Below are 56,591 nucleotides of genomic sequence, written 5' to 3'. Positions count from 1 at the left end.
CGCCGTGCTGGCGGAACTGCCGCTGCCAGCCCACGCCGTCCTCCCCCTTGGCGCCGCCCAGCTGGCGGGCGTAGGTCGCCTCGCTGGTCACGTCGAGCAACCGGTCGGCCGCCGCCCAGGCCTCGTCCTCGGTGTCGCGGACGATCAGGTGCAGCCGCAGTCCGATCCGCAGCGTCCGGCCGTGTGCCGCGGCCCGCTCGCGGACGAGGTCCAGCTTCTCCTTCAGCAGGTGCGGCGGTTCGCCCCAGGTCAGGTAGACGTCCACGTGCTCGGCCGCCATCTCGATGCCGGCCGCCGAACTGCCGCCGAACCACAGCGGGATGCCGCCCGGCTGGACGGGCGTGAGCTCCCGCAGGCTCGCACCCGCGTTCTTCAGGTCGTAGAACTCCCCCTTGTGGTCGAACACTTCGCCCGCCGTCAGGCGCTTGACGATCGACCAGTACTCGCCGCTCAGCCGGTAGCGGTCGTCGTGCTCGACGTCCAGCCCGTACTCGCGCAGCTGCGCCGTCGACCCGTTGACCACGTTGAACCTCAGCCGGCCGCCGTGCAGGTGGTCGAAGCTGAGCGCCATCTTCGCCAGCAGGGTCGGCGAGACCAGCCCCGGGTGGACGGCCAGCAGGGGCTTGAAGGCCGGGGTGGTCGCCGCCGCGACCGCACTGCCGAGCGTCCACACGTCATGGAGATCGGTCGCGAACAGGGCTCCCGTGTAGCCCAAGCGCTCGACGCTGCCGGCCAGTTGCTGGAGGTAGCGCAGGTCGACGGGGCGACGGCCGGCCGGCTCCCAGGGGTAGTGCCCCTCGCGCGGGATGACGTACCAGAGGACTTCGGAGGCCACGGTTCAGACCGCCTTGGCGAGCGCGGCGGCCACCGGTGCCTCCAGTGCGGGCAGATGGGCGTCGGCGACGGTCAGCTCGCGGTCGACGAAGCCCACCGCGTGGAAGATGTCCGCGGCCTCCTGCTGCTCCGCGACGAACGCGGCGGAGGCGGGCTCCAGCCGCCAGGGCAGCGAGGACAGGGCCACCTCCCAGTCGGCCGGCGAACCGCCCAGGTCCTCCGCGGCGATCCGGGCCGCCTCGGCCGGGTGGGCGGCCACCCAGGCGTCCGCACGGGCCAGCGCGGCGGCGATCGCCGCGACCACCTCGGGGCGGTCGGCCGCGAACTCGCGGCGGGTGAAGAAGACGGAGCGGTCGGTGATGACGTCGCCGGTGCGCACCAGCTCGCGGAAGTCCCCGCTGCGGCGGGCCGCGGCGAGTTCCGCGCCCTGGGCGATCCAGCCGGCGATCTCGCCGGCGCGCAGCCGCGCGGCCTGGTCCTCGCCGGGCGCCGGACGCACCGGGGTGACGTCCTGACCGTACGAGAGACCGTGGGCGCGCAGGGCCTTGGCGAGCAGGTGGGTCTGCCAGGAGCCGACGCCGAGCACGACGGTGCCGCCCGCGAGGTCCGCCACCGTCCGGACCGGGCCGGCGTCCAGCACCAGCAGGGCCCCGTGGTCGGGGCGGGGAGCGGACACCGCAGCGTAGGCGATGTCGTGGCCGGCCGCCTGGGCCGTGACCGGCGGCGTGGAGCCGGTTCCGCCGAAGTCGATGGTGCCCTCGGCGAGCAGGGCGCCGGTTCGGGTGCCGTCGGTGTAGCGGTGGAAGGCGCCGGCCTCCCCGAGCGGGGCCAGTTCCTCGTCCAGGTAGGGAAGTCGGGCGAGGTAGTAGAGCGAGGGGTTGCTGGCGTGGACGCCGAGGGTGACGGTCATCTGGTCAACTCCGTTGATGCGGTGTGGTGTTGTTCGATCCTGGTGGCGGTCGACCGCGGAGGTGGCGGCGGACCGGTGGGCGGGGCGGGTCAGTGGACCCCGAGGTCGGCGAGCAGTCGACGACGCAGGTCGGCGAAGGCCGGGTCGGCCGGGTCCCGCGGGTGCTCGACGGCGACCTGCTCGTCCCGGACGAGTCGGCCCTCGCGCAGGACGGCCACCCGGTCGGCGAGCCGGACGGCCTCGTCGACGTCATGGGTGACCAGCAGCACCGCCGGGCGGTGGCGCCGGACCAGGTCACCGACCAGGTCCTGCATGCGCAGCCGGGTCAGCGCGTCCAGAGCGGCGAACGGCTCGTCCAGGAGCAGCAGTTGGGGTTCGCGTACGAGCGCCCTGGCCAGGGCGACGCGTTGCGCCTCCCCACCGGACAGGGTGGCCGGCCAGGCCTCGGCGTGCTTGTCCAGGCCGACCTCGGCGAGCGCCTTCAAGCCTGTCCCGCGCGTCGTGGCGCCACCCGGCAGGCCGATCGTGACGTTGGCCAGCACCCGCCTGGAGGGGATGAGTCGGGGCTCCTGGAAGACCACCGTACGGACCGGCGGGACGAGCACCGTGCCCTCGTCGGCCTGGTCCAGCGCCCCGAGGATGCGCAGCAGGGTGGTCTTGCCCGTACCGCTGGCGCCCAGCAGGGCGACGAACTCGCCGCGGGCGATCGAGAGGTCGATGCCGTCGAGGACGGCCCTGGTGCCGAACACCCGGCGCAGGCCGCGCAGATGAACGGCGGGGGCGGCAGGACGGGCAGAAGCGGCAGCGGCCGGGGGAAGGGCCTGGGTCGTGCTCATCGGGCGGCTCCCTGGACGGCCTGGCGCCAGGGCATCAGCACCCGCTCCAGGATGCGCACGACACCGTCGGCGGTGAGTCCGAGCAGTCCGTAGATCAGGATGCAGACCGCGAGGACGTCGGTCCTCGAGTAGTTCTGTGCCTGGGCCATCAAGTAGCCGATTCCTTCAGTGGAGTTGATCTCCTCGGCGGCGATCAGCGCGATCACGCTGAGCGTCATGGACAACCGCAGCCCGGAGAGCAGTGCGGGCAGCGCTCCGGGCAGGACGACGGTGCGCACGATCGCCCAGCGGCCGAGTCCGAAGCTGCGCATCGCCTCGACCAGCTTGCGATCCGTGGTGCGCACACCCCCGGAGGCGGAGACGTACATCGGGAAGCTGGTGGCCACCCCGATCAGGGTGACCTTCGCCGTCTCGGTGATGCCGAACCACACCATGAACAACGGCACCAGCGCCAGGAAGGGGACGGTTCGCAGGACCTGGATCGCGGAGTCGAGCAGCTCCTCACCGAGGCGGGTGAACCCGGTGAGCACGCCGAGCACCAGCCCCGCACCGGCGCCGAGCAGCAGGCCGAGGCCGGCCCGGGTGAGGGAGACCGTGAGGGCGTCGACGAGCTGGCCGTTGCCCCACAACTCGCCGACGGCCTCGGCCACCTGGGCCGGCGACGCCAGGACGTCCGGAGTGAGCGCACCGGTGGCGGAGGCGACGGCCCAGCCGCCGAGCAGGGCGAGCGGCCCCAGGGTGCGTAGAGTCACGGCGAGGGCTCGCGGGCGGGGCCGCTGCCGGACGGCCCGCGGGGTGACCAGTCCGACGGGCTGGGCGGGGTCGACGGGCTGAGCGGGGCCGGCCGGGTCGGCGGCTCCGGCGGGGTCGGCGGCTCCGGCGGGGTCGGCGGCTCCGGCGGGGTCGGCGGCTCCGCCGGGCGGGAGTGGTGCGCCGGGTGTGCGGCCGGGTGCGGCGGTGGTCACTTGGCACCCCCGCCGAGCTTGTCGATGTCGATCAGGTACGGCTTGACGTCCACGAGTTGCTTGGTGACCTTCTGGTCGGCGAAGAAGCGGGCGACGGTGGCGAAGCGCGCGGTGTCGGCCTCGGTGATGGCGCCGGCCGGGGCGCTCTGGGCGCTGACCTTCACCGCGACGTCCTTCTCGGCGGGGGTGACGGCGGTGGGGCCCGAGTCGGTGAAGACGTTGAGGTAGGCCGCCGGGTCGGCCTTCTCCTTGAGACCGTTCTCCCGGAGGTAGTCGTAGAAGGTCCTGACCACGTCCGGGTGCTTGTCGGCGAAACCGGTGCGCACGGCCCAGACCGCGTAGTTGTCGGATCCGACCTCCTTCCCGTCGACCAGGAAGTGCGCCGCGGAGTTGGCGATGGCGGGGGTGGAGAAGGTGTTCCAGGTCGCCCAGGCGTCCACCTGGCCGGAGTTGAAGACGCCTGCCGTCTGGTCGGCGCGCAGGTAGACCCGTTCGACCTTGTCGGCCGGGACTCCGCTCTTCTCCAGCGCCTTGAGCAGCAGGTACTCGCTGGTGCCGCCCTGGGAGACCGCGACCTTGCGGCCGACCAGGTCCTGCACGGTCCTGATGGGCGAGTCGTTCTTCACCAGGATGCCCTCGCCGACGCCGTCGGGGTCGGTGCGGGCGAACAGCTTGAAGCCGGGCTTCTGGGCCAGTGCGGCGACGGCCGAGGTGATCGAGCCCTGGGCCACGTCTAGCTGGTCGGCGGACAGCGCCTGCGCGGCGGGGGCGAACGGGCCGGCGCTGCCGGTCCAGGCGACCTTGGCGTGGACGGCGGCCAGGGCCCGGTCCAGGGAGCCGTCCTTCTTCCCGCGGGCGAGGAACCCGTTGTTGCCCGGGTCGGGCAGGCGCAGCACGATGTCGACCCTGTCGCCGGCCCCGCCGCCGGCGGAGGCCTTGGCTCCGTCTGCGGACGAGCCGCAGGCGGCCAGGGCGGTGGTGGCGAGCAGCGCTGCGGCGGCCAGGGCGAGGCGGGAGGTGTTCACGGGGGTCTCCAGGCGAGGGGCGGGCAATGGGCTGGCGAGGGGCGGGCAATGGGCTGGTGAGCGACGGGGGACGGATGACCGGCGACGGATGACGGATTTCAGATGACAGATTTCAACATCTGTCATCTGAAATCTGTTACCTGAAATCTGTCGGTGGAAAGCGGTCGGCCGGGAGCCGTCAGGGCGGCTCAGCCGGCGGCCGGAGTGGAGCGGCGGGTCCGCAGCAGCTCGCGGGCGGCGCGCAGTGGTTCCGGGTCGGCCCAGGAGTGGACGTCGACCGGCGCGGCGAGGAATCCCGCCTCCCCGAGGAATCGTTCCTGCTGCGCCAGCAGGTCGAGGCGTTCGTCCGAGAGGTCCAGGTGCAGGGTGCGGTGGCTGCCCGGCGCGTACGCCCCGGCGACGCCCTCCGCGCCTGCGCCGGTCTCGGCCCGCAGGATCCGGACCACCTCCGCCGGGTGCTCGGCCGCCCAGTCGGCGGCCTCCAGCAGGACCGCGAGGAAGCGGACGACCAGCTCCGGCCGCTCGTCCAGCAGCCGCTGGTGGACGGTCACCGGCCGGGGCGTCCCGTTGTTGACCCGGGCCCGGCGGTCCGGCGCGGCGTCCAGCTCCACGGCCACCTCCGCCCCGACCCGGCGGGCCGCCTCGACGGCGAGCGCCCCCTTCACGTACACGGCGTCCACCACCCCGTCCCGTAGCGCAGCCAGTTCCGCGGCCCACTGGCCGCCACCCGGAGGGCTCGGGACGTCGACCGGCTTCGCGTCGGCCAGGGTGAGCCCGGCGAGGCCGAGGGCCCCGCGGAAGCCGGCCAGCGCCATGGCCTGCCAGAAGTCGATGCCGATGTCATGATGTGGGATCGCCAGTCGCAGTCCACGCAGGTCGCCCGGCCCGGTGAGGCCACTGCCCGCCCGGACCAGGACGACCTGGCGCTCCTCGATCCAGGTCAGGCCGATCAGTCGGGTGGCCTCACCGCGCGAACGGGCCCACAGGGCGGGCACGTTGCCGCCCTCCCGGAAGAGGCCGGTCAGCGCGTGGGTGTAGTGGTGGTCGGCGGCCACCTCCGGCGGGGCGTCCTGCAGCGAACGGACGGCGATGCCGTCGGCGGCGAACTCCCGCGCGAGCCGGCCCTGGTCGGCGGCGATCCCGGTGGCGGTGGGCACCGGGCACCGCGTGAACCAGAGGGTGTCGAGAGGGCCCGACGGGCTGAAAGCGCTGGATGCGCCGGAAGTGCCCGGCGTGCCGGACCTGCCCGACGTGCCGGGAATGCGGGGAGTGCTGGGGGTGCGGCTTGGCACGGGATGCGTCCTCTGTGGAGGGCTTCGCCGGATGGCGGACGGCAGTTGGCGGATGGCGGCGGGCTGGAAGGGGGCCCGGAGGGCCGCAGCGCCCGGGGCGGCGGGGAGTCACCGCGCCGGTGGAGAACCGGGCCGTGCGGTGCGACCGGGGAGGGGGAAAGGCGTCAGCGACGACACGCGCGGGAGGCGGGGCACCGGTGGTTCGTCACGGTGTCGCTCCTTCCTGCGCGTCGGGTGTCGCGGTGGTGCGTCGGGCTGGGCGTCCGGCGCGATGCGAGGAGCGTTCCACGCCGATCGAGCCGCGGGCAAGGGCTTGCCACATCATGGGAGCACTTGTTCATCAACGGCATGCCATTGCAACGTCGTCGACATATTCCCGAAGCAATGGCTGCCCTACGCTGAGACTCCCTCCGGCGGTCCGACCGGAAATCCCCACCGAAACGCGAGGTGCCATGGCCGAGGCCGCCACCGCCGTCCAGAGTCCGCCGGCCGGTGCGCAGGCCGTCCAGCGTGCGCTGGGGCTGCTGCACTGCTTCCACGACAACGGCCCCGACCTGAGCGCCTCCGACCTGGCCCGCCGGATGGACCTCTCGGTCTCCACGGCGCACCGCCTGGCCCGGACCCTGGTCAGCGCCGGCTTCCTGGAGCAGGACGAGCAGACCGCCCGCTACCGGCTCGGCCCGGCCGTCGCCGAGCTCGGCCAGCTCTCCTTCCACCGGCGCGGACTGCACCTGGCCGCCCCCGAACTAGACCTGCTCTCCCGGCGCACCGGCGCGACCGCCGACCTGGCGATCCGCAGCGGTCCGCACGCGGTGATCCTGGTCGGCGCCTCCGTCCGCCCGGACAGCGGCCTCGGACTGCGCCGCCCGCTGCACTCCACGGCCCTGGGCAAGGTGCTGCTGGCCTGGCCGCGCCCGGGCGAGGCGGCGGTCTCCGCACTCGGGCCGCTGGCACCGTTCACCGAGCGGACGATCACCGAACCGGCACTGCTCGACGAGGAGTTGGCGAAGGTACGGACCGCCGGGTTCGCCCTCAACGACGGCGAGTCCGCCGCCGGGGTGCGCACGGTGGCCGTTCCGGTGCTGGACGGCTCCGGACTGGCCCGGTTCGCCCTCGCCGTCCGCTCGACCCCGGCGCACCTGACCGACGACCGGCTGGAGTGGTTCCTGGGCCACGCCCGCACCTGTGCCGACGCGCTCGCCGTCCTCCTGCTGCCGCCCGACCAGCGGGCCTGACCAGCCGGGCCCGACCAGCGGGCCGACCCGCCGGCGCGACCGCGGACCTGACCCGCAGGCCTGACCCGCAGGTCTGACCCGCAGGCGCAACCGGAAGCCGCAACCGGCGTGCCCGACACCACACTTGCACGAACCGTCACAACAGCACGGCGGACCGCCCGTTCCGCGAAGGAACAGGCGGTCCGCTAACTGGCAGTTCGCCGATCAGGCACCCGGGGTGTACTTGTAGCCGACCCGACGCACCGTCACGATGGTCTCCCGGTACGCCGGTCCGAGCTTGCGGCGCAGCCGGGCGACGTGGACGTCGACCGTGCGGCCGTCCCCGACGTGACCGTAGCCCCACACCGCCGAGACCAGGTGGTCGCGGGTGTGCACCCGCTGCGGGTGCTCGGTGAGGTGGGCGAGCAGTTCGAACTCGAGGTACGTGAGGTCGAGCAGCCGCCCGTCCACGTAGGCGTTGCGCCGCTCGGTGTCGACGGTGATGCCGCGCCCGGCGGGCCGGACCGGACGGGCTCCGGCGGGAGCGGGCGCCGGCCCGGGCACGGTGGCGGAGGGACCGGCGGCCGGACCTGCGGACAGCCCCGCCGGAGCGCCCACCGCGGTGTCGGCCGGCACCAGCACCAGGTACCCGACCATCGGGTTCCCGGCGGCGCCGAACTGCGAGCCGTACTGGGCGAGCAGTCCCTGCGGCAGCGCACCCTGCGGGAGGGCGGCGACGACGGTCGCCCCCTCGGGGAGCGCGGCGAGCAGGGCCTGCGGCGCCTGCGGGAGCGCCGCGCCCGGAGCCGGGATCACGGCGGCCGGCGGGAGCACCGCACCCGGCTGGGGCGCGGTGGCCGCGCCGACCTGACGGGGTGGGGCGGCGTGGGAGGTGCGCACGGGTGCGCCGGGCCATCGGTCGGCGACCGGGGCGGCGTGCGGGACGGAGGAGCCGGGGGCGCCGGACGTGCCGGGCCCGACCGGGGCGACGCCCGGGAGGGAGCGGACCGCGCGCAGGTGCGGGGTCGCGGTGGGCGGGTTCAGGGTGGCCGTGGAGGAGGAAGACATGGTGTACCGCTCATTTCGCGCGTGACGGACGGGGTGGAGTCGTCTGCGCGTCGACCGGGCGTCGTGCGGGGCTGATCCGGGATCAGCCGGCGGAGGGCCGGGACGCGCTGGGCGAGCCCGGACACGTCTGATCGAACAGGTGCGGCTGCCGGGACGGCCAGAACGGCTCGAGGTCGAGGCGACCCCTCCGGATGTCCTCGGCGCGGTCGGCGCGCCCGTTCCACCGCCCGGCCGGTCCGCCGTCGCACACCGCGGAGACCGCCCCGGTCCTGCGGGGGCGGCCGGCGGTGCCGGGGGCGGGGCTGGTGCAGGCGATGTTCACTGGTGGTCTCTCCGCGAGGCGGGGCCGGACGGCCCGCTGCGGGCACGCCGGGTGGGCGGGCCCGCGATCGGCCTGGTCAACGGGGGTGATGGTGCGCCGGAGGGCTGCCGGACGGGCCGGGGCGCCTGCGGCGGACCGGGAAACGGTCAGCCGGTCAGCGACAACAGGCGCTGCAGATCAGGGCCTGGTCGATGTAGCGGCGGGCGGTGAGTGCCGGCGTGACGGGGGCCGGGACGGTGGCGGCGCGTCGCTGGTCGACGGTCATCCTGAAGCCCTCCCCCTGGCTCTGCACTGCTGCGCGATCGCTCGGAGCGCGGTCGCGTGAACGGAACGTTTCCGGCCCTCCCGACGGCACGGCCGGGCGGCCTTCGTGTCCAGAGCCTTCCACGCCGCGCCGGTCTAGGCAACCTTCAGCACATGAAACGTCCGGGATGCGGACACCGGAATGAGACGGCGGGCGATGCATGGGCGCCTCGGCGGGCCCCGCGACTACGCGGAGCGCCACGACCGAGGCAGCCCCGGACACCCGCCGGGCCGGGGCCGGGCGGGCGCCACATACGGGATGACGCTCCATTGGAGCTGAATTGACGCTTCGTCAGGTCCGGGCCGAGGTCGGGGCACGGTGACGGCGGGCGGCCGCGTGCTCGACCAGCGCGACCAGGAGGTCCTTGCCGTCCTCGCGCAGCCGGGCGTCGCACAGCAGCACGGGGATCCCCGGGTCGAGGTCCAGCGCGTCCCGGACCTCGTCGGGCGAGAAGCGCTCGGTGCCGTCGAAGCAGTTCACCGCGACCACGAAGGGGATGCCGCGCTGCTCGAAGAAGTCCACCGAGGGGAAGCAGTCGGCCAGTCGCCGGGTGTCCGCGATCACGACCGCACCGAGCGCGCCGCGCGCCAGCTCGTTCCAGACGAACCAGAAGCGGTCCTGCCCCGGCGTGCCGAAGAGGTAGAGCGCGAGCCCGGGCCGCAGGTCGATCCGGCCGAAGTCCATCGCCACGGTGGTGGTGCGCTTGTCCTCCACGCCCGCGGTGTCGTCCACCGGGCGGCCCAGCTCGCTGAGCTCCTCCTCGGTGCGCAGCGGCCGGATCTCGCTGACGGCGCCGACCAGCGTGGTCTTGCCCGCGCCGAAGCCGCCCGCGACCAGGATCTTCACCGCGACGGCCGGGCCGCCGCGCCAGCTCGGGTCGTTGGCGCGGTCGGCGGGGGCGGTGGCGCCGTCGTGGTCAGAGCGCACGGAGTCCATTGATCACGTCTCGCAGCAGGCGCTCGTCCGGGAGCTCGGCGAGCGGAACGGGTCGGGTGACGCTGATCAGGTCGGCATCGTAGAGGTCGCCGAGCAGCACCCGGACGACGCTGACCGGCAGGTCCGTGTAGGAGCCGAGCTCGGCGACGGACAGCGGCTCGCGGCGGCACCAGGCCAGGATGGTCTGGTGCTCCGGGTCGAGGACGTGCGCGGGCACGGCCCCCGCGTCCGGCCCGGGATCGGCGGCGGTGATCAGCGAGATGAGGTCGAACAGGCCGTCCTCGACGGGCCGGGCGCGCCCGCGGGTCATCGAGAAGAGGCGCACCACAGGCCCGGCCTCGTCGTCGAACCAGCGGTCGTCGACCGGGGTGCGGGGACGGAACAGGTCGACCTCGAGCGCCTCCGGACCGTCCTCGTCGGGGCCGCCGTCGTCCGCGCCCTCGTCCGCGCCGTCGTCCGTGCCGCTCACGCCGCTCACAGCCTCGACCGGATGCGGGGCGACCAGGCGCGGGGTGACCACGCCGTCGGCCCCGGCCGGTCCGTCCGGGCCGGCCGTCACCCCGGGCACGCGCGGCCCGGACGGCTCGGACGCCCCGTCCGGGCCGGTCCGCCCCGCCGTCTCCCCCTTCGGATCCGCCATCGGACCGCTCATCTCACCGGCGGGGCGGTTTCGGTGCGCGGCTCGGCGGCCATGTGCTCGCCGACCCGCTTGACCAGCAGCGCCATCTCGTAGGCGATCTGGCCGATGTCCGCCTCGGCCTCGCTCAGCACGGCCAGGCAGCTGCCGTCGCCGGCGGCCGTGATGAACAGGAAGGCCTCGTCCAGCTCCACCATGGTCTGACGGACCCCGCCGACCTTGAAGTGCCCGCCGGCGCCCTTGGCCAGGCTGTGGAAGCCGGCCGCGACGGCGGCCAGGTGCTCGGCGTCCTCGCGGTCGAGACCGCGGGAGGCGCCGGTGGCCAGACCGTCGCTGGAGAGGATCACCGCGTGCCGCAGGGCCGCGACGCGCCCCACCAGGTCGTCCAGGAGCCAGTTGAGGTCCCCGGACGGCTGCGTCGAAGTGGTCATGAATCAGTTCCTTCCGCTGGAGCAGGTGGTGCGGGTGAAGCGGTCGTGCGGGTGAAGCGGTCACGCGGGTGGAGCGGGTGAATCGGGTCGTACGGTCATTCAGACGTTCCAGGACGTTCGGATGTTTCCGGCCCGTCGGGTCGTCCGGGCCCGGGTCCGTCGGGTCGTCCGGGCCCGGGCCCCTCGGTCCGCGCCCGCGCATCGGGTCGTACCGATGACGGTACGGGCCCCTCCGGCGCCGGGTTCACCGGGTTCAGGCGCACCGGTTGACCGGGCGGCACCCGGCGGGCCAGCGGCGCGCGGGTCGCCTCGGACGGCGCGGGCAGCGCCATCGGCGCGGGGGCCGGGCTGATCGCCCGGCGGGACGGGTCCGGGGGCTGCCAGGCGGGGACGGCTGCGGGCCGGGGGCTCGCCGGTGCCACGGGGGCGGTGAGGCCGCGACCGCGGGTGAAGCCGCGCTGGAACGAGGCGAAGGCGGCCCGCGCCTCCTCGGGCGAGCGCTCGCGCGCCGGTTCGCCGTCCCCGCTCCCCGCGCCGTCGCCGGCGGCGCCGCCCTCGGGGCCGGCCGCGGCACGGTCGCGGAGCCGGTTGGCCAGCTGGTCCTTGAGCTGCGGCGCGAGGTTGGCCTGCCGGACGCGCCGGGGCAGCCCGCCCGGAGTGCGCTGCACGGGCTGCGGCTGCGGGTCCGTCGGAGCGGCGGTACCCACGGCAGTACCCACGGCGGCACCCGCGGCAGTCCCGGCGACGCCCACAGGGCCGGCAGGGTCGGCGCCACCGACGGCGTCCACGGCGTCCACGGCTGCGTCCGCGAAGGCCGGCGCCTCCCCGCGGCGGTGCCGCCCCGTCCCGGGCGGGCCCTCGCCGTCGGCCACCGGGCCGCCGGACGGTGACGGTGCCGGCACCAGGACCGGCCCGCCCTTGGTGCGCGAGGCCCGGCGAGGCAGTCCGCCCGGTGTACGGCCGGGCTCGGGCAGGGACGGGCGGGGCCCGCCGCTGCCGCCCCGGTGCCGACCACCGGTGCCGGTACCGCCACCGACGGCCGTCGGCCGCGCCGCGGGCACACCGCTGAGGCCGTTCGCACCACTCGCACCACCCGCGCCGTTCACACCGCTCGCCCGGCCGGTGCCGGTGGCACCGCCCGTGCCGCGCGCGCCGCCCGGCGCGTCCGCTCCGGTCCCGGCGAGCGGGGGCACGGCGACCAGGTCGCGCTGCCCGCGCCGGGCCGGGCCCGACCGCTGTCCGGCCTGCGGCGGCTCGGGCCGCCCGTCCGGCGCCTCGGCGAGCAGCTCGCGCGGGATCAGCACGACGGCAGTCGTCCCGCCGTACGGGGAGGGGCGCAGGTGGACCCGGATGCCGTGCCGCCGGGCCAGCCGGCTGACCACGAACAGGCCCAGCCGGTCCGTGTCGGCCAGGTCGAACTCCTGCTCCACGGCCAGGCGCTCGTTGATCTCGGCGAGCAGCTGCTCGCTCAGCCCGAGCCCGCGGTCGTCGATCTCCAGGGCGAATCCGTGCGCGACGACCTCGCCCTGCACGGTGACCTGGGTGGTCGGCGGGGAGAACACCGCGGCGTTCTCGACGAGTTCGGCGATCAGGTGGGTGACATCGGCGACGGCGCTGCCGAGCAGGCCGGTCCCCGGGAAGGGCCGGACGATGACGCGGGCGTAGTCCTCGACCTCGCCGACCGCCGCGCGGACCACGTCCACCATCCGGACCGGCTTGCGCCAGGCGCGCCCCGGGGATCCGCCGGCCAGGATGATCAGGCCCTCGGCGTGCCGGCGCATACGGGTGGTGAGGTGGTCGACCTTGAAGAGGTCCTCCAGCTCCGCCGGGTCCTCGGTGCGGCGTTCCATGGTGTCCAGCAGCGTGAGCTGGCGGTGCAGCAGGACCTGGCTGCGCCGGGCCAGGTTGACGAAGACGGCCGAGACGCCGCGGCGCAGGTCGGCCTGTTCGACGGCGGCCTCGACGGCGGCCCGCTGGACGGCGTTGAAGGCCTGCCCGACCTGCCCGATCTCGGCCGAGCCGAACCGCAGCTCGGGGGCCTCGGCGGCGACGTCCACCGCCTCGCCGCGGCGCAGCCGCAGCATCACGGAGGGCAGTCGGGTGCCCGCGAGTTCGTTGGCGGAGTTGCGCAGGCCGATGAGTTCGCGGGCCAGGCCGCGCCCGATCCGGTAGGAGATCAGCACCGACAGCACGACCGCGACCAGGCCGATCGCCCCGGCGATGCCGCCGCGCCAGAGCAGTCCGATCGCCGCGGACCGCTCGCGGTCGCCGATCCCGGCGGCGATGCGGGAGTTGATGGCGGCGAGGTCGCCGAGCGCCCGGTCGGCGGTCTCCCGCCAGGAGTCGCCGTTGATGGCCTGGGCGACCCGTTCGGGGCCTCCGGCGCCGACGAAGTCCGCCTCGGCGCGGGCGAGCGCGGCCCAGGCCTCGCCCCCGCGCAGCGCGATGTAGTCGGCCTGGTCGGCGGGTTCGAGCTCGGCGATGTAGACGGTGAACAGGGCCTGCTGGTTGTGCAGGGCGTCCAGCGCGACCTGGTACTGCTCACCGGTGGGCCTGGCGACGCCGGCGCGCAGGCCCTCCATGGCCGCGTCCTCCTGGGAGAGGTACTCGCGGGCGCGCACCAGCTCGATCAGGATCGTCCCCTGGCGGGGGAGTTGGCCGGTCTGCCGGGCGACGTAGGCGGAGCGGAAGCCGAACACCGGCTTGACCAGGTCGCTGTACTGGTCGAGCGCGAACTCCCAGTTGAGCGCCGAGCGGCCGACCTGGGCGCGCAGCGGGCCCATCTGGTCGGCCGCGGCGACGATCTGCAGGAAGCGGCCGCGCTGGGCGCTGGAGAGCTTGCCCCCGGAGCCGTCCATCTTCTGCCGCAGGACGTCGAGGCTGTGGTCGGTGGCGGTCTTGGCGCGCTCGTAGGCGTCCTTGGCGGCCCGCGAGTTCGGGTCGGCCAGGCGCTGGACGGCGGCCCGCCGCTCGTTCTGCAGGTCGGTGGCGTACTGGTCGACCGGAGTCCCGAACTCCTTGTACGTACGGGTGATCTCCAGCTGGCCCCAGACGTCTCCGGTGGTGGCGAGGGTCGCGTACACCCACAGGGCGGTGAGGGCGACGATGGGCACCAGGAGCAGCGCGATGATCTTCGCGCGGATCGAGCTGCTGCGCAGACGCATGGAGTCCTCGGTCGGGAAGTGCCAGGCGCGGACGGGGAGCGGTTCGGAACGGTGGGGCGGTCCGGGCGGCGGGAGCCGGCCACGGGCGGTGCTGCTGTGCCGGTGTTGCGGGCGGGGCTCGGAGCCGTGGGGGCGGTCCGGGCCGGTCGGGCGGCGTCGGGGCGTGGGTGCGCAGGTCCTGCGGGGGTCCTGCACGGGTGTCGGGTGCGGTGCGGAAGGGGCCGCGGGGCTGGTCGGCGTGGATGGTGCGTCGTCGGATCGGGCCTGGCCGGGAGGCCCCCGGCCGCAGGTCTGCGAGAGCCTACTACGCCCTGACCACTCGTTCGAGGGTCGAACCCACCCACTTCTCCGGCTCGACCGGGACACGTCAGGAAGCGGTCCCGATCACCGCCGCCAGCCGTCCGGATCCTCCCTGGACGCCCCGTTTGCCCCGGTGGTCGGCCGCACACGACTCCTCCCCGCGCCCGACACTTTCCGTGCGGCCCGGTGCCGATCTCGTCGCGTCACGGTCACAACCCTGGGCAGCGAAACGACGATCCGATAGTTTCGCTGCACCTGCGCTGCCCGGCAGCACCGCCATGCCCTCCGGGCGCCACGGGCACGGAACGGCCCGCGAACGGCCCGGTCGGCGACAGCCGCCGGCGGTGGCACGGGCCCTGCGGGGCACCGGCCGACGGCACGGCACCGGCGGTGGCGCACGGGTCCGGCCCAGGTGCGGGTACGGGCCCCGGCCCGGTGCGGGTACGGCAGGACCACGGGCACGGCAGGAGCACGGCGCGGGCGGTACGGCCGCGGGACGCGAGACGCGAACGGGGGGATTGTGCGCGAGTTCACCACCCCCGCCCTGGCCGGGCCCGGGGCCACCGGAGGACTCGCCGACTCGCTCTACGACACCGCCGAACGCACGCCCGACCTCGTCCAGCTCGCCCGCCGCACGCCACCCCCCGCCGGCGCCGGCCACGGCGGACCCGGCACCGGCTACGGCAGTCCGGGCACCGGCCACGGCGGACCCGGCAGCCAGGGCGGTCCCGGCGCCGCCGGAAGCCCGGACCCGTCGGAGCAGTGGGAGCCCGTCACCGCGCGGGAGTTCCGGGACGAGGTGCTCGCCCTCGCCAAGGGCCTGCTCACCCGCGGCGTGCGCTACGGCGACCGGGTCGCCCTGATGTCCCGCACCCGCTACGAGTGGACACTGTTCGACTACGCGCTCTGGTCGATCGGGGCGATCACCGTCCCGGTCTACCCGACGGCGGCCGCCGAGCAGGTGCGCTGGATCCTCGCCGAGACCCAGGCCGTCGCGTGCCTGGTCGAGGACGAGGACGCCGCGATGACGGTCGGGGCGGTCTGCGACGCGCTGCCCGACCTCACCGGCATCTGGCAGCTGGACCGCGACTGCGTGGCCGCGATCGTCGAGGACGGCCGCGACGTGCCCGACTCGCTGGTGCACCGCCAGCGCCTCGGCGTCGCCGCCGGGAACATCGCCACCGTCGTCTACACCTCGGGCACCACCGGGCGCCCCAAGGGCTGCCTGATCACCCACGCCAACCTGGCCGCCGAGGCCGACGCCCTGCTCGGCGGCTGGGGCGAGGCCTTCCGGGACACCGGCGGCGGCCAGCCGTCGACCCTGCTGTTCCTGCCGCTGGCGCACGTCTACGGCCGGGCCGTCCAGATCGCGGCGATCCGCGGCGGGCTCCGGATCGGCCACGTCCCCGAGGTCTCCACCGACGCGCTGCTGCCCGCCCTGGCCTCCTTCCGGCCGACCTTCCTGAACGCCGTCCCCTACGTCTTCGAGAAGATCTTCCAACAAGCCCGGCAGGCCGCCGAGGACGCCGGGCGCGGGGAGCTCTTCGAGCAGGCCCGGCAAGTGGCCGTCGACTGGGCGGCCGCCCGGGAGCAGAAGGTGTTCGGCCGCGGGCCGGGCCCCGGGCCGAAGCTGAGGTTGCGCCACCTCGCCTACGAGCGGACCGTCTACCAGCGGCTGCGGGCCGTGCTCGGCGGCCGGGTGCGCAGCGTGATGTGCGGCGGATCCTCGCTCCGCCGGGACCTCGGCCTCTTCTTCACCGGCGCCGGACTGCAGCTCTACGAGGGGTACGGGCTGACCGAGACGTCCGCCGCGATCACGGCCAACCCGATCGGCCGGCAGAAGCCGGGCACCGTCGGACACCCGCTGCCGGGCTGCTCGGTCGCGCTCGCCGACGACGGCGAGGTGTGGGTGCACGGCGACTCGGTCTTCGGCGGCTACCTCAACCACCCGCAGTGCACGGCCGAGTCCCTGGTCGACGGCTGGTTCGCGACCGGCGACCTGGGGCGGCTGGACGAGGACGGCTACCTGACCATCACCGGCCGCAAGAAGGACCTGATCGTCACCAGCAGCGGCAAGAACCTCGCCCCGTCGGCGCTGGAGGAGCGGGTGGCCGCGCATCCGCTGGTCTCCCAGTGCCTGGTGGTCGGCGACGACCGGCCCTACGTGGCCGCGCTGATCACCCTCGACCCCGGCGCACTGGCGCACTGGCTGAAGACCCACGGGCGCGAACAGCTGGACCCGTGGGCGGTGCTCGCCGACGAACAGTTGCACACCGAGATCCAGCGCGCGGTGGCGGCGGCGAACACCGCGGTGTCGCGGGCCGAGTCGATCCGCGCGTTCCGGCTGCTGCCGCGGGAGTTCAGCCAGGAGCAGGGCCTGCTGACGCCCTCGCTGAAACTGCGCCGGGCGGCCATCGCCGAGTACTACGCCGAGGACGTCGCGGAGCTGTACGTCTCCTGAGCCGGCGCGAGTGCCGCCCCGATCCGGCCCGCCGCCCCGCCCCCACCGGCACGTCCGATAGGTCGGTGAGCCGCCGGTTCCACCGCCCTTGTGCGGTACGTCTCCTGACGGGTCGTCTCGTCCTCTTTGCGGCCGGGCGGGCGGCACTCGGTTCACCCGCCGTTCCCTTGACGGGCCGATTGGTCCAGTCCATTGTTTCTCCTCGGTCCGCGTGCGGCGCACCACCCGCTCCCGCCCCTCGGGGAGCGCCCCGGTTCCACGGTCCCGATTCCGCCACGCCCTCCCCACGGGCGCGGCTCCCCCACCCCGCAGGAGTCCTCACGTGTCGATGTCCACGCGCCTGTCCGCGCTGGCCGCCTCCGTCGCGCTGCTCACCGCGCTCACCGCCCCGGTGGCCACCGCGACCCCCGGAGCCGCCGGGGGCACCGGCGGCCCGACCGTCAACCTGGCCACCAACCCCGGCTTCGAACTTCCCTCCCCCGACCTCGCCGACTGGGGCAGCGTCCCCGGCTGGAGCTGCACCGGCGGCCCGGCCGAGGCCGCCCTCACCACCGCCGCCCCGCACTCCGGGAGCTCCGCGCTCACCGTCACCCCGGCCGGCGACGACTCCACCGGCGAGTGCGCGCAGACCGTCTCCGTCCAGCCCGACACCACCTACACCGCCTCGGCCTGGGTCCGCGGCTCCTTCGTCTACCTGGGCGCCACCGGCACCGGCCGCGACGTCGCCCCCGCCTGGACCGCGAGCACCGCAGGCGGCTGGCAGCAGCTCACCACCCGCTTCACCACCGGCCCCAAGGCCCGCAGCGTCCGCCTCTACGTCCACGGCTGGTACCAGCAGGGGCCGTTCTCCGTCGACGACGTCCGGGTGGACGGCCCGGCGCCCACCCCGGCCGTCGCCGCCGGCTCCGTCCCGACCGACGACAAGGTCGTCTTCTTCACCGTCGACGACGGCTGGCAGCGCACCCCCGAGGCCGAGCGGTTCATCGCCGACCACCGCCTGCCGATCACCGCCTTCCCGCTGCCCATGCCCGCCGGCACCGACCCGGGCTTCTTCCGGCGGGTCACCGCCGTGCCCGGCTCCTCCGTCCAGGACCACAGCGTCTCCCACTCCGACCTCAGCACGCTCCCGCTCGAACGGCAGCAGGTCGAGATCTGCGACGCCCGCGACGCCCTGACCCGCCTGTTCGGCACCGCCCCGGTGGTGTTCCGGCCGCCCTACTTCGCCTGGAACGCCGACACCCTGCAGGCCGCCGCGAACTGCGGCATCCGCACCGTCCTCACCGCCGACGCCGACTTCAGCTGGGGCGCCTCCAACATCTGGCACCCCGGCACGCTGCAGCCGGGCGACGTCGTGCTGATGCACTGGACCGACACCCTCGCCACCGACCTCCAGCGTGCTCTGGCCGCCGCCGACGCGGCCGGCCTCAAGCCCGCCGGCCTGGCCGACTACCTGCACTGAGCCACCGCCCCACTCCACCGGGCCTTCGCTCCCACCCCGGAGCGGCGGCCCGGCCGCGCACGGGCCGTCGACGTCCGTCCGTCGGCCCGTTCCCACCGCCGTACACCGATGCGCCGCTGCGCCCCGCACCCCTGAACCCCTGAACCCCCGCACCGCGTGTGGTCGTGACTCCCCCGTCCCGCCGGAGAGCCCACCCACACCCGTGGCCGCGTCGGCGGCCCCTTCGAGGGCGGCGGCCCGCTGCTGCTCACCACTGCCGGGGCCGTTCGGGGCGCCCGCACACCGTGCCGCTCGGGTACGTCGAGGCGGAGGGACTGCTCCCGGTCGCCGCCGCGGCGGCCGGAGCGCACCCGCCCCCCGTGGTACCGCAGCCTGCTCGCCCCTCCCGCGGCCCGGGGCGAACTCGGCGCCGACTCCTTCGATGCCGTCGCCGTGCCGGCCGAGCGCGCTCGGCGGGACCGGAGGTTCGCAGCCGCCGTCCGGAAGCGACCCGGCTACGGCGACTACCGGGCCGTCACGCAGGCGGGAGCCGGCCGTCGCGGTCCTGGAACGCCCCGCGGAGCCCGGCCGGGCTCGGGCTCCGGCTGCGCCGGCACTGCCCGACCTTCTGCGAAGGGCTGACGCACCACCACGCCGGCGAGGACTCCGCGTTCCTCCCCGCCCTGGCCCGCAGCCGCCCCGGGCCGGCCGGGGCGCTGGAACGCCTCGGCGAGGAACACCGGGCCCGGGAACGGGAACGGCGACAAGACCGGCCGGCGCCTGAGCAACGGCCGGTGCCGCCGGCTGCTCCCCTCCTCGGGGAGCAGCCGGCGGCACCGGTGCGGGCGCGGGACCGGCCTCGCGGTCCCGCGTCAGCGACGCGCAGCGGGGCTGTGTGTCAGGACCGGGTGAAGACCGGGAGGTAGCCACCGGACTGGCCGGAGGCCTTCGGGTGGTAGCTCTCGTCGACCGGCAGGGTGGTGCTGTTGAGCCAGGTGGTCAGCGAGCCGCAGATCTCGTGCTCGGTGAACGCGCTGCGCACGTCACCGAAGGTGAAACCGGCGTTGGCGACCCGCTTGGCGATGACCTCGTCCAGCGTGTCGGCGGCGCCGTTGATCGCGGCGCGCTTGGTGTCGCCGATGCCGAAGATGCAGCTGCCGCCGACCTTGTAGAGGTGCGGGTAGCCCAGCACGACCACGTGGGCGTTGGGCGCCTTGGCGTGGATCGCCGAGTACACCTTGTCCAGCTGGGCCGGCAGGGTGTTGCGGGCGTAGTTCTGGGCCGCGTTGACGGCGTTGAGGCAGGAGCTGTCCGACTCCAGCACGCAGGTCTTCATCGTGTCGGCGAACCCGGCGTCGTTGCCGCCGACCGAGATGCTGACCAGCGTGGTGCCGGAGCTCAGGGCGGAGATCTGGTTGTTGAGGATGTCGCCGGTTCTGGCACCCGAACAGGCGACGAACGAGAAGGATGACGGCGCGTGCGCGTTCTTCCACAGGTACGCGTACGAGTTGGTGCTCCGCTTGCAGTTACCGCTGTCGCTCAGGTAGCTGCCGGCGCCGACGCCGGCGGAGTAGGAGTCCCCGAGCGCGACGTAGTTGACCCCCGCCGCGTTGGCGGACGACGCGGTGAAGAGCGTGGTCAGAGTGAGGAGAGCCGCTATCGCGGCAACGGACAGTGCACGAGCTGGACGGAGCATGACACCTCCTGGTGTGGCATTGGTCACAGAAGGAATACCAGGAGGTAGGTGAACCGGGAAGCGCTCATGCCAAGGATATTGACGGACCGTCTGACAACGCAGAAGTGAACCCCGGCCCACAGTGCGTGAGTTGACGCTGGTCAAGGCGGCCAATGCCGACGGGCGTCGGTCATCGCGCGTAGAGAGTGGTCGGCCGAACGGTCAGCGAGTGGTCAGTCGGCGGTCAGCCGAAAGGGCGGTCGGGAGGCGGGCGGGGGTGCCCGATCGGGCGCGCCCGACGGTGGAACGGCAGCCGGTGGAACGGCAGCCGGTGGAGCGGTCGCCGGTGGAGCGGCGGCAGGTGGAGTGGTCGCCGGTGGAGCGGCGGCCGGCCGGTGATCAGACGGCCGCCACCCGGCTCGACGCGGCGGCGGGCGGACCGGGCACCAGCCGTCAGCCGGGGACCGGCCCTCGGCCCGGGATCAGCCTTCCCCGAGCGCCACCCGTAGGCCGAAGGCCAGCCTGCGACCGCGGACCAGCCGTCGGCCGGAGGCCGTCCGTCGGCCCACGATCAGCTGTCGGCCGGGTGACGGTCCTCGGGGCGAGGGGCGCCCGGCTCGGCGAGGCCCTGGTCGACGCCCGGGTAGGCGGGACCGGGGAAGACGGTGCAGCCCCCCACCGGAAGCTCCTCGATCGTCTCGTTCGCGGCGACGGGCACGCCGAGGCGGTGCGCCGCGGTGGCCACGGCCGCCCGGGCCTGCCGCAGCCCCGGCGCACCCCAGCCGAGCAGCTCGACGGCGAGCCCGGGCGCGACCAGCAGCCGGCGGTAGTGCCGCCCGGAGGCCGGGTCGGCCACGCTCGGGCCGACCGCCCGCAGCGGCGCCGCCATCCGGACCCGCGCGCACTCGTGCCCGCCGTTCGCCGAGCCCACCCGGTCGTAGAGGTAGCCCAGGTAGTACGGTCTGCCGATCACCGCCTGGGCCTCCTCGGCCGCCTCCCGCGCCAGGGCGCGGGCCGGATCGCCGGCGTCCTCCGGCTCCAGCGAGCCGCCGGGCAGCGAGCAGATCCCGTCCCGGGGGTTGACCAAGGTCAGCACCCGGCCGTCCGGGGCGAACAGCCAGCCCCAGGACTGCTTCACCGGCAGGTCACCGGGCACCTGCTCGCCCGGGCGCCAGGGCCACCCCGCGGTGGGACGCCGGCGCACCCTGCCGAGCAGCTCGGCGATCTCCGCGCTGTACTCGATCCGGCTCATGCGCCCCCCTCTCGGTGTCGGGCTCGCCGGACCGGCGGTGCGCGGGGCGGACCTGCGGAGCACGGTACGGAGCGGAGCGGCCGGAGCGTCGGCGTGGGGGCACCACACGCTCCTGCTGTTGATCTTCTCCGAATCTTCCCCGAACAGGCGGTCGATGAACAGTCCCCAGCGCCGCATGGAGGATGCGGCGCCCGGAAGCCCCCTGATCACCCCGGCGACGTCACCCCCGCGGCCCACCCCCCTCCCCCTCGCCCGGGAACCCGGGCACCGGGAACCCCGGTCGGGGGACCACCCCCGGCGGGAACGGCAGACCGCGCGCCGCGTCGTCGGCCAGCTCGTCGAACACCTCGTGGACCGTCATCGGCCGCAATCGCCCGCCGGCCAGCGCCCAACCGCGCACCAGCGCACCGCCGGACGCGGCCGGATCGCCGTGCAGCAGCAGCGCCCCCGTGCCGCCGCCGGCCACGCCCGCCGCCAGCGTGACGCAGAACGCCTCGGTGTCCCGCCCCTCGGGGTGGAGGCTCCCCGCCCGGACGCGGAGGTCCACCGCCGAGGTGAGCTGCTCGCCGTCCTCCGGGCCGTGGCAGCGCAGGGTCAGCAGGTGGCCGCCTTCCCCCGCACCCGCGGCCAGCGCGAGGTAGACCGCCGTCACGTAGCCCATGACCGCCGCCAGCCTGCGCCGCCCGTCCTCGTCGTCACCGACGGCCTGGAGCAGCGCGACCCCGGCGACGGACATCCGCACCCGGGCCCGGTGGTCGTCCAGCAGCACCGGGAGCAGCCCGGCCAGCCGCTGCCCGGCGTAGACGAAGGGCTCGCCGGCCAGCTCCGGATCGGCCGCGTAGGCGACCCGGGTGGCGGGCGCCCGGGGATCGAGGCCGAGCGCCGCACAGTAGTCCTCGTAGTCCCCCGCCTCCAGGACCCTGAGGTGCACCTCCAGGCCCCGACGGTGCAGCGCGCGCAGGTGCGACTCCACCCGCCGCAGGTACTCCGGGTGCGCGAGCCGCCCGAACAGCCCGTGGCGCGCCAGGGCCGCGAAGTCGGCGGCCGCCGCCGCCAGCGCGACCGCCACCGGCTCCGGCGGCGGGGCTCCGCCCCGGACCCGCCCGCCCCGCCGACCGGACGCGGCGCCGCCTCCCGCACCGCCGCCGGGCGGCCCGTCCCCCCGGGGCGGCCGCGCCCCGCCGGGCCCTCCCCCGCCGCCGCCCTCGCCGGGCGCCGGCCCGCGCCCGGCGCGCACCAGCGCCCTCCGGCGCACCCGGGACCGCCCGAACCCGCCGGCCGCCCCGGACCTCCGGGCGGTCGCGACCGCTCCGGAGCCACCGGAGCCCACACCTTCCGACGACCACACCCGCATGGTTCCTCCCACCCCGCACACCCGACGACGGACACCGCCGGCCGCCCCGACCCGGAGCCGCCGACACCGGGGAACATACACAGAGCCACTGACAATCCACCCCGAGTGATCGGAGGGGCGGGGCCGGGGCGCCCCACCGCAGGGTCCGGCGCCGTCCCGGACCCGCCCGCCGGGACGGACGGGGTGGCTGGTCCGGACGGGATTGTCGGTGCCGGACGTTAGGGTCGGGGACCATGCGACTGCTGCATACCTCCGACTGGCACCTCGGCCGCTCCTTCCACCGGGAGAGCCTGCACGACGCCCAGCGCGCCTTCCTGGACCACCTGGTGGACGTGGTCCGGGAGCAGCACGTGGACGCCGTGCTGGTCGCCGGGGACGTGTACGACCGGGCGCTGCCCGCGCTGGACGCGGTCGCGCTGTTCGACGACGTGCTGCACCGGCTGGCCGGGCTGGGCGTGCCGACGGTGTTCATCAGCGGCAACCACGACTCGGCCCGCCGGCTGGGCGTCGGCGCCGGGCTGATCGGCCGGGCCGGCGTGCACCTGCGCACCGACCCGGGAGAGTGCGCCGTCCCGGTGCTGCTGGCGGACGAGCACGGCCCGGTGGCGGTCTACGGCCTGCCGTACCTGGAGCCGACGCTGGTGCGCGAGCGGTTCGGGCTGGAGCGCGGCGGGCACGCGGCGGTGCTCGGCGCGGCGATGGACGAGGTCCGGGCCGATCTGGCGGCCCGCCCGGCGGGCACCCGTGCGGTGGTGCTCGCGCACGCCTTCGTGACCGGCGGCACGGCGAGCGACAGCGAGCGGGACATCGCGGTCGGCGGGGTCGCCTCGGTGCCGGCCGCGGTCTTCGACGGCGTGCACTACGCGGCGCTCGGCCACCTGCACGGCTGTCAGACCCTCGCCCCGCACCTGCGGTACAGCGGCTCCCCGCTCGCCTACTCCTTCTCCGAGGCGAACCAGCGCAAGACCATGTGGCTGGTCGACCTCGCCGCCGACGGGTCGGTCGCCGCGGAGCGGGTCGACTGCCCGCAGCCGCGCCCACTGGTCACCCTGCGCGACGGTCTCGACGCGCTGCTCACCGACGAGGCGTACGCGCCCCACGAGCAGTCCTGGGTGCAGGCCACCCTCACCGACGCGGCCCGCCCGAGCGAGCCGATGGAGAAGCTGCGCCGCCGCTTCCCGCACACCCTGCAGCTGCTCTTCGACCCGGAGGACGCCGACGCGGAGCCGACGCGCTCCTACGCGGCCCGGGTCAGCGGCCGCGCCGACCTGGAGGTCGCGGAGGGCTTCCTGCGGCACGTGCGCCCCGGCGCGGAGCCGGACGGCGACGAGCTGGACTGGCTGCGCACCGGGTTCGAGAGCGTCCGGGAGAACACCGACCGGAAGGCGGACCTGCCCCGATGAGACTGCACCGGCTCACCGTGACCGCCTTCGGCCCGTTCGCGGGCAGCGAGACGGTCGACTTCGACGCGCTCGCCGCCGGTGGCCTGTTCCTGCTGCGCGGGGCGACGGGCGCGGGCAAGAGCAGCGTGCTGGACGCCGTCTGCTTCGCCCTGTACGGGGACGTGCCCGGCACCCGCCGCGCCAACCGGCTGCGCAGCGACCACGCCGACCCGCGCCGGCTGACCGAGGTCCGGCTGGAGCTGACGCTCGGCGGGCGGCGGCTGCAGATCACCCGGCTGCCCGAGCAGCGCCGCCCGAAGAAGGTCGGCACCGGCACCACGGTCGAGCGCCCGCAGACCCTGCTGCGGGAGTGGGCCGCGGACGCGGGCGACGGCACGCCCGGCTGGCGGGCGGTCAGCAAGTCCCACCAGGAGGCCGGCGAGGAGATCCACCGGCTGATCGGCATGAACCGGGAGCAGTTCTGCCAGGTGGTGCTGCTGCCGCAGGGCGACTTCGCCCGCTTCCTCAAGGCCGATTCGGAGGAGCGCGGCAAGCTGCTCCGGCGGCTCTTCGACACCGAGCGCTTCCAACACGTCGAGGCGTGGCTCGCGGAGCAGCGCCGGGCCCAGGAGGCCGCCGTCCAGGCCGGTCGGCGCCGGCTGCGGGACCTCGCCAGCAAGGCCGAGCAGGCGGCCGGCCCGGACGCCGAGCCCGCCGCGGACTGGGTTCCCGCCGAGGAGGACGCCGCGGACCTGACCGCCGGGGTGCTCGGCTGGGCGGCCGTGCTGCGCGGCGGAGCGGCCGAGCAGCTCGCGGTCGCCGAGGCGGCGCTCGAGGGTGCCGAGGCCGCGCAGCGGGCGGCCCAGGCCGATCGCGGGGAGGCCGAGGAGTTGGCCGGCCGCCAGGGCCGCCACCGGGAGGCGCTGCGGCGGGCCGACCGGCTGGCCGCAGCGGAGGCCGAGGCGGCCGCGGACGGCCGGCGGCTGGCGGCGGCGCAGGCGGCCGTCGGGGTGGAGTCCGCGCTGCGGCTGCGCGAGGGCGCGGCCGACGCCCTCGGGCGGGCCCGGGAGGACGAGCGCCGGCACCGCGCGGCGCTGGCCCGGCCGGACGCGGGCGCCCGCGTCCCGGCCGGCGGGGGCCGCGGTGCCGGTGAGGTCGGCGCGGAGGAGGCCGGTGAGGTCGGCGCGGAGGAGGGCCCGGCCCTGGCCGAGGCTCCCGCGGCGGCCCTGGCCGAGGCCGAACGGCGCCTGCGCGCGGAGCTGGTCCGGCTGGAGACGGCCCGGACGCAGGAGCGGCGCTGCGCCGAACTCGCCCGCGAGCAGCGGCTCCTGGACGAGGAACGCCGGCGGGCCGAGGAGCTCGCCGAGGAGGCCGAGGACTGGCTGGCGGAGTACGACGAGCGGCTCGACGGCCTCCGGGCTCAGCAGTCCGAGGCCCGGGCCGCGGGCCTGCGGGTGGAGCAGCTGGACGGCCGGCGCGCCGAGTCGGCAGCCCGGCTGGACGCCGCCCGGGAGCGCGACGGGCTGCGGGCCCGGATCGCCGCCGAGGAACCGCGGGTGAGCGCGCTGCGCACGGCCGCGCTGGACGCCCGCGAGCACTGCCTGAGCCTGCGCGAACGCCGTCTGACCGGAATGGCGGCCGAGCTGGCCGAGCAGCTGCGGGCGGGCGAGGCCTGCCGGGTCTGCGGATCGCCCGAGCACCCGGCACCGGCCGAGGCCGCCGGGGCCCTGGTCGCCGCGGGCGACGAGGAACGGGCACAACGGGCCCAGGCCGTCGCCGAGCAGGCCTGGACGGCGGCCGACCAGGCGCTCACCGCACTGCGGGTCCGCGAGGCCACCGCGGCCGGGGCGGCCGGGCCGGAGGCCGTCGACGCGCTGGCGCGGGCCCTCGACGAGCTGGCCCGCGAGCACCACGAGGCGCTGCACGCGGCGGAGGCGCTCGGCCGGGTCGAGCAGGAGGTCGCCCGGCTGTCGGCGGACCAGACCCGCCGGCTCGCCGAGCTGCGCGAGGCCCGCGAGCGCGGCGCCGTGCGCACCGACCGCCTCCAGGCGCTCGACCTGGAGCGGCGGGAGCTCACCGCGCTGGTGTCCGCCGCCCGCGGCGAGGCCGACTCGGTCGCCGACCGGGCGGCGGAGCTGGAGCGGCTGGTCGAGCTGGTCGCCGCGGTGGCCGGGGCCGCCGCCGCCCGTGACCGGGCCCTGGCCCGGCTGGGCGACGCGGAGGAGGAGCTGACCAGGGCCGCCGCCGCGGCCGGCTTCCCGAACGCCGGGGAGGCCCTGGCGGTGCTGCTGCCCCGCCCGGAGCGCGAGCGGTTGGAGGCGCGGGTCGAGCGGCACCGCGCGGAGTCGGCCGCCGTGCGGCGCGAGCTGGCGCTGCCGGAACTGGCCGAGGCCGCGGCCCGCCCGCCGGTGGACCTGCCGGCCGCGGCGGCCGCGCTCGCTGCCGCCACCGACCGGCTGGGCCGGGCGCACGCCGCCCGGGCGGCGGCCGGTGAGCGCTGCGCGGCACTGGCCGCGATCGGCCGGCAGCTGGGCGAGCTGGCCGCCGGGTTGGCGCCGGCGCTGGAGCGGTACGGGCGGATCAACCGGCTGGCCGCCCTGGCCGCCGGCACCTCCACCGAGAACCGGCTGCGGATGCGCCTGGAGTCGTACGTGCTGGCGGCCCGGCTGGAGCAGGTCGCGGCGGCGGCGAGCGACCGCCTGGTGCGGATGTCCGGCGGCCGGTACACCCTGGTGCACAGCGACGACCGGGGCAGTGGCAACAAGCGCTCGGGCCTGGCCCTGCGGGTGGTGGACGCCTGGACGGGCACCGAGCGCGACACCGCGACGCTCTCCGGGGGCGAGGGGTTCTTCGCCTCCCTCGCGCTCGCCCTCGGCCTGGCCGACGTGGTCACCGACGAGGCCGGCGGCATGCCGCTGGACACCCTGTTCATCGACGAGGGCTTCGGCACGCTCGACGAGCAGTCCCTGGAGGAGGTGATGGACGTCCTCGACGGCCTGCGCGAGCGGGACCGCGCGGTCGGCATCGTCAGCCACGTCGCCGACCTGCGCAGCCGGATCCCGGCGCAGCTGCTGGTGCGCAAGGGGCGGCACGGCTCCACCCTGGCCCTGGCCGGGAGGGAGGACGCCTGAGCCCGCCGGGCGTCAGCCCGAGCAGGCGATCCGCTGCGCCTGCTGCCAGGCGCAGACCGGGCAGAGGGTGCTGCCCGGGTGGTCGGCGGGCAGTTCGGTCGGCTCCCCGCACAGGACGCAGTCGGCCCGCGGCCCGGCCTGCGCCGGGGCGGGCACCAGCGCGGCCCCGGCCCCGGCCTCCGGGGCGAGCCCGCAGACCGTCGTGTCCTCGTCCCTCGTGCCGTCACTCATGCCGCCTTCCTACTGCGCGGGCGGTGCCCTCCGCAAGGCGGGGGCCGCGCAGGCCCCGGGGCCCCGGCCCCTTCCCCAGCCCTTCCTCGCCCCTTCCCCGGCCCGCCGAGGGGGCCCGCGCCGCCCCCGGCTACGGTGGGCCGCATGCCCGCCGACCTCCACGACCGCCTGCTCGCGGCCCGCGCCGCCGCCCCCTCCTACCCCGAGGTGGGCGCCACCCGGGGCGGCCCCCTGCCGGCCGGCTACGCGCACCTGCGGCGCCGGGTGCACCTCGGCCACGGGCCGCAGGTGCTGGCCCGGGCCGGGCGGTACGTGCTCGGCTGGGGCAGCCAGCTGGGCACCGGGTTCGCCGTGTACCCGCACGCGCCGGCCGAGGAGGGGGCGACGGTCCTGTTGCGGCTGAGCCTGCCGGGCGGGCGGTGGCCGCGGCTGGTCATCCCCTGCCGGGTGGTGTGGACGGTGGACCGGCCGGACCGGATCGGCTTCGCCTACGGCACGCTGCCCGGGCACCCGGAGTGCGGCGAGGAGGCGTTCCTGGTGTCGATGGACGCCGACGGAGCGGTGTGGTTCGAGGTGGCCGCGTTCTCCCGGCTGAGCGCCTGGTACGCGCGGCTGGGGCGACCGGTGGCGCAGCTCTGCCAGTACCTGGCGATCGAGCGCTACCTCGCCGCGGTGGCCGCCGCGGTCGCGGACCCCGCCGCGCACGGCTGACCGCGCGCGGGGCGGCGAGCCCCGGCCGACGGGCCCGAGCCGGGGGACGTGGGCCGCGGACGTGAGCCGGCAAGATGCGCTCGCGCCGAACGGAGCGTTCGCCCACCGCCCAGGCACGGCACGGCACGGCCCGGCCCGGCGCGGTGCGGTGACGTGCCGGACCTGGCCAGGTCCGGCCAGGTCCGGTCCGGTCGGCCGCTCAGCCGAGGAAGGAGAGCCGGACGGTTCGGCGCGGGTTGTCCCCGTTGGTGTCGACCAGCACCACGGACTGCCAGATGCCGAGCGCCAGTTGGCCCCCGATCACCGGCAGCGTGGCGTGCGGGGCGACCAGGCCGGGGACGACGTGGTCCCGTCCGTGTCCGGGGCTGCCGTGGCGGTGGCGCCAGCGGTCGTCGGCGGGGAGCAGCTCGCGCAGGACGGCGAGGAAGTCCTCGTCGCTGCCGGAGCCCGTCTCCAGGACGGCGATCCCCGCGGTGGCGTGCGGGACGAAGACGTTGAGCAGGCCGTCGCGGCCGGCGGCCCGCTCGGTGAGGAACCCGGTGCAGCGGTCGGTGATGTCGAGCGCGACCTCGCGGCTGCCGGTGGTGATCTCGAAGGTGGTGGTCTGGAAGGGGCTGGTGGGGGTGGAGTGGGTGTTGTCCGCCATGGCGCCATCCTCACCCACCGGGCCCGTGCCCGCGCAGTACCTCGCCGACTCCGCTCGCCGGGCCGGCACGCGGGCGTAGGGTGAGAGGTTCAGACCAGACGGGGCGCTCGGGGGGCGGTGCCCGGGCCGTGGCCCGCGCCGGTCCGCGGCCGGCCCCGCGCACTCCCCGGGTACGCCGAAGACCCGACGGTCCTGGTGGTCCGTCGGGTCGGGATCCCGGTGTGCGCGGCGGGCCGAGGCCCCCCGGCCGGGATTCCCGGGCCAGGGCCCGGAGGCCCTAGCCGCGTCCGCCGAAGAGGCTGCGGCGCAGCCGCCGCAGCGGCGACAGCAGCGAGACCCGCACGTGGCGGCGCCGGGTCGCCGGAGCGTCCGCGCCGCGCGGGGTCAGCTCCCTTATCAGCCCGAGCGCCTCGGCGGTGTCCACCGCCGGGAGCGCGGGCGCGCCGAGCACGGCCAGGTGTCGCTCGATCCGGCGGCCGGTCGTGCCGACACCGCACTGGATCGCCGGCACACGGGGCCGAGTCCGCACTTGCATGTGTTCCATCAGTTCTTCCCACCCCTACGAGGCGCCAGGGCCAGAGGCGAAGACTATCCGCGATGGACGGCCTTCGCGCAACCGTCCCTGGTGTTGTGCCACCGTACCGTGCGGCGTCAACTGACGATGCACCAGGGGCTACCCGGCCGGTCACGACTAGGCATCAATGATGGTGCACGACCAGCCGTTCGTCACCGGTGTCCGGAGGCACTGGCCCGGCGCCCGGTCCGGCCGAGTGCGCCGAGTGCGCCGGGCGCACCCGGTCGTCGCCGACGAGGGAACGACCGAGGGAACGACCGAGGGGGAGGACGGCGGGGCGGCGAGAGGGAGGACGGCGGGGGCGATGGCGGGGAACGACGCGCGGCACATATAAAGGGGACAACCCCCCGGAGGTCGACATGGAGACCGGTCGACAGATCCCCCTGACTTCATGAAGTGAACACATTCGAGGGATTGACTCCCGGGATTCCTCCAAGCAATATCTCTGAGAACACGCAGGTGCCCGCACCGCACCGATCGCGTGTTCGAGTGATGAAGAACTCCGGCTCCTGCGAGCCACTGCCCGGCCGCCTCGACGCTGCGGCGGCCAGGCTCGCCAGGTGCCCGGACCGGCGGCCGGCCGTAGAGGGTCGGCCGGGCCGCCACCAGGCTGCCGGTGCCGCCCCGCCAGGGGCCCGGCACCGGCGGCTCCGGGGCCAGGGGCCCGTCCACCCGCCCCGATCCGGCCGACCGGACGTCCCCGCAGGTCGCGCCGCGCCGGTCGGTAGACTCGGCCAGCGTGTCCCTCCTCCTCAGCATCGTGCTCCCGGTCCACGGCGTGGAGCGGTTCCTCCCGCACTGCCTCGACTCGATCCTCGGCGACACCCCCGCCGCGGAGTCCCGCTTCGAGGTGATCGCGGTCGACGACCGCTCCCCCGACGGCTGCGGCGCGATCCTGGACGAGTACGCCGCCCGCGACCCCCGGCTGCGGGTCCTGCACCTCACCGAGAACCAGGGCCTCGGCGGCGCCCGCACCGCCGCGCTGCCGCACGTGCGCGGCGAGTACGTCTGGTTCGTGGACAGCGACGACCGGCTGCCCGAGCGCACCGTCAGCGTCGTCCTGGACGAGCTGCGCCAGGAGCAGCGCCGCGAGACCCCCGCCGACGTCCTGATCACCGACTTCACCCACGTGTACCCCGACGGCGGGACCGAGCCCAACCCGTGGCGCCACGTGCTGCTGGGCTCCCCACTGGTCGACGGCTGCACCCTGGCCGAGCACCCGGCGCTGTTCAACACCGTGATGTCGGTCTGGAACAAGGTGTTCCGCCGCGCCTACCTGGAGGGCCTCGGCGTCTCCTTCGGCCGCGGCTACTACGAGGACATCTCGGTCACCTACCCCGCACTGCTGGCGGCCGGGCGGCTGCGCTACCTGGACCGGCCCTGCTACGTCTACCGGCGCGGCCGGGAGGGCGCGATCACCGCGACCGCCTCCCCCCGGCACGCCGACGTCTTCGCCCAGTACGAGGCGATCTTCGCCTTCCTGGACCGCCCGGACCGCCCCGGGGAGCCCGTCCCGGCCTCGCTGCGCACCCTGGTCTTCGACCGGACCGTCCGGCAGGCCCTGAACGTCTACGACACCCCCGGGCTCGTCCCCCTCGACCGGCGCAAGGAGTTCTTCCGCCGGATCACCCAGCACTTCGCCCGCCACCGCCCCGACGGCTACCAGTTCCCGGGCGGCGTGCGCGGCGTGCAGTACCGGCTGGCCGCCCGCGGTGCCCGGATCGCGTACGCCGAGCTGCGCCGCACCGGCCGCCTGCCGCGCGAACTCAAGCGCGGGGCGCGCGCGGTGGCCCCGGCGGTGAAGAAGGGCGTGCGCAGCAGCGCCCGGTTCACCGCGTACAACGCCTTCCGCCGGCTGCCGCTGGACGAGAACCTGGCCGTCTACGCGGCCTACTGGCACCGCGGCTACGCGTGCAGCCCGGCGGCGATCTACGAGAAGGCCAGGGAGCTGGCGCCGCAGGTCCGGGGCGTGTGGGTGGTGGAGAACCGCAAGCAGGCCGCCACCATGCCGCCCGGGGTGCCGTACGTGATCGTCAACACACCCGCCTACCTCAAGGTGATGGCGACCGCCAAGTACTTCGTGAACAACGTCAACTTCCCGCGCACGATGGCGAAGCGGCCGGGCACGGTGCACGTCCAGACCCAGCACGGCACCCCGCTCAAGGCCATGGGCATGGACCTGCGGGACCGCCCCGAGGCGGCCGGCGGGATGGACTTCGACCGGCTCCGGGAGGCGATCGACCGCTGGGACTTCCTGGTCTCCTCCAACCCGCACACCAGCGAGCACTTCGCCCGCGCCTTCCCCGGCCGGTACGAGATGCTGGACACCGGGTACCCGCGCAACGACCGGCTGGCCAACGCCACCCGGGACGAGGTGCGCGCCATGCGCGAGCGGTTCGGGCTGCGGCCCGGCGGCACCGCCGTGCTGTACGCCCCGACCCACCGCGGCGACCAGGGCGGGTACGTCCCGCTGTTGGACGTGCGGGAACTGGCCCGGCGGCTGGGCCCGCACTACACGCTGCTGGTGCGCACCCACTACTTCCACACCGGCGGGCCGGGGGACCTCGCGGCGGACGAGGGCTCGGCCGAGATCGTGGACGTCTCGGCGCACCCCACGGTGGAGGACCTCTACCTCGCGGCGGACGTGCTGGTGACGGACTACTCGTCGATGATGTTCGACTACGCGGTGCTGGACCGTCCGGTCGTGGTCTTCGCGCCCGACTGGGAGGAGTACCAGCGGGTGCGCGGCGTCTACTTCGACCTGTTCGCCGAACCGCCGGGGGCCGTCACGGTGGATCCGGAGGGGCTGGTGGAGGCGCTGCTGGCCGGCGATCCGGAGCCGGCCGCGCGGGCGCGGTTCCGGGCCCGGTTCTGCCCGTGGGACGACGGCGGGGCCTCGGAGCGGGTGGTGCGCCGGGTCTTCCCGGTGCCGTCCTGACGCGGGAACCGGGGCCCTGACGCGGGAACCGGCTCCTGACCCGGGAGCCGGGTCCTGACGCACGGGCGACGTCCCGGCCCGGCGGCGAACGTCCCGGCCCGGCGGATCCCAGCGGTGCGGGTGCGGATAGGGAGCGGCTGCGGACGGGGCCGGTGCCGCCGTACGGCGACCGGCCCCGTCGGCGCGGGCTCAGCGCCGGCGGGCGGCCAGGAACTCGTCGAAGGTCAGCACACCGTCGTGGTCGGTGTCCATCGTGTTGATCAGCGCCTCGGCCATCGAGATGGTGACGTCGTGGTCGCCCATCTCGTTGGCGGCCAGCGCGTACTCGGCCGGGGTGATCCTGCCGTCGCCGTCCTTGTCGAAACGGTCGAACATGGCCTTGATCGCCTCAGTGGTCTCCATCGTGCCCTCCTGGTACTGCGGGTTGTGCTCGGTGCGGACGGCGGTACCCTACCCGGCCGTGGTGTGCGCCACGGTCGGCGGGAGTGGACGGGCGCGGGGGTGGGTGTCGTAGTCTGCGGATCTGATTGCAGGCCCGGGCACCTCCCGGGCGTTCGTTCGTCCAGGGAGGGACCATGCTCGACCTCGTCACCAGGCTGCTGCTGAAACCCGTCTCGCGCGGCATCTGGCGCCCGTCCATCGAGGGCATCGAGAACGTGCCGCGCAAGGGCGGGGTCATCCTGGCCAGCAACCACCTGTCCTTCATCGACAGCGTGGTGATCCCGCTGACCGCCCCGCGCCGGGTCCACTTCCTCGCCAAGGCCGAGTACTTCACCGGGACGGGGCTCAAGGGCCGGCTCTCCAAGGGCTTCTTCGAGTCGATCGGCGCGGTGCCGGTGGAGCGCGGCACCTACCGCTCCGCCCAGGCCTCGCTGGAGTCCGCGCTGGAGATCCTCGAGGACGGCAAGGCCTTCGGCATCTACCCGGAGGGCACCCGCTCGCTCGACGGGCGGCTCTACCGGGGCAAGACGGGCGTCGCCTGGCTGGCCCTCACCGCCGGTGTCCCCGTGGTGCCGGTGGCGCTGGAGGGGCCGGAGCACATCCTGCCGGTCGGCAAGCGGCTGCCGCGGCTCAGGAAGGTGACGGTCCGTTTCGGCGAGCCGCTGCACTTCGACGAGCTGCACGGGCAGGCCCGCTCGCTGAAGGCCCGTCGACAGGTGACCGACGAGGTGATGGCGGCGATCCAGCGGCTCTCCGGCCAGGAGGTCGCGGAGAACTACAACGAGGTGCCGAAGGCCGCGTAGGCCCGTCCGGCGGCCCGGGCCGGCCGGTCGCTCCCGCGCGACCCGCCGCCCGGGTGCCCGGGTGCCCGGGTGCCCGGCTCACCGGACCAGGACGGCCGGCTCCTGGTCCAGGAGGGCCGGCCCCGCGTCCGCGAGACCCGGCTCCCGGACGGGCGCGACCGGCTCCGGCGCCTCCCTGCGCAGCAGTGCCGCGTAGCGCCCGTCCAGCTCGACCAGCTCGTCGTGGGTGCCGAGTTCGACGACCTCGCCGTGGTCCAGGACGGCGATCTGGTCGGCGGTGCGCACGGTGGAGAGCCGGTGCGCGATGGTGATCGTGGTGCGGCCCGCGGCCAGGGTGTCCACGGCCTGCTGGACGGCGCGCTCGGTGCGGTTGTCCAGGGCGCTGGTGGCCTCGTCGAGGATGAGCACCGGCGGGTTGCGCAGGATCGTCCGGGCCAGCGCGAGGCGTTGCTTCTCGCCACCGGAGAAGCGGTAGCCGCGCTCGCCGACCAGGGTGTCGTAGCCGTCCGGCAGGGCGGCGACGGTCTCGTGGACCTGCGCGGCCCGGGCGGCCTCGACGAGTTCGGCGTCGGTGGCGTCCGGCTTGGCGAAGCGCAGGTTCTCGGCGACCGAGGCGTGGAAGAGGTAGGTCTCCTGGGAGACCACGCCGACCGCGCGGGCCAGGGTGTCGAAGGACAGCTCGCGCACGTCCACGCCGTCGATGGCGACCCGGCCGCCCGTGACGTCGTACAGCCTCGGCACCAGGTAGCTGAGCGTGGTCTTGCCGGAGCCCGTCTCGCCGACCACGGCCAGCGAGCTCCCGGCCGGGACGACCAGGTCGACGCCGGACAGCGTGGGCCGCTCCTGGTCCGGGTCGTAGCGGAAGTCCACGCCCTCGAAGCGGACCTCGCCGCGGACCTCGGCCAGGCCGACCGCCCCGGCCGGCTCGGCGATCTCCACCGGCAGGTCCAGGTACTCGAAGATGCGCTGGAAGAGCGCGAGCGAGGTCTGCACCTGCACGCCCGTGGAGAGCAGGCTGACGGTCGGGCGGAACAGGCCCTGCTGGAGGGTCACGAAGGCGACCAGGGTGCCGACCGAGACGATCGGGGCGCCGTCGGCGGCGGACAGCCCGGCAGCCCAGTAGATCAGCGCGGGCATCGCGGCCATCACGATCTGGATGGTGTTCATCCGCCAGCGGCCGGCCATGCTGGCCCGCACCTCCAGGTCGGCGAGCTGGTCGGACTGGCCGGTGAACTCGCGGGCGAGCGAGTCGGAGCGGCCCATCGTGCGGCCGAGCAGGATGCCGCTGACGGAGAGCGACTCCTGGACGGCCGAACTCATCGCGGCCAGCTGCTTCTGCCGTTCGGTGGTGATCCGCTTGCGCTCGTTGCCGACCCGGCGGCTGATCCAGACGAACAGCGGCAGCAGCACCAGCGAGACGACGGTCAGGCGCCAGTCGAGCGCGACCATGGCGACCACCGAGGCGATCACCGCGGTGAAGTTGGAGACCAGGCTGGTCGCGGTGGACGTCACCGTGGACTGCATGCCGCCGATGTCGTTGGCGATCCGGGACTGCACCTCACCGGTGCGGGTGCGGGTGAAGAAGGCGAGCGACTGCCGCTGCAGGTGGCCGTAGACGGCGGTGCGCAGGTCGTGCATGACGCGCTGGCCGACGGTGGTGGAGATCAGCGTCTGCAGCACGCTGAAGACGCTGTTCACCACGGCCGCGGCGATCATGCCGAGCACCAGCAGGCTGAGCAGTCCGGTGCGGCCCTGCGGGATGGCGGTGTCCAGCACGGCCCTCAGCAGGAACGGCGAGACGACCGAGACGACGGCGGAGGCGGCGACCAGCAGCCCGACGACGGCCAGTCGCCCCGCGTACGGGCGGAACAGCGCGAGGATGCGCCGCCACTGGGCCGGCGGGCGGGGGGCACCCTCGGCGCGTTCGGGGGCGGTCCAGTCGGTGGCGTCGGGCCTCAAGGGCGGGCCTCCCAGGGTGTGCCGGGGTCGGCGGTCGGGCGGCCGCCAGCATAGCGAGAATAGCTCATAGTTAGACAAGCTAATAGTGAGAGTTACTCTATTCCCGCGCGGCCGCGGCGCCCGGCTGCCGACCGCCGACCCCGACCGGGCCGCCGACCGACCCGACCGGGCGGTCGGCCGACCGACCGCCCGGCGTCACGATCCGCCCGCCCGGTCGGCCGGCGCCTCAGTCCGTCCGGTAGGTGCGCGCCGCCTTCGAGGACACGCCGCCGAGCTTGCCCGGGGGCAGCATCCGCGCGACGGCGACCGCCACCTTGTAACGACGGCCCGGCACCGACAACGACCTGCCGCGCGCCAGGTCGCGCATCGCCTCGTCGACCACCCGCTCCGCCGAGAGCCAGGACCAGGCCGGGATGTTGCCGGTGCCCATGCCCGCCCGCTCGTGGAACTCGGTCCGGGTGAAGCCCGGGCACAGCGCCATCATCCGCACGCCCGTGCCGCCGAGGTCGCGCAGCACGCCCTGGGTGAAGCTCACCACCCACGCCTTGCTCGCCCCGTAGGTGCCCCGCGGCAGGAAGGCCGCCACCGAGGCGACGTTGACGACCGCACCCCGACCGCGCTCGCGCATCCCCGGCAGGGCTGCCGTGGTCAGCCGCAGCACCGCCTCGACGTGGACCTTCACCATGTCCAGCTCCGCCTGCAGCGGAACGGCCCCGAAGGCGCCCTTGTTGCCGAACCCGGCGTTGTTGATCAGCAGGTCCACCGGGCGCCCGGCGTCGCCCAGCCGGGCCTCGACGGCGGCGATGCCCTCGTCCGTCGCGAGGTCGGCGGTCAGCACCTCCACCTCGACGCCGTACTCGGCGTGCAGGTCGGAGCTCGCCCGCTCTAGACGCCCGGTGTCCCGGGCCACCAGGACGAGGCGGTAGCCGCCGCGGGCGAGTCGGCGGGCGAAAGCGGCTCCGATGCCGGCGGTCGCGCCGGTGATCAAGGCAGTGGTCATGCCCCTGACCGTACCGACTCCCCGCAGCCGAGCCCACACCCAGGGCAACGTCCCTGCTCAGCGGACTGCGGATGCAGGCGATCGGTCGTGCTCGTAGTGTCGGACAGGGGCATCGCCCGAACGGGTGATGAAATCCAGGCGAGGAGGCACATCTGATGCTTACTCAGTTCCGCACGGAAACCGCTTCGGCGTCACCCAGCGCGACGCTCGCCGAGGCCGAGACACTCGCGAGCCTGATGGTGGAGGACGAGGCCGTCGTGTCCGACGCGCCCACGTACCTGCCGGAGGCCGCGGGTGCCGCCCTGCTGCTCGGCCTGCTCCTGGCATCGCCGAAGCCGCCGAAGGAGAAGCCGACCCGGTGACGCGGGCCGGCCACACCACCTGAAGGCCGGGCCGGCCCCGCGAACGGGCCGGCCCGCCCCACCAAGGAGGAACACCACCGATGCCATTCGCCGAGACCTCGCTCCGCGACGACTACGCCGCGGCGGTCGAGCGGGTGGCGGGCCGGACCCTCGACGCCCTCCGGGGCGGCGGGGGTGCGGCCGCGCTCGTCGACCCCGACACCGCCGTACCCCGCCCGCTGCTGGCCGCCGTGCGACTGCTCGGCGCCGACCTCCTCTCCCCCCAGCTGCTCACCGGAGCCGGACCCGACGGCCCCGCCGCCGCCCTGCTGGCCGAGGCCCGCCGGGCGCTCCCGGCACCGGCACCCCCCTCCCGAGAGGCCGCGCTGGTGATCGGATGGCAGGACTGGGCCGCCGGACAGGTGCTCGCCCGCACCCCCTACGGCGAGGCCGTACCACCGCCCGCCCCGCTGCCGGGCCCCGACGAGCTGGGCTGGCAGGCCTGGTCGGTGCGGATGGCGCAGCTGTCCGTCCTCGCCCTGCCCGGACTCGACGGCCCGGTGCACGACACCGCCCGGGCCCGGGTCCTGGCCCTCGCCCGCGGCACCGTCCGCTCGATGATGCGCCGCGACCTCACCACCGCCGCCCGGCTCGCCCGCTGGCTCGGCTGGGCCGCCGCCGAAGGCCGACCGCTGCCGCTCGACGTCGGCCCCGTCCTGGACCGGATCCGCCTGGCCGGTGACGGGAGCGCCCGCACCGGGCTCGAACTCGCCGTCGCCCGCCTGCTGCTCGACCGCTCCCGCCCGTCGACCGCCGAACGGAACCAGGCCCCATGACCGACACCCACGTCCTCTCCGTCGCCCAGCAGGTCGGCTCCCGCGCGATGACCTGGCTGCACGCCGCCCACCGCGACGGCCTCGGCCGGATCCCCGACAACACCGTCGTCGACCTCGCCACCCCCAACGACGCCTACAAGCCGCTCGGCGAGATCGCCCTGGTAGCCTCCGTCGTCCTGCGCGACGGCGTCGCCGGGCCCGCCGGCACCCGGGCCGCCCGGGAACTGCTCGACTACGCGTGGGAGGAGGTCCGCGAGGGCGACCTGCTGTACGAACGCCAGCTGCGCCACGTCACGATGAGCGACCCGCTGGAGCTCTACGGCCACTTCGCCCGGGCCGGCTACCGCCACCCCGCCCTCGAGGAGCTCCTCGAATCGATCAGCCGCCTGCGCGCCGCCCACGCCACCGAGATCCAGGCCAACCGGCGGCTCGCCGTCGCCAACGCCCGCCGGCTGGTGGGGCTCAGCCACCAGCCGGACTGGGACGCGCTCGCCGCCCGCACCTGGCTCGGCGCCACGCCCGAGCCCTGGGCCGTCGAATGGGAGATCGCCTACCAGATCACGCACACCGTCTTCCACCTCACCGACTGGGGCGCCCACCCGGACGGCCTGCCCGAGCCGATGCGCGACCACGTCCGCGACTGGCTCCCGGTCTGGCTCGACGTCTGGCTGGAGATCGGGCAGTGGGACCTCGCCCTCGAACTCCTCATCGTCGACGCCTGCATCGGCGAACCGGCCACCGGCCGACAGGGCTGGGACGCGCTGGCCGCCGTCCAGCACGACGACGGACTGGTGCCGCGCGAGGCCAACGAGGCGGTGAGCTCGGACCGCGACGAGTCCTTCCGGGAGCACCAGCACACCGCCGTGGTCGCGGTCCTGGCCGGCGACGTCACCCTGGCCCGGGCGCTGGGCACCGGCGCGGCGGCCGCGTGAACGCACTGGACACCGCGGTGGCGGCGGTGGTGCGGGCGGCCGAACCCCACGCCACCGCCGTCACGGTGGCCGTGGCGCGGGGGGAACGGCAGGAGGTGCGCTGCCACGGGCGGACCGGGCGCGGCCGGGCAGCTGCCTGCACGCCGGACACCGTCTTCGAACTCGGCTCGGTGAGCAAGACGTTCACCGCCCTCCTGCTGGCCGAGATGGCGGCCCGCGGCGAACTCGCCCTGGACGACCCGCTGGAGCACCGGCTCCCGCCGAACTGGCCACCGGTACCCAGCCGTTGCGCCGAACCCGTCCGGCTGCTGCACCTGGCCACCCACACCTCGGGCCTGCCCCGGCTGCCTCCCGGGCTCCTGGCGGCCGCCCTCCCCCGCTGGCGCAGCAACCCCTACGCGGGGTTCGGGGACGACGACCTGCGGACGGCGCTGGCCCGAACCACCCCTCGACGCAGGCCCGGTGAGCACTACCGGTACTCCAACTACGGAGTCGGGCTGCTCGGGCGGGCACTCGCCGAGACGGGCCGCTCCCCGTACGGGGCGCTGCTCGCGGAACGGATCTGCGGCCCGCTCGGACTGCGCGCCACCGGGTGCGCACCGGACGCGCCGGGGCGGGCGACCGGGTACCTGCGCGGCCGGGAACTGCCGCCGTGGCACGCCCCCGGACTGCCGGGAGCGGCCGCGGTGCGGGCCAGCGGGGCCGATGTGCTGCGCTACCTGCGGGCCCACCTCGACGGCCTGGACGGCCTGGACGGCATGAACGGCCTGGACGGCCTGGACGCCGCGGCGGGGACCTCCCTGGGGGCCGCCCTGCGGGAGGTGCGGCGGCCGCGGCTGCGGCTGCCGCGGTCGGGCGACGAGGTCTGCCTGGTGTGGAACCGCCGCCGCTCGGGCGGACACGACCTGTACTTCCACGCGGGGGCGACCAGGGGCTTCACGGTGCTCGTCGGGTTCTCGCCGCAGACTGCGGCCGCGGTGGCGGCGCTGGCCAACACCGGGCCGACGCTCGGCTCGCACGTCGTCCAGGCCGGGTACGAGGTGCTGCGGGTGGCAGCCCGGACGGCGTAGGTGCGCCGGGCGGATCCCGACGGATCCCGACGGCTCCCGTGGGCCTGTGGCTCCCGGCCGGGGAGCCTAGGCCGCGACGGCCTTGGCGCGGTCGGCGGCGATGTGCACCGCCAGGCCGGCGAGGACGGTCCCCATCGCGTAGCGCTGGACGCGCAGCCAGGCCGGGCGGCGGTTGAGGAAGGCCGCGATGCCGCCCGCGCTCATCGCGATCAGGCCGTTCACGGTCACCGCGATCGCGATCTGCGTCAGGCCCAGCACCAGGCTCTGCAGGGCGACGCGGCCGCGTTCGGGGGCCACGAACTGGGGCAGCAGCGAGATGTACATGATGGCGATCTTGGGGTTGAGCAGGCAGGTCAGGAAGCCCATCGCGAACAGGCGCCGCGGCGGGTCCGGGGTCAGCTGCTGCGGGGCGAAGACCGCCGTACCGCCCGGCTTCACCGCCTTCCACGCCAGCCAGAGCAGGTAGCCGGCACCCGCCAGCTTGATCCCGGTGTAGAGGGCGGGCACCACCGAGAAGACCGCGGCCACGCCCGCCGTCACCGCGACGAGGTAGACCAGGAATCCGACCGCGACCCCGAGCAGCGAGATCAGCCCGGCGCGGCGGCCCTGCGCGATCGAGCGCGAGACCAGGTAGATCATGTTCGGCCCCGGCGACAGCACCATGCCCAGTGCCACGGCGGCGATCCCGAGTACCGCGTGGCCGTCCACGGCCGGTGTCAACGCGTCCATGCAGGGAGGCTAGGACGGATCACCGGCTCGGTGCAATGATGACTTTGCGCTCGGCGCAATGGCGCCGGCGGAGCCGGCCCACGGCACCGGGACGAGCCGGGACGGCACCGGGACGGCACCGGGCGACAGCACGGAGGGACGACACCGATGGACGACTACCGCCTGATCGCCGACCGGGTCGCCGCCGACATCACCGACGGACGCCTGCGGCCCGGGCAGCAGCTGCCCACCCAACGCGCCTTCGCCCGCAGCCGGGGCATCGCCGCCTCGACGGCGGGACGCGTCTACCGGGAACTCGCCCGCCGCGGACTGACCGTCGGCGAGGTCGGGCGCGGCACCTTCGTCCGCGCCGGGCGGAGCACGGAGGACGGCCGCATCGCACTCGCCGAACCGACCAGCGCACCCGTCGACCTGGAACTCAACTACCCCGTCACCCCCGGGCAGGCCGAACTGCTCGCCGGCGGACTCGCACCGCTGCTGCGGCCGGACGCGCTCGGCGACGCGCTGCGCCCGGTCGGCGCGGCCGGCACGGACGCGGCCCGGCTGGCCTTCGCCGGCCTGCTCTCCGCCGGCTCCTGGCAGGCCGAGCCCGCGGACCTGCTGTTCGCGGGCAACGGGCGGCAGGCCGCCGCGGGAGCGCTGTCCGCACTCGTGCCGCCCGGGCAGCGGCTGGGCGTGGAGGCGCTCACCTATCCGGTGGTCAAGGCCGTGGCGCAGCGACTGGGCATCCGCCTGGTGCCGCTGGCCGTGGACGAGGACGGGCTGCTGCCCGAGGCCGTCGCGGCCGCCCACCGCGCGGCTCCGCTGCGCGCCGTGTACGTGCAGCCCCGGCTGCAGAACCCGCTCGGTGCGAGCATGCCGCCCGCGCGGCTGGCGGCGCTCGCGGAGGAACTGCGACGGCTCGACCTGCCGGTGGTCGAGGACGCCGTCTGGTCGTTCCTGCGGCCCGACCTGACGCCGCTGGCCGCGTTGGCCCCGGAGCGCACCGTTCTCGTGGACAGCCTGTCAAAGCGGCTCGCGCCCGGGCTGACCAGCGGGTTCGCACTCACCCCCGGCGCGCTGCGCGAGCAGGTGGCGGGCGCGCTGCGGTCGGGCGGGTGGACGCCGAACGGGTTCGCGCTGGAGGCGGCGGTGCGCTGGATCGGGGACGGCACCCTGGCCGCGACCGAGGCCGCCAAGCGGGCCGACGCGGCGGACCGGCAGGCGCTGGCGCGCGAGGTGCTGGCGGGGCAGCGGGTGCGGGCCGACCCGTGCTCGTACTACCTGTGGTGGGAGCTGCCGGGGGCCTGGCGGGCGGAGGCCTTCGTGGCGGCGGCCGCGCGGGCCGGGATCTCGATCACACCCGCGGCGGCGTTCGCCGTGGACCCGCGCCGGTCACCGGCCGCGGTCCGGGTCGGGCTCGCCTCGCCGACCCTGCCGGTGCTGGCACGGGCCCTGGGGACGCTGGCGCGGATCGCGACGGCGGGGGCCGGAGGGGCGGGGGGCCGAGCGACCAGGGCGGCTGACAGCTGACAGCTGACGACTGACAGCTGACGGCGAACAGATAACAGCTGACAGATTTCAACATCTGTCAGCTGTTATCTGTTATCTGTTACTTGTCATCCGTCACCGGGCGTCGGCGCCGCCCCCCGGGCCGCTGTGGCTCCGCCGGACCGCCGTGTCCGCCGCGCCCCCGGCGCCGACGGCGCGCAGCCGGGAGGCCGCGGTGGCCGCGAGCTGCGGGGCGAGCTTGGCGACGTCACGGGAGCCGACAGCCGCGATCAGGCTCGGCAGCACCCAGCGGACGGGCTGCATCCCGCGCAGCCAGGCCTGGGCGTAGACGTGGGCGGACCGGCGGGCGATGCCCGCGGCGATCCGCTCCACCGCCGGCTCCAGCGGGTACGTCTTGTTCGCCGGCCACGGAAGCCGGGTGCGCATCTGCCGCAGCACGGTGTCCTCGTCGGCCCCGCGCACCATGTCCGTGTCGGTCCAACTCAAGTACCCCACACCGACCTTGACCCCCTGGTGGGCGACCTCGGCGCGGAGCGAGTGGGCGAAGGCCTCCACCCCGGACTTGCTGGCGCAGTACGCGCTCATCAGCGGCGCGGGCGTCAGCGCGGCCAGCGAGGCGATCTGCAGCAGGTAGCCCCGGCTCTCGGTCAGTGCGGGCAGGAAGGCCCGGGCGGTGGCGACGCTGCCGAGCAGGTTCACCTCGATCACCCGGGTGAAGGCGCGGTGGTCGCTGTCCGCGAGCGGCCCGCCGATGGCGATGCCGGCGTTGGCGACCACGGTGTCGATCCGGCCGTGGTGCTCCTTGATCCGGCGGGCGGCGTCGGTCAGCGCGTCGAGGTCGGTGACGTCGACCTCCCAGCTGGTCGCGCCGGGCCCGCACTGCGCCGCGACGGCCTTGAGCTCCTCGGGTTCCAGGCCGAGGAGGGCGACGGTGGCTCCGCGCCGCGCGAGCGTGCGGGCCAGCGAGGCGCCGACCCCGCGGGCGGCTCCGGTGATGACGACGACCTGTGCGGACAGCGGCGGAACGGCGTTCATGCGACGGCGGTCCTCTCGGTGGCGGGGCCGGCAGGGGTTTCGGCGGACACGGTGGGCTCGGCGGTGGGCGCTGCGGTGGGCTCGGCGGTGGGCTCGGCGGCCGGCTTACCGGACAGGTGCGCGGCGGCCAGCCGGTGGATCTCGGCGGCGACCTCCACCGGCCGCTCCAGCGGGGCCATGTGGCCGACCCCCGGCAGCAGCAACAGCCCCTGTGGGTAGGCGAGTTCGGCGACCATCCGGTGCGCGTGCACGGGCGGGGTCAGCCGGTCGGCGGTGCCGACCACGACCGCCGTCGGCACGGCGAGCCGGGCGAGCCCGGCGTGGACGTCCAGCCGGTCGAGGACGCCGGCCCAGTGGACGCGCACGCCCGTCGGGCAGGCGTGCACGATCCGCGCCGTCGCCTCGACCTGCCCGGCGGCCGAACCCGGCCCCATGGTGGCGTACTTGAGCGCGGCGCGGCTGACGGACGTGACCGGCCCGAGCGGCAGCCGGGAGCGCAGCAGCTGCCGGTGCAGGAAGCGGCGCAGCCACGGCGGGCGCACCGCGCCCGGCAGGACGGTGAGCCGGTCCACCAGCTCGGACGGCCCGGTGGAGATCAGGACGGCGGCGGCGGTGCGCTCGGCGACCCCGGGGCGTCCGCCGGCGGCCATGATGGTCATCCCGCCCATGCTGTGCCCGGCGAGCACGGCCCGCTCCCCCGCCGGAACGGTCCGGGCAAGCACGGCGGCGAGGTCCTCGGCGAGCGCGCGGGTGGAGTAGCGGGCCCGGCTCGGCGGGATCTCGCTCCGCCCGTGGCCGCGCTGGTCGTACGCCACCACCCGGTACCGGTCGGCGAGTCGGCGGATCACCGGGGCCCAGAAGGCGGTCGAGCAGGTCCAGCCGTGGGCGAGCACCACGGTCGGCGCCCCGGGCTGGCCGTGCACCTCGACGTGCAGCCTGACGCCGTCGGCCGAGCGCACGCTCAACTCCTCGACGGGCGTGGGCGGGACGTACTCGGCGGGCAGACGGTCGGCGCTCATGCGGACACCTCCTGGACGGCGGGGGCGGCGGAAGGTGCGGTGCGCATGATCAACTCGTACTCGCCGAGGTCGACTCTTCGGGTGGCACGGCGGAACGCGGTGGTGGAGCCGGGCCAGAGCACGGTGTTCCGGCCGTTCGGGTCGAGGTACCAGCTGCGGCAGCCACCGGTCGTCCAGACGGTGCGGTCCATCCGGTGCTGGAGTTCGAGGTTCCACTGGCGCTGGGCGCGGACGGTGGGCTGCATCGCGGTGGCGCCGACGGTGTCGAGGGTGGTGAGCGCGTCGATCAGGTAGTTCAGCTGGGACTCGATCATCAGGATCATCGAGCTGTTCCCGAGGCCGGTGTTGGGGCCGATCACGAAGAAGAGGTTCGGGAAGCCGTGCACGGTCGAGCCGCGCAGGGCCTCCATGCCGTCCTTCCACTGCTCGGCCAGGCTGGTGCCGTCGGCGCCGAACACCCGGGCACCGATGGGCATGTCGGTGACGTGGAACCCGGTGCCGAAGACGATGGCGTCCACCTCGTGCTCGGTGCCGTCGGCGGCGACCAGGGTGGAGCCGCGCAGTTCGCGCAGGCCGGAGGCGACCACCTCGGTGTTGGCGGCGGCGAGCGCGGGGTAGTAGGTGTTGCTGAGCAGGATGCGCTTGCAGCCGATGCGGTAGTCGGGGGTGAGCTTGGCGCGCAGGGCCGGGTCGGCGACGCCCTGGGCGAGGTGGCGTTCGGCGAACTGCTGGACCACCTTCAGCATGCCCGGGCGTCGGACGAAGGCGTCGACCTGGAGCTCGCGGAGCGCGAACAGGGTGCCGCGGCGGATCCTGCCGGTGACGGGCAGGCGGTCGTGCAACCACTTCTCGAGCCGGCTGATCTCGCGGTCCCGGCGCGGCAGGACCCAGGCGGGGGTGCGCTGGAAGACCGTCAGCTTCCCGACCTCCGGCTGGATCGACGGGATGATCTGGGCGGCGGAGGCGCCGGTGCCGACGATGGCGACCCGCTTGCCGGCCAGGTCGTAGTCGTGGTCCCAGCGGGAGGAGTGGAACACCTTGCCGGGGAAGGAGGCGAGCCCGGGCAGGTCGGGGATCTGCGGGTCGGCGAGCGGTCCGGCGGCGGACACCACGGCGTCGGCGGTCCACTGGCCGGCCGAGGTGGTGATCCGCCAGCGGGTCCGCTCCGCCTCCCAGCGCGCCTCCAGCACCTCGGCCCCGAAGCGCAGGTGGGGGCGGAGGCCGAAGACGGTGGCGACCTTCTCCAGGTAGGCGCGGATGTCGGGCTGGCCGGAGAAGCTGCGCGGCCATTCGGGGTTGGGCGCGAAGGAGAAGGAGTAGAGGTGCGAGGGCACGTCGCAGGCGCAGCCCGGGTAGCTGTTGTCGCGCCAGGTGCCGCCGACCGAGTCCGCGCGTTCCAGGACGACGAAGTCGGTGATGCCGGCACGGCGCAGCCGCACCGCCGCGCCGAGGCCGCCGAACCCGGAGCCGATCACCGCCACCCGCACGTGCGGGGCGGCCTCGCCCACCGGGACGGCCTCGCCCACCGGGGCGGCCTCCTCCGCCGGGGCGCCGGACGCGCCGGAGCGGGGGCGCTTGCTGCTGGATGCCATGCGGCCTCCTCCTGAGGGTGGGCGGTGATCTTCGGGCTGCCTGACGGGTGCCGCTCATCATGTGCGGGCGGCACCGCCGGTGCCACTCATCACGTGCGGGCGGCGCCGTCGGGGCCGCGGTGGTGCTGCCTCCCGGGGGCCGGCCCCGGGACCCTGCCAATCGCGCCAGTAATCACTGGCACGATTGGCAGGGTAGCCCTTGCTGACACCGGATGGAAGAAGCGCGACCATCCTGATTCGGGAACCGCCCGAGGCGACGGACCTATGCTGATCGCCGTGGACAAGGTCAGAGCTGCTGCCGACGACAAAAAGCGCGAGTACCGCGTGGAGGAACTGGCCGAGGCGGCCGGTATCACCACCCGGACCCTGCGCTTCTACCGCGAGCGCAAACTCCTCCAGCCTCCCCGCAAGGAGGGCCGGATCGCCTGGTACGGCGAGGAGCACCTCGCCCGGCTGCGGATGATCGGCGAACTGCTGGAGCGCGGCCACACCCTGGGCGGCATCGCCGAGCTGATCGGCGCCGGCGAGAGCGGGCGGGACGTCGCCGAGCTGATCGGACTGGAGGCCGCGATCGTCGCACCCTGGTCGGACGAGACGCCGGTGCGCCTGGACTGGGACGAACTGCGCGCCGTCTTCGGGGAGCAGCTCACCGAGGAGAACACCGCCGAGTCGATCTCCCAGGGCTTCATCTCGGTCGACGACGACGGGATCACCCACGTCAGCCGGCGGCTGATGGACGCCACCACCGCGCTGGTCGCCGAGGGCGTGCCGCTCTCGGCCGTCCTGGACGCCAGCAGGCGCACCCAGGAGCACGTGGACGCCATCGCGGAGGTCTTCGTCGACCTGGTCGGCGAGCACCTGCTCGGCGCCCTGGCCGGCGACGCCCCGCTGCCGCCCGGCGAGGCCGCGCGGCTCACCGAACGCATAGTGCGGGTCCGGCCGCTGGCCCGTACGGTCGTCGACGCCCAGTTCGCCCTGGCGATGGACCGCCGGGTGCAGGCCGACTACGACGACCTGCTGCGCCAGCGGCGCGAGACCGACCCCGACGCATGACCACCCCGACGGACGGGCAGGAATTCCCGCGCCCCGCCCGCCCGTTGGAGGATCCGCCGATGCCCCGACCGCTCAGCCGCCGCACCGCACTCGGCCTCGCCGCCCGGCTCGCCCCGGGCCTCGTGCTCGGTCCCGCGCTCACCGGCTGCGGGGCGGACCAGCCCTCCCCGGGCACCGGCGCGTCCGCCCCGGGGGGCGGCCCTTCCGGCGGCGCCGGCCCCCGCACCGTCCGGCACGCCCGCGGCGAGACCCGGGTACCCGCCAGGGCGGCCCGGGTGGTGGTGCTGGACACCGACGCACTGGACTCGGCGGTCACCCTCGGCCTCACCCCCGTCGGCGCGACCACCGTCTCCGCGGGCGCGTCCTTCCCCGGCTACCTGCCCGCCGACCGGCTGGCGGGGACGAAGGCCGTCGGAGCCATCGGCCAGCCCAGCCTGGAGGCGATCGCCGCGCTGCGGCCGGACCTCATCCTGAGCAACCAGGTCCGCGACGACCAGCGGTACGACGGACTGTCGAAGATCGCGCCGACGGTGCTCTCGAAGACCACCGGGCCGACCTGGAAGGAGAACGTCCGGCTGCACGCCGAGGCGCTGGGGCGGCAGGGCGAGGCCGAGGCGGCCGACGCGGCGTACCGGACCAAGGCCCGGGGCCTCGTCACCGCGCTCGGCGGCCCGGCCCGGACCGCCGCCACCCGGGTCGCGATGGCCCGCTTCCTGGCCGGTGCACCGACCAGGCTCTACCTCAACGACACCTTCGTCGGCTCGCTGTTCAAGGACCTCGGGCTCGGCCGCCCCGCCAACCAGGACAAGCCCGGGTTCTCCGTCGAGATCAGCCCCGAACAGGTCGACCAGGCGGCGGCCGACGCCATCTTCTACTCGGTCTACGGGGACGCGGCCAAGTCCGACCAGGGCAGGATCACCGAGGGGGCGCTCTGGAAGAACCTGGACGCCGTCCGCAACGGCCGGGTGTTCCGCGTGGACGACAACCTGTGGATGCTCGGCATCGGCTACACCGGCGCCGGCCTGATCCTGGACCAGATCCGGGCGGACCTCACCGGCTGACGACTGACCACTGACGGGCTGACGACTTACGGCCGACGGCGTGCAGAAAAGAATTGACGATCAGTCAGGGCGGTCGACCGACCCGCCGCCGGGCCGCCGGACTGTCGGAAGCCACCGGCGCGGGGCGACCGCGTTGTCAACTCCTCCAACCGCTCCCCCGCCCGCACCCCGACTGCACTGGGTGATCGGACGGTTACCCGGCCGCACCGGCCGCCCCTACCGTCGAGGCTCACCCGCAGGTCGCAGTCGCCTGACCGGGCCGACGACGGGAGGCGGGCGCCCGCGTCGGCTCCGTTTGGGGTCGTGCGCCGATGTCCGCGTCCATGGTCGTCAAGTTCCGAACAGCCGCGCGACTGACCGGAGGCCGCGTGCTGCTGTGGTCGCTGCTCGGCCGGCTGCCGAACGCGATGAGCCCGATCGGCACCCTGCTGCTGGTCAGCCGGAACACCGGCAGCGTGTGGTGCGGCTCCCTGGTGGCCGGGGCGCTGGCGGGCGGGCAGGCCGTCGGCGGACCGCTGGTGGGCCGTCTCGCCGACCGGCGCGGGCAGCGGACGGTCGGGCTGGTCGCCGCACTGGTGAACGCCACCGCGCTGGTCGCCCTGGTGGCGGCCTCGGAGGACGGGCTGGCCCTCGGCTGGCAGGTCGCGGCGGCGGCGCTGATCGGCCTGTCCGTCCCGCTGGTGGGCCCGCTGTCCCGCAGCCGGTGGGTCCGACTGGCCGCCGGGGAGCCGGAGTTGACTTCCACCATGCTGTCGCTGGACGGAATCGTGGACGAGATCGGCTTCACCGCCGGGCCCGCGCTGGTCGGCGTGCTCGCCACCGTCGTCTCCCCCTCGGTCGGGCTGCTCACGGCCGCCGCCCTGTCCGGCGTCTGCGCCACCCTGTTCGCACTGCACCCGACCGCCTCCCCGGGCGTCCCCAAGTCCCCGGCGGGGAACGGCGAGCGGCTGCTGAGCACCCCGTACGTCCTGCTGCTGGCCGGGATGGCGCTGCTCGGCGCGTGCTTCGGCTCCGTGCAGGTCGGGGTGACGGCCACGACCGAGGCCCTCGGCCGGCCGGGCGCCGCCGGGCTGCTTTACGGCTTCATCGGCTGCACCAGCTCCGTGGCCGGGATCGCCACCGCCGCCCTCCCCGCCCGGTGGGGGCTGCCGTCCCGGCTGCGGGCCGGCACGGTGCTGCTGTTCACCGCCTCCTGCGTCCTGCTGGTCTCCGGCGGCGGACTGTGGACGCTGACCGCGGCCGTCGGCCTGCTCGGGGTGGCGGTGGCCCCGCAGATGATCACGATGTTCGGCCTGGTGGAGCGGACGGTCCCGGCCGCCCGGCTGGGCGAGGCGATGGCTGTGCTGGTCAGCGCGCTGATCCTGGCCCAGTCGGCCGGCACCTTCCTGGGCGGCTGGGCCACCACCCACTTCTCGCCCGCCGCGCCGTTCGCCGTGACCGCCGCCGCGGCCGCCACCGCCCTGCTGCTGGCCGCCTGCACCGCGACGGAGCGCCGCTACCGCCGCCGCGAACCGAGCGCCCCGGCCACACCGGACCCGGTCGGTGAACCGGTGGGCCGGTGAACCGGTGGGTCGATGAGCACCGGAGGGCGACGGTGAGCGCACGACGGCGGGGGCGACGGTGGTCCGCACACCGTCACCCCCGCCGTTCCGTCCTGCCGGCCGGCACCCACGGTCGGCAGGACCGTTGTTCAGGCCGCCATCGGCCTCAGTTGACGTTCACCGCCGTCCAGGCGGCGGCGACGGCGTTGTACTCGGCACTGTCGGCGCCGTACAGGTCCGAGGCCGCGCTGAGGGTGCCCGCCCGGGCGCCCGCGTAGTCGGTGGTGGAGGTGAAGTAGACGGTCAGGGCGCGGTACCAGATCTGCGCGGCCTTGTCCCGGCCGATGCCGCTGAGCGTCGAGCCGTCGGAGGTCGGGCTGTTGTAGTCGAACCCGTTGATGCTCTTCGCGCCGCTGCCCTCGGACAGCAGGTAGAAGAAGTGGTTCGCCACGCCGGACGAGTAGTGCACGTCCAGGTTGCCGACGTCGGCGGACCAGGAGTCCGCGGACTGGCCGTCCTTGCTGGGCTGGTCCATGTAGCGCAGCGGGCTGCCGTCGCCGCGCAGGTTGACCAGCTCGCCGATCTGGTAGTTCGGCGGGTTGGAGGGCAGGTTGGCGTACCACTCGACCATCGTGCCCATGATGTCGGAGGTGGCCTCGTTCAGGCCTCCGGACTCCCCGGAGTAGTTGAGGTTCGCGGTGGCGGCGGTGACGCCGTGGCTCATCTCGTGCCCGGCGACGTCGATCTCGGTGAGCGGGTGGGTGTCGCCGCTGCCGTCCCCGTACGTCATGCAGAAGCAGTCGTCGCTCCAGAACGCGTTGACGTAGTTGGAGCCGTAGTGCACGCGGCTGGCGGCGCCGACGCCGTCGTTGCGGATGCCGTTGCGGCCGAAGGCGCTCTTGTAGAAGTCCCAGGTCGTGGCGGCGCCGAACTGGGCGTCCACGGCGGCGGACTCGCGGTTTCCGGCGGTGCCGTCGCCGAAGGAGTTGGACGTGTTGGCGAACGGGGAGCCGCTGCCCGTGGTCCCGTTGTTCATGTCGCTGGTGGACTGGCCGCCGCGGGAGTCGTCCTTCAGCGAGTAGCTCGACCCGTCCTGCGCGGTGGTGAGCGGCACCTGGCCGACGAAGACGCCGGTACCGGTGCCGGCGGCGGTCTGCACCTTCTCGTGGGTGGACAGGACCTTGCCGCTGGCGGCGTCGGTGACGAGGACCTGGCTGCTCGGGGTGCCGTCGGCGCGCACGCCCTCGACGGTGGTGCGGTAGGCCAGGCGCGGGTTGCCGTCGCTCGCCCAGACCACCAGCTCGGCCTTGCCGGTCCGGTGCACGGCCGTCAGCGGCGACTCGTCGGCGTCGAGGGTGGCGCCGACGGTGGCCTGGACCGCGCCGGTGGCCTGCGCGGCCGCCTGGTCGGCCGGGATCCGCGGGGTGAGGCTCGGCAGGCTCAGCTGCGCGGTGACGGCCTTGTTCACCGCCTTCACCGAGCCGTCGGCCTTCTGGTGGACGACCAGGTCGCCGCCGAGCACCGGCAGGCCGGCGTAGGTGCGCTCGAAGCGCAGGTGGCGGGTGCCGTCCTTGTCCACGACGGCGTCCTTGGCGACGAGCCGCTCCTGCCCGCCCAGGGCGAGGGCGTCGGCGAGCGGGCCGGACTGGTCGCCGGCCAGCGCCAACACGGCCGCGTGCTGCCGGGCGGCCTGGGCGGCGCGGGCTTCCCCGGTCTGGCCGGCGGGGGCGGGGCTGGCCTGGGCGGCGGTGCTCACCTGGATCACACCGGTCAGGAGGGCCGTGGCCGAGAGAACGGCGACGGCCGCGAGCTTACGCTTCACGTACGAGTCCTTCCGGGAAACCGCGGCTGGCCGCGGTCACGCCGCGTCCCGGGGGCCGGGGTCGGCACCTGTGGGGGCGGAACGGGCGCTGACGTGCTGAAACCCCGGGTGTTCGAGCGGCGGGCCACCGAGGGGTGGGGGTGGGGGCCGGCGCCGGGGTTGAGAAGAAGCATGACGATGCACCAGATGAATTGACAGGTCTGCTTCAGGAATTGGCCAGGTCCCGCCAGCCCGGACCGCCTTCTACGGGGTGGGCAAAACAGGGCAATTCGAACTACCACGGCGACAGTTCCCGTCCGAACCATCACCGCCGACCTGCTCCGATGCGCGACCGGCCGCCGAACGCCCTCCGGGTCGACCGCCCCGAGTGGCCGCAAATCGACTTTTACACCGCTGTAGAACTTCCCATACGGAATCTTGACATCCGGTTGGCGAGGTCCCGCCACCGGCCACCCTTGCCCTCGGCCGCCGCGACTGCTAGCCCCGACTGCTCGCGTGTTCGCCCGACTCCGGTGCGCAGTCGGCGAGTTGAACGCGAAGGCCGCCGGGCGGGCGGCCCGACGGCCGGCTGTCGACGCACCGTCAGCTCCGCGTGGCGCTGCGTGAAGTGCCCCAGACGAAAAGGTGGTTGGCGGAAACGGCGGCGCCGTTACTGGAAGCGCCACTCCTGGGCGGCGTTGCCCGGCGTGCAGGCGACCATGGTGACCGGGCTGCCCGGGCCGTTGTTGGTCATGCAGACCTGGTTCTGGAAGTCGGCCAGGGTGTAGGAGCCCTGGGCCGTGCCGTTGCGCACCGTCCAGTTGGTCAGGAAGCTGAAGCCGCCGTTCAGCACCACCTTGCCGTCCGTGGTCTGGACGAGCTGCGGGCCGCCGCTGTTGCAGGCGTTGAACAGGATCCAGGCCCCGGGGTTGGTCGCCCGCACCCAGCCGTACTGGGAGGCGCCGCCGACCACGACCGGGTTGTCGCCGCCGCTGAGCGAGTCGCGGGACAACCCGATGGGGCGGCCGTCCTGCACGCTGACGATGGTCGTCCAGCTGGTGCCGCCGCAGGACGCGGGGCGGGCCGGGGTCTGCGGCGCGGGCGGGTTGCCGCCACCCGACGGGGAGCCCCCGCCGGCCGGTGAACCGCCCCCGGCCGGGGACCCGCCACCGGCGGCGGCGCCACCGGCCGCGTTCTGGGCGGGCGGCTGCGGGTTGGGGTTGGCCGGCTGGTTGGGCGTGCCACCACCCGCGCCACCGTTCTGGCCGCCCGAGGCTCCGCCCCCGGACTGCGTACCGCCCGAGGCGGCTCCTCCGGAGGCGGACCCGCCGGCTGCCGCGCCGCCGCCCGCACCGGCTCCGCTGCCACGGCCCGCCGAGGTGCCGCTGCCGGCCTGCCCGGGCGCGGGGGCGGGCACCGGCGCGCCCTGCTGGTTCGGGGCGCCCGCCGACGGGTCGGCCGCGGGGGTCGCCGCCGGGGTGTCGGACGGGGTCGGGGTGGCGGGCGTCGTGGTGGCGGCGGCCGTGGGGGTCTCGGTACCCGCCGCGGGCGCCGCCGGCGCCGTCACGACCACGGTGGCCTGGGCGGCGGGCGGCACGGCCGCGTCCGAGCGGCCGGGCCCGCGGTCGACCAGCAGGACGGTGGCGGTGCCCAGCGAGATCACCACGGGAATGACGACCGGCACCAGCAGTGCCCGCCGCGAGCGGCGCCGGACCGGCTCGGTGACCGCCTGCGGCTCCACCTTCGCGACCTCGTCCGGTGCGGGGCGGTCGGCGGCTCCGCCGGCGGGCGCCGCGCCGTCCGCGGCCTTCTCCTCCGGTGCGCCTGCGGCGGCACCAGGAGCACCGGCGGCACCTCCGGGAGCAGCTCCCCTGAGGTCGATCGTCCCGCTGTCCGCCCGGGCGCCGGCGCCGTTCGCGCCCTCGGCACCCGCCCCGCCGGCACCTACCCCGCCGGCACCCGCCCCGCCGACCGCGGCCCGCGCCGCTGCCGCCATCTCGGCGGCGTCGGCGTAACGGTCCTCGGGCTTCTTCGCCAGCGCCCTCGCGACCAGCTCCCGGACCGCCGCCGGGAAGGTCTCCGGCAGGTCCGGGGCCGGCTGCCGGACGTGCTTGAGGGCGACCTCCAGCACCCCCTCGCCCGTGAACGGCGGCCGCCCGGTGAGCAGTTCGTAGCAGACCACGCCGATCGAGTAGAGGTCGGCGGCCGGGCCGGTCCCCAGGCCCTCGGCCTGCTCGGGGGCCATGTAGAGCGCCGTCCCGACGATCGCGTGCGAGGCGGTGATCTTGGTGCTGGCGATCGCCCGGGCGATCCCGAAGTCCGTGATGGTCACCCGGCCGTCCGCGCGCAGCATCAGGTTGGACGGCTTGAGGTCACGGTGCACGATCTCGCGGAGGTGTGCGGCGTGCAGTCCGTCCAGGGCGGCCGCGACCAGGCCGAGCGCGCGGTCGGGCGCCATCGGGCCCTCCTCGGCGAGCACCCGGTCCACCGGCCGCCCGTCGATCAGCTCCATGACGATGTAGGCGCAGCGCTCCTCCCCGCCGCCGCCCTCCCCGCCGCCGTCTCCGTCCCCGCCGCCGTCAGCCCCGTCGGCCCCGCCGTCGTCACCGGAGCCGCCCGCGGCGCCCGCCGGGCGCCCGCCGGTCTCGCCGTAGTCGTGCACGTCCACGACCGCCGGATGGTCGATCGCGGCGACGAGCTGGGCCTCCCGCCGGAAGCGCTGGATGAAGGTGTCGTCCTCGAACAGCGCCGAGTGCAGGATCTTGACGGCGACGGAGCGCGCCAGCACCGTGTCCTCGGCCCGCCAGACGGTGCCCATGCCCCCGCCGCCGATCCGCTCGACCAGCGTGTAGCGCCCGCCGAGCACGGCACCCGGACCCCTCATACCGCTTCCCCCATGTGTCATGACCCTCCCCAGCGGGCCGTTCGGCCCCCAGTGTGCCAGAGGGGGCCGAAGGCCCAGCAGGGGCCGTCCGAAGGGCGGTTGGGGTCCGGATCAGGCGTTCCGGGCCTGTCGGGCGTGCTCGACGACCTCCAGGACGGCGGCGACGACGGCCTCCGGCTGGTCGGTGTGGACGGCGTGGCCGGCTCCCCTGACCACGATGTGCGAGCCCCGGACGGCCCCCTCCGCGATCCTCGACTGCAGGATGGTCCAGCGCTCGCGCAGCGCCCTGGGCAGCCCGTCGCTCGCGCTCAGCACCGTCACCGGCACGTCGGGCAGCCGTCCGGCGGAGCGCCTGCTGCGGAGCTCGGGGACGGCGAGGGCGGCCAGCCGGTTCTCGTCGAGCGCGGCGCGCCACTGGTGGCGGCGGGCGACCTTGACCGCCACCGTCCCGGCCGCCGTCCCGGTCCCCACGCCGCCGGCCCCGGGCGCCGCACCCGTGACGCCGGGGGCGGCGGGCGCCAGCGCCTCCCGGATCAGCCCGAGGCTCAGCAGGACGGCGTCGGCGGTGCGGACGGCCGGCGGCTGGAACTCCTCGTGGGCCGGGTCCACCAGGACCAGTCCGGCGACCAGCTCGGGCTGCTGCCAGGCCAGGAGTTGGGCCAGCAGGCCACCCCAACCGTGCCCGACCAGGACGGCCGGTCCGGCGTCCAGGTGCTCCACCAGGGCGGCCAGGTCACCGACCGGGGTCTCCAGGGTCGGGCCGGCGGACCGCTCCGGGTCGCTCGCGCCGAGCCCGGCCCGGTCGTAGGCCACCACCCGGCTGTGCGCGGCGAGTTCGGGCAGCACCGGCGCCCAGGTCTGCGACGGGCTGCCGCAGTCCGCGAGCAGGACCACCGGCGGGCCGCCGAGCCCCGCCTCGGACCATCGCAACGCCCTTCCGGAGCGGTCGAGTTCGCCCCGGCTAACCCCTCCGGGGACGCGTTCGCCGAGCGCCTCCCGGCCCGCGGCTCCCCCCGCCCGCGGGCGCGGCGCCGTCCGTCCGCCGTTCCGGGTGGTCCGTGCGTCGATTCTGTTCAGCGTGTTGCGCATGTGCGTTTCCCCCTGGGTACTGTCCGCGCCCCGGCTCGGGTGCCGGGTGTCGCGGGTTCTCCTGCAAACCGCGGCGGCCGTGGCCGCGGACGCCTCCACCGGCGCCCCGGTCCCGGGCCGCCGGTCGTCCATCGGGCCCGGTCGTCCATCGGGCCCGGTCGTTCATCGGGCCCCGACCGTCCGTCAGGCGCCGTGCCGCGGAGGCCGACAGGCCTCAGACCCTGGCCTCCCGGCGACACGGCAGCCCGAATCCTTCGTGTCCGTCAGTCGACCTCCCGGCGAAGAGCGGGCGCCCTCCGGCGCCGGCGTCCGGCGCTCCCGGTCCTGCACCCGGCCCCTCGCCGCCCCGTCCCGCCCCGTCACGCCCTGCCCCCGTCCCGCCCTGTCGTGACCCATCCCGCCCCCTGGCCGTCCGGCCCGTGATCCACCCCGTCATCAGCCCCGTCATCAGCCCCCGGCAGGCCTCGGGCCCGTGTCACCGCCCACCCGCCCCCGTACGCGCGGGCCGGCTCAGGGCGGCTCAGGCCTGCAGCGTCCGCTTCAGCAGGTCGAGCAGCGCGTCCCAGTGCCGTGCGTCCCCGGCCGCGTCGTAGCGGGTGGTGTCGGCCTGGGTGTAGCCGTGCAGGGCGCCCGGGTAGACCTCCGCCCGGTGCCGGACGCCGGCCGCGGTGAGGGCCTCGGCGAGCCTGGTCATCTGCTCGGCGGGCATCGACCCGTCCTGGTCGGCGTGGCCGAAGTACAGCTCCGCGGTGATCCGGTGGGCCCCGAGGTGCGGGCTGTCCGGTGCCGGGGTGGCGAGGTTGCCGCCGTGGAACCCGGCCGCGGCCGCGACCCGCTCCGGGTGGCTGGCGGCCGTCCTCAGGGCGAGCACGGCGCCGCGGCAGTAGCCGGTGAGGCCGACCGGGCCGTCCTGGACGAGCGGGGAGTCGGCCAGCCACCGCAGGTACGCGTCGGCGTCGCGGGTGGTCGCCTCGGGGGTGAGCGTGGCGAGCAGCGGGATGAGCCGGTCGAAGACCGACGGGTCGCCGTCCGGGTCGATGAGCTCCGGCAGGTCGACGACGGGCGCCCGGCCCTGCCGGTAGTAGCAGTTGGGGACCAGCACGGTGTAGCCGGCGGCGGCGAGGCGGTCGGCCGTCCGGCGCAGGTGGGGCCGCAGTCCGAAGGCGTCCATGTAGAGGATGACGCCGGGGTGGGCCCCGCCGTCGTCGGGGTGGGCGAGGTAGGCGTCGGCGGTGCCGTCCGCCGTCGGGACGTCCACGGTGGTTCCGCGCGTGCTCATGGTGAGGGGCCTCCTTCGGTCCGCGCGGAAGGGTAGCCGTTCGGGCCCGGCCGAGCACGGCAATTTCCCGGCTCAGGCTCCCCAGCCGCGCGAGCAGAGCACCAGGCGGTAGCCGTCCGGGTCGGCCACCGTGACGCCGAACTCCTCCCAGTACGGGTTGTGGGCGGGCACCCGGGTGCCGCCGGCCGCCTCCAGCCGGGCGACCAGGGCGTCGTCCACCGGCGCGCCGAGGTAGACCACGAACAGGTCGTCGACCGTCGGGGTGGGCTCCAGCGGGTGCTCCGGATCGTGGGTGAGCTCGAAGTGCCAGGCGCCCCCGGGCGGTCCGACCATGAGCAGGTCGTGCTCGCCGGACACCCGCTCGGTGGTGCGCCACAGCACGTCGAGGCCGAGACCGCCCACGTAGAAGTGCTCGGCCGCCCGGAGGTCCCGCGAGGGGCGGGCGATCCGGACCCGTGTCGTCGCATCGATCATGCTCGTGACCCTAGCCGATGCCACTGACACCGGAGCGGCCCCGCCGGGTCGCCACCCGCCCGCCCGCGGCGACCCCGCCCCCCCCCCCCCCGCCCCGGACCCGCCGACCCAGCCCGCGCCGCCCGGCCAG

At 75.2% G+C, this 56,591-nt stretch carries 46 protein-coding genes (1 of these 46 only partly in view); 17 read left to right on the top strand and 29 right to left on the bottom strand.

The window, feature by feature from the left end; translation table 11 throughout:
* The 6 genes from AB0N04_RS01505 to AB0N04_RS01480 form a co-directional block, all read right to left on the bottom strand.
* Positions 1–835, bottom strand: the 5' portion of a protein-coding gene (locus AB0N04_RS01505) for an LLM class flavin-dependent oxidoreductase (protein ID WP_360213931.1). Its footprint begins 239 nt before the window's first position; only the first 835 of its 1,074 coding nucleotides appear in the window; the start codon lies at positions 833–835; the stop codon falls past the left edge of the window.
* A 3-nt stretch (positions 836–838) separates the two neighbouring features.
* Positions 839–1,744, bottom strand: a complete 906-nt coding sequence (locus AB0N04_RS01500) for an ABC transporter substrate-binding protein (RefSeq protein ID WP_360213929.1) — start codon at positions 1,742–1,744, stop codon at positions 839–841.
* 89 nt (positions 1,745–1,833) lie between these two features.
* Entirely contained in the window at positions 1,834–2,580 is a 747-nt protein-coding gene (locus tag AB0N04_RS01495) for an ABC transporter ATP-binding protein (protein WP_360213927.1), read from the bottom strand.
* Complete coding sequence (locus AB0N04_RS01490) at positions 2,577–3,383, bottom strand: ABC transporter permease (protein ID WP_360214038.1); 807 nt, start codon at positions 3,381–3,383, stop codon at positions 2,577–2,579. Before AB0N04_RS01490 ends, AB0N04_RS01495 begins: the two co-directional genes overlap by 4 nt.
* 158 nt (positions 3,384–3,541) lie before the next feature.
* Positions 3,542–4,570 carry an NrtA/SsuA/CpmA family ABC transporter substrate-binding protein gene (locus tag AB0N04_RS01485; protein WP_360213925.1) on the bottom strand — a complete coding sequence of 343 codons (1,029 nt, stop codon included), beginning with the start codon at positions 4,568–4,570 and terminating at the stop codon, positions 3,542–3,544.
* Positions 4,571–4,758: 188 nt separating this feature from the next.
* Entirely contained in the window at positions 4,759–5,727 is a 969-nt protein-coding gene (locus tag AB0N04_RS01480) for an ABC transporter substrate-binding protein (protein WP_360213923.1), read from the bottom strand.
* Between the two features lie 587 nt (positions 5,728–6,314).
* Here AB0N04_RS01480 and AB0N04_RS01475 point away from each other — a divergent pair.
* Entirely contained in the window at positions 6,315–7,097 is a 783-nt protein-coding gene (locus tag AB0N04_RS01475; protein WP_360213921.1) for an IclR family transcriptional regulator, read from the top strand.
* Positions 7,098–7,301: 204 nt separating this feature from the next.
* On the opposite strand, the gene AB0N04_RS01470 is transcribed toward AB0N04_RS01475, so the two are convergent.
* From AB0N04_RS01470 to AB0N04_RS01450, 5 genes are all read right to left on the bottom strand, one after another.
* On the bottom strand, positions 7,302–7,790 hold the full coding sequence (locus tag AB0N04_RS01470) for a winged helix-turn-helix domain-containing protein (RefSeq protein ID WP_360214036.1): 489 nt from the start codon (positions 7,788–7,790) through the stop codon (positions 7,302–7,304).
* Between the two features lie 1,271 nt (positions 7,791–9,061).
* The gene (locus tag AB0N04_RS01465; protein ID WP_360214034.1) at positions 9,062–9,616 is read right to left on the bottom strand and encodes an ATP/GTP-binding protein; all 555 of its coding nucleotides are present in this window, start codon (positions 9,614–9,616) and stop codon (positions 9,062–9,064) included.
* A gap of 70 nt (positions 9,617–9,686) precedes the next feature.
* Positions 9,687–10,346 carry a DUF742 domain-containing protein gene (locus AB0N04_RS01460; protein WP_360213919.1) on the bottom strand — a complete coding sequence of 220 codons (660 nt, stop codon included), beginning with the start codon at positions 10,344–10,346 and terminating at the stop codon, positions 9,687–9,689.
* 8 nt (positions 10,347–10,354) lie between these two features.
* On the bottom strand, positions 10,355–10,774 hold the full coding sequence (locus AB0N04_RS01455) for a roadblock/LC7 domain-containing protein (RefSeq protein WP_360213917.1): 420 nt from the start codon (positions 10,772–10,774) through the stop codon (positions 10,355–10,357).
* Positions 10,775–10,869: 95 nt separating this feature from the next.
* Complete coding sequence (locus tag AB0N04_RS01450) at positions 10,870–13,938, bottom strand: nitrate- and nitrite sensing domain-containing protein (protein ID WP_360213915.1); 3,069 nt, start codon at positions 13,936–13,938, stop codon at positions 10,870–10,872.
* Positions 13,939–14,758: 820 nt separating this feature from the next.
* Here AB0N04_RS01450 and AB0N04_RS01445 point away from each other — a divergent pair.
* From AB0N04_RS01445 to AB0N04_RS01435, 3 genes are all read left to right on the top strand, one after another.
* Complete coding sequence (locus tag AB0N04_RS01445; RefSeq protein ID WP_360213913.1) at positions 14,759–16,699, top strand: AMP-dependent synthetase/ligase; 1,941 nt, start codon at positions 14,759–14,761, stop codon at positions 16,697–16,699.
* 328 nt (positions 16,700–17,027) lie between these two features.
* Positions 17,028–18,158, top strand: coding sequence for a polysaccharide deacetylase family protein (locus tag AB0N04_RS01440; RefSeq protein ID WP_360214032.1), 1,131 nt, complete (start codon positions 17,028–17,030; stop codon positions 18,156–18,158).
* 240 nt (positions 18,159–18,398) lie between these two features.
* The gene (locus AB0N04_RS01435) at positions 18,399–18,779 is read left to right on the top strand and encodes a nitroreductase/quinone reductase family protein (protein WP_360214030.1); all 381 of its coding nucleotides are present in this window, start codon (positions 18,399–18,401) and stop codon (positions 18,777–18,779) included.
* A 256-nt stretch (positions 18,780–19,035) separates the two neighbouring features.
* Here the strand turns inward: AB0N04_RS01435 and AB0N04_RS01430 are convergent, their stop codons facing one another.
* The 3 genes from AB0N04_RS01430 to AB0N04_RS01420 all read right to left on the bottom strand — a co-directional run bounded on the left by AB0N04_RS01430 (position 19,036) and on the right by AB0N04_RS01420 (position 22,133).
* Complete coding sequence (locus AB0N04_RS01430; RefSeq protein ID WP_360219625.1) at positions 19,036–19,833, bottom strand: SGNH/GDSL hydrolase family protein; 798 nt, start codon at positions 19,831–19,833, stop codon at positions 19,036–19,038.
* 550 nt (positions 19,834–20,383) lie between these two features.
* Positions 20,384–21,064, bottom strand: coding sequence for a hypothetical protein (locus tag AB0N04_RS01425; protein ID WP_360219628.1), 681 nt, complete (start codon positions 21,062–21,064; stop codon positions 20,384–20,386).
* 220 nt (positions 21,065–21,284) lie between these two features.
* The gene (locus AB0N04_RS01420) at positions 21,285–22,133 is read right to left on the bottom strand and encodes a hypothetical protein (RefSeq protein ID WP_360219631.1); all 849 of its coding nucleotides are present in this window, start codon (positions 22,131–22,133) and stop codon (positions 21,285–21,287) included.
* Between the two features lie 518 nt (positions 22,134–22,651).
* Here AB0N04_RS01420 and AB0N04_RS01415 point away from each other — a divergent pair.
* Together AB0N04_RS01415 and AB0N04_RS01410 are read left to right on the top strand one after the other, a co-directional pair.
* Complete coding sequence (locus AB0N04_RS01415; protein ID WP_360219634.1) at positions 22,652–23,821, top strand: exonuclease SbcCD subunit D; 1,170 nt, start codon at positions 22,652–22,654, stop codon at positions 23,819–23,821.
* Entirely contained in the window at positions 23,818–26,931 is a 3,114-nt protein-coding gene (locus tag AB0N04_RS01410) for an SMC family ATPase (protein WP_360219637.1), read from the top strand. Before AB0N04_RS01415 ends, AB0N04_RS01410 begins: the two co-directional genes overlap by 4 nt.
* 12 nt (positions 26,932–26,943) lie before the next feature.
* Here the strand turns inward: AB0N04_RS01410 and AB0N04_RS01405 are convergent, their stop codons facing one another.
* Positions 26,944–27,162: a hypothetical protein gene (locus AB0N04_RS01405; protein WP_360219640.1), complete on the bottom strand. Its 219-nt coding sequence runs from the start codon at positions 27,160–27,162 to the stop codon at positions 26,944–26,946.
* 144 nt (positions 27,163–27,306) lie between these two features.
* Here AB0N04_RS01405 and AB0N04_RS01400 point away from each other — a divergent pair, with 144 nt between their 5' ends.
* Entirely contained in the window at positions 27,307–27,873 is a 567-nt protein-coding gene (locus tag AB0N04_RS01400; protein WP_360219643.1) for a DUF1990 domain-containing protein, read from the top strand.
* Between the two features lie 199 nt (positions 27,874–28,072).
* Here the strand turns inward: AB0N04_RS01400 and AB0N04_RS01395 are convergent, their stop codons facing one another.
* The gene (locus AB0N04_RS01395; RefSeq protein WP_360219646.1) at positions 28,073–28,519 is read right to left on the bottom strand and encodes a YjbQ family protein; all 447 of its coding nucleotides are present in this window, start codon (positions 28,517–28,519) and stop codon (positions 28,073–28,075) included.
* A 277-nt stretch (positions 28,520–28,796) separates the two neighbouring features.
* On the bottom strand, positions 28,797–29,063 hold the full coding sequence (locus AB0N04_RS01390; protein ID WP_360219649.1) for a hypothetical protein: 267 nt from the start codon (positions 29,061–29,063) through the stop codon (positions 28,797–28,799).
* Between the two features lie 769 nt (positions 29,064–29,832).
* Here AB0N04_RS01390 and AB0N04_RS01385 point away from each other — a divergent pair.
* Complete coding sequence (locus AB0N04_RS01385; protein ID WP_360219652.1) at positions 29,833–32,031, top strand: bifunctional glycosyltransferase family 2 protein/CDP-glycerol:glycerophosphate glycerophosphotransferase; 2,199 nt, start codon at positions 29,833–29,835, stop codon at positions 32,029–32,031.
* Between the two features lie 189 nt (positions 32,032–32,220).
* Here the strand turns inward: AB0N04_RS01385 and AB0N04_RS01380 are convergent, their stop codons facing one another.
* Positions 32,221–32,433: an EF-hand domain-containing protein gene (locus tag AB0N04_RS01380; RefSeq protein WP_360219655.1), complete on the bottom strand. Its 213-nt coding sequence runs from the start codon at positions 32,431–32,433 to the stop codon at positions 32,221–32,223.
* A gap of 173 nt (positions 32,434–32,606) precedes the next feature.
* Here AB0N04_RS01380 and AB0N04_RS01375 point away from each other — a divergent pair, with 173 nt between their 5' ends.
* Complete coding sequence (locus tag AB0N04_RS01375) at positions 32,607–33,275, top strand: lysophospholipid acyltransferase family protein (RefSeq protein ID WP_360219658.1); 669 nt, start codon at positions 32,607–32,609, stop codon at positions 33,273–33,275.
* A gap of 78 nt (positions 33,276–33,353) precedes the next feature.
* Here the strand turns inward: AB0N04_RS01375 and AB0N04_RS01370 are convergent, their stop codons facing one another.
* Complete coding sequence (locus tag AB0N04_RS01370; protein WP_360219661.1) at positions 33,354–35,234, bottom strand: ABC transporter ATP-binding protein; 1,881 nt, start codon at positions 35,232–35,234, stop codon at positions 33,354–33,356.
* 226 nt (positions 35,235–35,460) lie between these two features.
* Complete coding sequence (locus AB0N04_RS01365; protein WP_360219664.1) at positions 35,461–36,234, bottom strand: SDR family NAD(P)-dependent oxidoreductase; 774 nt, start codon at positions 36,232–36,234, stop codon at positions 35,461–35,463.
* Positions 36,235–36,389: 155 nt separating this feature from the next.
* Here AB0N04_RS01365 and AB0N04_RS01360 point away from each other — a divergent pair, with 155 nt between their 5' ends.
* The 4 genes from AB0N04_RS01360 (at position 36,390) to AB0N04_RS01345 (ending at position 39,413) form a co-directional block, all read left to right on the top strand.
* Positions 36,390–36,596 carry a hypothetical protein gene (locus AB0N04_RS01360; protein ID WP_360219667.1) on the top strand — a complete coding sequence of 69 codons (207 nt, stop codon included), beginning with the start codon at positions 36,390–36,392 and terminating at the stop codon, positions 36,594–36,596.
* 80 nt (positions 36,597–36,676) lie between these two features.
* Positions 36,677–37,411: a hypothetical protein gene (locus tag AB0N04_RS01355; RefSeq protein WP_360219670.1), complete on the top strand. Its 735-nt coding sequence runs from the start codon at positions 36,677–36,679 to the stop codon at positions 37,409–37,411.
* Positions 37,408–38,343 (top strand): hypothetical protein, encoded by a 936-nt coding sequence (locus AB0N04_RS01350; protein WP_360219673.1) that lies wholly within the window; start codon positions 37,408–37,410, stop codon positions 38,341–38,343. Before AB0N04_RS01355 ends, AB0N04_RS01350 begins: the two co-directional genes overlap by 4 nt.
* Positions 38,340–39,413, top strand: a complete 1,074-nt coding sequence (locus AB0N04_RS01345; protein ID WP_360219676.1) for a serine hydrolase domain-containing protein — start codon at positions 38,340–38,342, stop codon at positions 39,411–39,413. Before AB0N04_RS01350 ends, AB0N04_RS01345 begins: the two co-directional genes overlap by 4 nt.
* A gap of 66 nt (positions 39,414–39,479) precedes the next feature.
* Here AB0N04_RS01345 and AB0N04_RS01340 read toward each other — a convergent pair whose 3' ends face one another.
* Positions 39,480–40,142 carry a LysE family translocator gene (locus AB0N04_RS01340; RefSeq protein WP_360219679.1) on the bottom strand — a complete coding sequence of 221 codons (663 nt, stop codon included), beginning with the start codon at positions 40,140–40,142 and terminating at the stop codon, positions 39,480–39,482.
* A 147-nt stretch (positions 40,143–40,289) separates the two neighbouring features.
* Between AB0N04_RS01340 and AB0N04_RS01335 the strand changes: the two genes are divergently transcribed.
* On the top strand, positions 40,290–41,654 hold the full coding sequence (locus AB0N04_RS01335) for a PLP-dependent aminotransferase family protein (protein ID WP_360219682.1): 1,365 nt from the start codon (positions 40,290–40,292) through the stop codon (positions 41,652–41,654).
* A 93-nt stretch (positions 41,655–41,747) separates the two neighbouring features.
* Here AB0N04_RS01335 and AB0N04_RS01330 read toward each other — a convergent pair whose 3' ends face one another.
* The 3 genes from AB0N04_RS01330 to AB0N04_RS01320 are packed head-to-tail and all read right to left on the bottom strand — an operon-like array spanning position 41,748 to position 45,279.
* On the bottom strand, positions 41,748–42,668 hold the full coding sequence (locus AB0N04_RS01330; RefSeq protein WP_360219685.1) for an SDR family oxidoreductase: 921 nt from the start codon (positions 42,666–42,668) through the stop codon (positions 41,748–41,750).
* Entirely contained in the window at positions 42,665–43,687 is a 1,023-nt protein-coding gene (locus AB0N04_RS01325) for an alpha/beta fold hydrolase (RefSeq protein WP_360219688.1), read from the bottom strand. Before AB0N04_RS01325 ends, AB0N04_RS01330 begins: the two co-directional genes overlap by 4 nt.
* Positions 43,684–45,279, bottom strand: coding sequence for an NAD(P)/FAD-dependent oxidoreductase (locus AB0N04_RS01320; RefSeq protein ID WP_360219691.1), 1,596 nt, complete (start codon positions 45,277–45,279; stop codon positions 43,684–43,686). The genes AB0N04_RS01325 and AB0N04_RS01320 overlap by 4 nt, the downstream gene beginning before the upstream one ends.
* 276 nt (positions 45,280–45,555) lie before the next feature.
* On the opposite strand from AB0N04_RS01320, the gene AB0N04_RS01315 reads away from it, so the two are divergent.
* The 3 genes from AB0N04_RS01315 (at position 45,556) to AB0N04_RS01305 (ending at position 48,955) form a co-directional block, all read left to right on the top strand.
* Positions 45,556–46,332, top strand: a complete 777-nt coding sequence (locus tag AB0N04_RS01315; protein ID WP_360219694.1) for a MerR family transcriptional regulator — start codon at positions 45,556–45,558, stop codon at positions 46,330–46,332.
* A gap of 59 nt (positions 46,333–46,391) precedes the next feature.
* The gene (locus AB0N04_RS01310; RefSeq protein ID WP_360219697.1) at positions 46,392–47,393 is read left to right on the top strand and encodes an iron-siderophore ABC transporter substrate-binding protein; all 1,002 of its coding nucleotides are present in this window, start codon (positions 46,392–46,394) and stop codon (positions 47,391–47,393) included.
* 311 nt (positions 47,394–47,704) lie between these two features.
* A complete protein-coding gene (locus tag AB0N04_RS01305) occupies positions 47,705–48,955 on the top strand; it encodes an MFS transporter (RefSeq protein WP_360219700.1) in 1,251 nt (416 codons plus the stop codon).
* 145 nt (positions 48,956–49,100) lie between these two features.
* Here the strand turns inward: AB0N04_RS01305 and AB0N04_RS01300 are convergent, their stop codons facing one another.
* The 5 genes from AB0N04_RS01300 to AB0N04_RS01280 form a co-directional block, all read right to left on the bottom strand.
* Positions 49,101–50,756: a M4 family metallopeptidase gene (locus AB0N04_RS01300; protein WP_360219702.1), complete on the bottom strand. Its 1,656-nt coding sequence runs from the start codon at positions 50,754–50,756 to the stop codon at positions 49,101–49,103.
* Positions 50,757–51,405: 649 nt separating this feature from the next.
* The gene (locus AB0N04_RS01295; protein ID WP_360219704.1) at positions 51,406–53,619 is read right to left on the bottom strand and encodes a serine/threonine-protein kinase; all 2,214 of its coding nucleotides are present in this window, start codon (positions 53,617–53,619) and stop codon (positions 51,406–51,408) included.
* 111 nt (positions 53,620–53,730) lie between these two features.
* On the bottom strand, positions 53,731–54,549 hold the full coding sequence (locus AB0N04_RS01290) for an alpha/beta hydrolase (protein WP_360219706.1): 819 nt from the start codon (positions 54,547–54,549) through the stop codon (positions 53,731–53,733).
* A 679-nt stretch (positions 54,550–55,228) separates the two neighbouring features.
* On the bottom strand, positions 55,229–55,987 hold the full coding sequence (locus AB0N04_RS01285; RefSeq protein ID WP_360219709.1) for a dienelactone hydrolase family protein: 759 nt from the start codon (positions 55,985–55,987) through the stop codon (positions 55,229–55,231).
* A 72-nt stretch (positions 55,988–56,059) separates the two neighbouring features.
* Positions 56,060–56,461: a VOC family protein gene (locus AB0N04_RS01280; protein ID WP_360219712.1), complete on the bottom strand. Its 402-nt coding sequence runs from the start codon at positions 56,459–56,461 to the stop codon at positions 56,060–56,062.
* Positions 56,462–56,591: the final 130 nt, after the last annotated feature.

Source organism: Kitasatospora sp. NPDC051702, assembly GCF_040681575.1.
Taxonomy (GTDB): Bacteria; Actinomycetota; Actinomycetes; order Streptomycetales; family Streptomycetaceae; genus Kitasatospora.
The sequence above is the reverse complement of the archived record's forward strand: the minus strand, read 5'-3'. Positions and strand labels throughout refer to the sequence as shown.

Excerpts from the sequence above, each read along its gene's own strand:
- AB0N04_RS01500 (WP_360213929.1), bottom strand. The coding sequence starts at position 1,744 with ATGACCGTCACCCTCGGCGTCCACGCCAGCAACCCCTCGCTCTACTAC.
- AB0N04_RS01495 (WP_360213927.1), bottom strand. The coding sequence starts at position 2,580 with ATGAGCACGACCCAGGCCCTTCCCCCGGCCGCTGCCGCTTCTGCCCGT.
- AB0N04_RS01475 (WP_360213921.1), top strand. The coding sequence starts at position 6,315 with ATGGCCGAGGCCGCCACCGCCGTCCAGAGTCCGCCGGCCGGTGCGCAG.
- AB0N04_RS01460 (WP_360213919.1), bottom strand. The coding sequence starts at position 10,346 with ATGGCGGATCCGAAGGGGGAGACGGCGGGGCGGACCGGCCCGGACGGG.
- AB0N04_RS01455 (WP_360213917.1), bottom strand. The coding sequence starts at position 10,774 with ATGACCACTTCGACGCAGCCGTCCGGGGACCTCAACTGGCTCCTGGAC.
- AB0N04_RS01450 (WP_360213915.1), bottom strand. The coding sequence starts at position 13,938 with ATGCGTCTGCGCAGCAGCTCGATCCGCGCGAAGATCATCGCGCTGCTC.
- AB0N04_RS01440 (WP_360214032.1), top strand. The coding sequence starts at position 17,028 with ATGTCCACGCGCCTGTCCGCGCTGGCCGCCTCCGTCGCGCTGCTCACC.
- AB0N04_RS01430 (WP_360219625.1), bottom strand. The coding sequence starts at position 19,833 with ATGCTCCGTCCAGCTCGTGCACTGTCCGTTGCCGCGATAGCGGCTCTC.
- AB0N04_RS01425 (WP_360219628.1), bottom strand. The coding sequence starts at position 21,064 with ATGAGCCGGATCGAGTACAGCGCGGAGATCGCCGAGCTGCTCGGCAGG.
- AB0N04_RS01415 (WP_360219634.1), top strand. The coding sequence starts at position 22,652 with ATGCGACTGCTGCATACCTCCGACTGGCACCTCGGCCGCTCCTTCCAC.
- AB0N04_RS01410 (WP_360219637.1), top strand. The coding sequence starts at position 23,818 with ATGAGACTGCACCGGCTCACCGTGACCGCCTTCGGCCCGTTCGCGGGC.
- AB0N04_RS01405 (WP_360219640.1), bottom strand. The coding sequence starts at position 27,162 with ATGAGTGACGGCACGAGGGACGAGGACACGACGGTCTGCGGGCTCGCC.
- AB0N04_RS01400 (WP_360219643.1), top strand. The coding sequence starts at position 27,307 with ATGCCCGCCGACCTCCACGACCGCCTGCTCGCGGCCCGCGCCGCCGCC.
- AB0N04_RS01395 (WP_360219646.1), bottom strand. The coding sequence starts at position 28,519 with ATGGCGGACAACACCCACTCCACCCCCACCAGCCCCTTCCAGACCACC.
- AB0N04_RS01390 (WP_360219649.1), bottom strand. The coding sequence starts at position 29,063 with ATGGAACACATGCAAGTGCGGACTCGGCCCCGTGTGCCGGCGATCCAG.
- AB0N04_RS01380 (WP_360219655.1), bottom strand. The coding sequence starts at position 32,433 with ATGGAGACCACTGAGGCGATCAAGGCCATGTTCGACCGTTTCGACAAG.
- AB0N04_RS01375 (WP_360219658.1), top strand. The coding sequence starts at position 32,607 with ATGCTCGACCTCGTCACCAGGCTGCTGCTGAAACCCGTCTCGCGCGGC.
- AB0N04_RS01365 (WP_360219664.1), bottom strand. The coding sequence starts at position 36,234 with ATGACCACTGCCTTGATCACCGGCGCGACCGCCGGCATCGGAGCCGCT.
- AB0N04_RS01360 (WP_360219667.1), top strand. The coding sequence starts at position 36,390 with ATGCTTACTCAGTTCCGCACGGAAACCGCTTCGGCGTCACCCAGCGCG.
- AB0N04_RS01355 (WP_360219670.1), top strand. The coding sequence starts at position 36,677 with ATGCCATTCGCCGAGACCTCGCTCCGCGACGACTACGCCGCGGCGGTC.
- AB0N04_RS01350 (WP_360219673.1), top strand. The coding sequence starts at position 37,408 with ATGACCGACACCCACGTCCTCTCCGTCGCCCAGCAGGTCGGCTCCCGC.
- AB0N04_RS01340 (WP_360219679.1), bottom strand. The coding sequence starts at position 40,142 with ATGGACGCGTTGACACCGGCCGTGGACGGCCACGCGGTACTCGGGATC.
- AB0N04_RS01335 (WP_360219682.1), top strand. The coding sequence starts at position 40,290 with ATGGACGACTACCGCCTGATCGCCGACCGGGTCGCCGCCGACATCACC.
- AB0N04_RS01330 (WP_360219685.1), bottom strand. The coding sequence starts at position 42,668 with ATGAACGCCGTTCCGCCGCTGTCCGCACAGGTCGTCGTCATCACCGGA.
- AB0N04_RS01325 (WP_360219688.1), bottom strand. The coding sequence starts at position 43,687 with ATGAGCGCCGACCGTCTGCCCGCCGAGTACGTCCCGCCCACGCCCGTC.
- AB0N04_RS01320 (WP_360219691.1), bottom strand. The coding sequence starts at position 45,279 with ATGGCATCCAGCAGCAAGCGCCCCCGCTCCGGCGCGTCCGGCGCCCCG.
- AB0N04_RS01310 (WP_360219697.1), top strand. The coding sequence starts at position 46,392 with ATGCCCCGACCGCTCAGCCGCCGCACCGCACTCGGCCTCGCCGCCCGG.
- AB0N04_RS01305 (WP_360219700.1), top strand. The coding sequence starts at position 47,705 with ATGTCCGCGTCCATGGTCGTCAAGTTCCGAACAGCCGCGCGACTGACC.
- AB0N04_RS01295 (WP_360219704.1), bottom strand. The coding sequence starts at position 53,619 with ATGAGGGGTCCGGGTGCCGTGCTCGGCGGGCGCTACACGCTGGTCGAG.
- AB0N04_RS01285 (WP_360219709.1), bottom strand. The coding sequence starts at position 55,987 with ATGAGCACGCGCGGAACCACCGTGGACGTCCCGACGGCGGACGGCACC.
- AB0N04_RS01280 (WP_360219712.1), bottom strand. The coding sequence starts at position 56,461 with ATGATCGATGCGACGACACGGGTCCGGATCGCCCGCCCCTCGCGGGAC.